The organism is Streptosporangium sp. NPDC050148, from assembly GCF_055586505.1.
This window is the reverse complement of the sequence record NZ_JBVJIA010000024.1, coordinates 1-41,549: the sequence shown is the minus strand read 5'-3', so window position 1 is coordinate 41,549 and position 41,549 is coordinate 1. Positions and strand designations below refer to the sequence as shown.

General features: G+C 72.4%; 27 protein-coding genes, 1 tRNA gene and 1 pseudogene. 17 read left to right on the top strand and 12 right to left on the bottom strand.

Annotated features, from left to right (window positions below; genetic code table 11):
- Positions 1 to 121: 121 nt before the first annotated feature.
- The 3 genes from ACZ6RT_RS25620 to ACZ6RT_RS25610 all read right to left on the bottom strand — a co-directional run bounded on the left by ACZ6RT_RS25620 (position 122) and on the right by ACZ6RT_RS25610 (position 4,561).
- Positions 122 to 1,795 carry a TROVE domain-containing protein gene (locus ACZ6RT_RS25620; protein ID WP_470156626.1) on the bottom strand — a complete coding sequence of 558 codons (1,674 nt, stop codon included), beginning with the start codon at positions 1,793 to 1,795 and terminating at the stop codon, positions 122 to 124.
- A gap of 302 nt (positions 1,796 to 2,097) precedes the next feature.
- Positions 2,098 to 2,157, bottom strand: a tRNA-Ser gene (locus ACZ6RT_RS25615).
- A gap of 262 nt (positions 2,158 to 2,419) precedes the next feature.
- Positions 2,420 to 4,561: a 3-keto-alpha-glucoside-1,2-lyase-like domain-containing protein gene (locus tag ACZ6RT_RS25610; protein ID WP_470156624.1), complete on the bottom strand. Its 2,142-nt coding sequence runs from the start codon at positions 4,559 to 4,561 to the stop codon at positions 2,420 to 2,422.
- Positions 4,562 to 4,803: 242 nt separating this feature from the next.
- Here ACZ6RT_RS25610 and ACZ6RT_RS25605 point away from each other — a divergent pair, with 242 nt between their 5' ends.
- The 5 genes from ACZ6RT_RS25605 to ACZ6RT_RS25585 all read left to right on the top strand — a co-directional run bounded on the left by ACZ6RT_RS25605 (position 4,804) and on the right by ACZ6RT_RS25585 (position 10,821).
- Positions 4,804 to 5,823, top strand: coding sequence for a LacI family DNA-binding transcriptional regulator (locus tag ACZ6RT_RS25605; protein WP_470156622.1), 1,020 nt, complete (start codon positions 4,804 to 4,806; stop codon positions 5,821 to 5,823).
- A gap of 207 nt (positions 5,824 to 6,030) precedes the next feature.
- Positions 6,031 to 7,377, top strand: coding sequence for an extracellular solute-binding protein (locus ACZ6RT_RS25600; RefSeq protein ID WP_470156620.1), 1,347 nt, complete (start codon positions 6,031 to 6,033; stop codon positions 7,375 to 7,377).
- Positions 7,377 to 8,336: a carbohydrate ABC transporter permease gene (locus ACZ6RT_RS25595; protein ID WP_470156618.1), complete on the top strand. Its 960-nt coding sequence runs from the start codon at positions 7,377 to 7,379 to the stop codon at positions 8,334 to 8,336. Before ACZ6RT_RS25600 ends, ACZ6RT_RS25595 begins: the two co-directional genes overlap by 1 nt.
- Entirely contained in the window at positions 8,336 to 9,187 is an 852-nt protein-coding gene (locus ACZ6RT_RS25590) for a carbohydrate ABC transporter permease (protein ID WP_399186049.1), read from the top strand. The genes ACZ6RT_RS25595 and ACZ6RT_RS25590 overlap by 1 nt, the downstream gene beginning before the upstream one ends.
- Positions 9,188 to 9,189: 2 nt before the next feature.
- Positions 9,190 to 10,821 carry an FAD-dependent oxidoreductase gene (locus ACZ6RT_RS25585; protein ID WP_399186050.1) on the top strand — a complete coding sequence of 544 codons (1,632 nt, stop codon included), beginning with the start codon at positions 9,190 to 9,192 and terminating at the stop codon, positions 10,819 to 10,821.
- A 113-nt stretch (positions 10,822 to 10,934) separates the two neighbouring features.
- Here the strand turns inward: ACZ6RT_RS25585 and ACZ6RT_RS25580 are convergent, their stop codons facing one another.
- A complete protein-coding gene (locus ACZ6RT_RS25580) occupies positions 10,935 to 11,750 on the bottom strand; it encodes a crotonase/enoyl-CoA hydratase family protein (RefSeq protein WP_470156616.1) in 816 nt (271 codons plus the stop codon).
- A 257-nt stretch (positions 11,751 to 12,007) separates the two neighbouring features.
- Between ACZ6RT_RS25580 and ACZ6RT_RS25575 the strand changes: the two genes are divergently transcribed.
- The 6 genes from ACZ6RT_RS25575 to ACZ6RT_RS25550 all read left to right on the top strand — a co-directional run bounded on the left by ACZ6RT_RS25575 (position 12,008) and on the right by ACZ6RT_RS25550 (position 19,404).
- Complete coding sequence (locus ACZ6RT_RS25575) at positions 12,008 to 13,558, top strand: acyl-CoA synthetase (RefSeq protein WP_470156614.1); 1,551 nt, start codon at positions 12,008 to 12,010, stop codon at positions 13,556 to 13,558.
- Positions 13,559 to 13,685: 127 nt separating this feature from the next.
- Positions 13,686 to 14,510 carry a Zn-ribbon domain-containing OB-fold protein gene (locus ACZ6RT_RS25570; RefSeq protein ID WP_470156705.1) on the top strand — a complete coding sequence of 275 codons (825 nt, stop codon included), beginning with the start codon at positions 13,686 to 13,688 and terminating at the stop codon, positions 14,508 to 14,510.
- On the top strand, positions 14,511 to 15,530 hold the full coding sequence (locus ACZ6RT_RS25565) for a thiolase domain-containing protein (RefSeq protein WP_470156612.1): 1,020 nt from the start codon (positions 14,511 to 14,513) through the stop codon (positions 15,528 to 15,530).
- A 76-nt stretch (positions 15,531 to 15,606) separates the two neighbouring features.
- Positions 15,607 to 16,764 carry a thiolase domain-containing protein gene (locus ACZ6RT_RS25560; RefSeq protein ID WP_399186054.1) on the top strand — a complete coding sequence of 386 codons (1,158 nt, stop codon included), beginning with the start codon at positions 15,607 to 15,609 and terminating at the stop codon, positions 16,762 to 16,764.
- Positions 16,765 to 16,782: 18 nt separating this feature from the next.
- A complete protein-coding gene (locus tag ACZ6RT_RS25555; protein ID WP_470156610.1) occupies positions 16,783 to 18,378 on the top strand; it encodes an acyl-CoA synthetase in 1,596 nt (531 codons plus the stop codon).
- A 177-nt stretch (positions 18,379 to 18,555) separates the two neighbouring features.
- Positions 18,556 to 19,404 (top strand): hypothetical protein, encoded by an 849-nt coding sequence (locus ACZ6RT_RS25550; protein WP_470156608.1) that lies wholly within the window; start codon positions 18,556 to 18,558, stop codon positions 19,402 to 19,404.
- A 75-nt stretch (positions 19,405 to 19,479) separates the two neighbouring features.
- Here ACZ6RT_RS25550 and ACZ6RT_RS25545 read toward each other — a convergent pair whose 3' ends face one another.
- From ACZ6RT_RS25545 to ACZ6RT_RS25535, 3 genes and pseudogenes are all read right to left on the bottom strand, one after another.
- Positions 19,480 to 21,396, bottom strand: coding sequence for an Ig domain-containing protein (locus tag ACZ6RT_RS25545; RefSeq protein WP_470156607.1), 1,917 nt, complete (start codon positions 21,394 to 21,396; stop codon positions 19,480 to 19,482).
- A 54-nt stretch (positions 21,397 to 21,450) separates the two neighbouring features.
- On the bottom strand, positions 21,451 to 21,630 hold the full coding sequence (locus tag ACZ6RT_RS25540; RefSeq protein WP_470156605.1) for a hypothetical protein: 180 nt from the start codon (positions 21,628 to 21,630) through the stop codon (positions 21,451 to 21,453).
- A gap of 343 nt (positions 21,631 to 21,973) precedes the next feature.
- Positions 21,974 to 22,789: pseudogene (locus tag ACZ6RT_RS25535) on the bottom strand (family 43 glycosylhydrolase); the annotation flags it as partial.
- 374 nt (positions 22,790 to 23,163) lie between these two features.
- On the opposite strand from ACZ6RT_RS25535, the gene ACZ6RT_RS25530 reads away from it, so the two are divergent.
- From ACZ6RT_RS25530 to ACZ6RT_RS25515, 4 genes are all read left to right on the top strand, one after another.
- Complete coding sequence (locus tag ACZ6RT_RS25530; protein ID WP_470156603.1) at positions 23,164 to 25,095, top strand: glycoside hydrolase family 127 protein; 1,932 nt, start codon at positions 23,164 to 23,166, stop codon at positions 25,093 to 25,095.
- Positions 25,092 to 26,462 (top strand): ABC transporter substrate-binding protein, encoded by a 1,371-nt coding sequence (locus ACZ6RT_RS25525; protein ID WP_470156601.1) that lies wholly within the window; start codon positions 25,092 to 25,094, stop codon positions 26,460 to 26,462. The genes ACZ6RT_RS25530 and ACZ6RT_RS25525 overlap by 4 nt, the downstream gene beginning before the upstream one ends.
- A gap of 118 nt (positions 26,463 to 26,580) precedes the next feature.
- Positions 26,581 to 27,453, top strand: a complete 873-nt coding sequence (locus ACZ6RT_RS25520) for a carbohydrate ABC transporter permease (RefSeq protein WP_399186061.1) — start codon at positions 26,581 to 26,583, stop codon at positions 27,451 to 27,453.
- A complete protein-coding gene (locus ACZ6RT_RS25515) occupies positions 27,450 to 28,415 on the top strand; it encodes a carbohydrate ABC transporter permease (RefSeq protein WP_399186062.1) in 966 nt (321 codons plus the stop codon). The genes ACZ6RT_RS25520 and ACZ6RT_RS25515 overlap by 4 nt, the downstream gene beginning before the upstream one ends.
- A gap of 60 nt (positions 28,416 to 28,475) precedes the next feature.
- Here ACZ6RT_RS25515 and ACZ6RT_RS25510 read toward each other — a convergent pair whose 3' ends face one another.
- The 3 genes from ACZ6RT_RS25510 to ACZ6RT_RS25500 form a co-directional block, all read right to left on the bottom strand.
- Entirely contained in the window at positions 28,476 to 28,940 is a 465-nt protein-coding gene (locus tag ACZ6RT_RS25510; RefSeq protein ID WP_470156599.1) for a hypothetical protein, read from the bottom strand.
- Between the two features lie 105 nt (positions 28,941 to 29,045).
- Positions 29,046 to 30,050 carry a LacI family DNA-binding transcriptional regulator gene (locus ACZ6RT_RS25505; RefSeq protein ID WP_399186063.1) on the bottom strand — a complete coding sequence of 335 codons (1,005 nt, stop codon included), beginning with the start codon at positions 30,048 to 30,050 and terminating at the stop codon, positions 29,046 to 29,048.
- A gap of 169 nt (positions 30,051 to 30,219) precedes the next feature.
- Complete coding sequence (locus ACZ6RT_RS25500; RefSeq protein WP_399186064.1) at positions 30,220 to 31,233, bottom strand: LacI family DNA-binding transcriptional regulator; 1,014 nt, start codon at positions 31,231 to 31,233, stop codon at positions 30,220 to 30,222.
- Between the two features lie 282 nt (positions 31,234 to 31,515).
- Here ACZ6RT_RS25500 and ACZ6RT_RS25495 point away from each other — a divergent pair, with 282 nt between their 5' ends.
- A complete protein-coding gene (locus tag ACZ6RT_RS25495; RefSeq protein WP_470156596.1) occupies positions 31,516 to 34,785 on the top strand; it encodes a discoidin domain-containing protein in 3,270 nt (1,089 codons plus the stop codon).
- Between the two features lie 423 nt (positions 34,786 to 35,208).
- Positions 35,209 to 36,675, top strand: a complete 1,467-nt coding sequence (locus tag ACZ6RT_RS25490) for an aldehyde dehydrogenase (NADP(+)) (RefSeq protein ID WP_399186066.1) — start codon at positions 35,209 to 35,211, stop codon at positions 36,673 to 36,675.
- Between the two features lie 146 nt (positions 36,676 to 36,821).
- On the opposite strand, the gene ACZ6RT_RS25485 is transcribed toward ACZ6RT_RS25490, so the two are convergent.
- Both ACZ6RT_RS25485 and ACZ6RT_RS25480 read right to left on the bottom strand, forming a co-directional pair.
- Positions 36,822 to 40,085, bottom strand: coding sequence for a hypothetical protein (locus tag ACZ6RT_RS25485; protein ID WP_470156594.1), 3,264 nt, complete (start codon positions 40,083 to 40,085; stop codon positions 36,822 to 36,824).
- Positions 40,082 to 41,410, bottom strand: coding sequence for an SWIM zinc finger family protein (locus tag ACZ6RT_RS25480; RefSeq protein ID WP_470156592.1), 1,329 nt, complete (start codon positions 41,408 to 41,410; stop codon positions 40,082 to 40,084). The genes ACZ6RT_RS25485 and ACZ6RT_RS25480 overlap by 4 nt, the downstream gene beginning before the upstream one ends.
- Positions 41,411 to 41,549 lie beyond the last annotated feature (139 nt).

Genomic DNA, 41,549 nt, shown 5'->3' with positions numbered 1-41,549 from the left:
TTTTGTCCCTCCGTACGACCCCCTGTGTAGGGGGGGTTACTCACCGATGTGCGGGGGCCCCCCCCCCCCCCCCCTGCGGGGGGCGGCCCCCCCCCCCCCCCCCCCCACCCCTCCTCCGTTCTCAGCGGCTCCGGAGGAAGCCGTTCACCACCGAGGGCAGGGACGCGTCCAGGCCCGCCATGTTGAGCACGCCCGCGTCCTTCGGGTCGCCGATCGAGTGCCCGGCCGCGGTCATCGCGGTGACCACGACGCGCACCCGCGGGTTGACCGCCTTCCGGTAGGCGGCCAGCGCCTGGCTGGGGTGGGAGCGGCCCGCCCAGGTCTCGTTGTCGGTGAAGACCACGATGCCGTCCACGTGCCGCTTCTTCCGCAGCGCCCAGTCGAACGGCAGCGACAGGTCGGTGCCGCCCCCCGAGGGCCGCCAGGAGGCGATCTCCCGCAGGTTCGTCCGCGCGCTCACCCGGGAGGTGTGCACGGAGGTGTCGACGTCGATGACGTGCACGTTCCCCCTCTCGATGCGGGCCAGCATGACCGCCATGGCGCAGCCCACCTCGTACGGGGAGCCGATCTCCGACCCGCCCACGGTGAGGCGGCCGCCCCAGGTGCCGCTCATCGACCCCGAGGAGTCCACCGCGACCAGCAGCCGCCTGCCGGACGGCTCGACCGTGCCGAAGGAGAGCTCGTAGGTCTCCTCCAGCGCGTCCAGGATCGCCGGGACCGGCCGCCACGTCTGGACCTCGGCCCGCGGGTTCGGCCGGGAGCGGCCCGAGGCGTAGACGCGCAGGGCCAACCAGGCGTCCATCGGGTGGATCCGCGCCCGCAGCAGCGCCTCGGCGTCGGTGAGGCGCGCGACCGCGCGGCCGGTGGCGTCGCCCAGCGGGACGAGGGTGCCGATCCTGGTCATCCGCGCGAGGTTGCGGATGAGCGCGGTCAGGCCGACCGTGTCCACCAGCGCGTCCCAGACCTCGGGCTCGCGCAGCATCGCGTCGGGCAGGAACTCCCACGGCACCCGCCGCTCGGACACGACCCGCACGGCCTCGGCCGGCGTGCTGACCGCCCTGGCCGTGAGGAACCGGTCGACCGCGGGCAGCGCCTCGCGGGCCGCGTCGTCGCCGACGTTGCCCGCGATCCACCCGAACAGCGCCCGGTGCTCGGGCGTGGCGGCCGCGGGGTGGGCGATGCGCAGCACGTCCCGCAGCGCGAGGGCCTCCCCGGCGGGGGTCCTGCGCTGCATCGCCTTGCACGCCCGGAACGCCACCGCGTCCGGCTCGTCGCGCAGGAACCAGCTCGCCAGGGTCGTCCGCAGCGCCCGCCCCACGACCAGGGAGGAGCCGTTGCGGCTCGGCTTGCCGCCGAGAGCCTTGAGGTAGCCGACGAACATCGCCAGGTGGTCGGTGGTCCGCACGACCAGCGGGAACGCGGCCTTGACGGCCTGGCGGGTGCCGGGGTCACCCCGGGCGAACGCCGCGGCGAGCGCGAAGACGGCGGGGCGGGGCTTGGGCGCGCGGGGCGGCCGCGCGGTGGAGACGTCCACGATCAGCCGGACGGCGCGGGGGCCGTCCTCGTCGATCGCCCGGAACAGCACGTCGGCGTTGTCGGCCGTCAGCCTGTCCTCGCCCACGTAGTACGTGCCCCCGGTGGTGCCGAGGATAAGGAAGTCCTCCAGCCCGTTCCAGACGTCCTTGGCGAAGCCGTAACCGCCGGCGTTGTTGCGGACCTGGTCGCGGCGGCCGGGGAGGCGCCGCATCTGCGACGTCACGATCGTGGAGATCCTCGCGAGTGGATCACGTGCCATGGCGCTCTCCTTCTGGCTCGACCCGCCGGGGAGCGGGTGTGGGGACGCGGCCCGCCGGGGTGCGGGCACGCGAAAGGGGAGGGCGGATGTGGTGACGAACGCCGGGCTTTTCCAATTGCTCTGCCGTCTGAGCTACACCGTGGCCGGGCCACGGTGGCGGGACTCGAACCCGCGACCCATTGATCCCATAACCGACGTTCTTCGACCCGCCCTCCCCTTCCGATCGGTCCTGCCGGTGGTACGGATGTGGGAGCTCCGACCGGCATAGGTGTCCTTGGCCGCTGGACGACGGATCCACAGGGTGGATCCGGCGGGATTCGAACCCGCGTCACCCGCTGAGAAGGCGGTAACCGACCGGATTCGACCCGTACCGCCGGCAGGACCGGCCGGTTCACCGGGCCGGGAGAAGACGCGGATGTGGCGACCCCGGCCGGCTTCGAGATCCGGGGATCCCGTCAGGAGTCGAACCTGTGAACCGATGACCGACCGGGTTCGACCCGTGCCCTCTCCGAGCCCGGCGAACCACGTGAAACGCTACAGAGCCACCGGAGAGCGCGCACCTGCATTTCCTGCGGGTGGGTGCCGGGCCGGGCGCTCACCCCCAGGCAGCCCGCGTCCGGGGGGCTACGGCGTCGTGACGAGCAGGTCGTCGAGGGTCGCGGTGCCGGAGTGCATGCGCAGGCCGACCCTGCCGGACGCCGGTCCGGTGGCGGGGCCGGTCCAGGTGAGCACCTGGGCCCCGTCGACGAAGCCGGTGACGGCCGGGCCGGACATGGTCACCCTCAGCGTGCGGAACGTGCCGGGGACGATCGGGACGGAGGCGCCGGCGAGCAGGGTGAGCGTGCCGCCGCTCTTCCTGTACAGGTCGGCGGTGTCGGTCGTGTCGTTGAGCCGGAACAGGTAGAAGTCGGACGCGGACGCGTACCGGAAGACCAGGCCCGCGTTGGCGCCCGCGGTGTTCACCCTGACCCGCCCCTGGACGGTGTGGTCGGTCCAGGGGACGGAGCCGGTGACGGCGAGGCTCTCGGCGGGCGCGGTGGAGGTCTGGGAGTACGCGCCGCCGGTGACCGACCACGACCCGCCGGAGGTCGTCCAGCCCGCCGCGTCGCCGTCGCCGAAGTCGTCCGACAGCAGGACGGTGGCGGGGACGGCGGCCGACTCGTGCGCGCCCCGGTCGGGGGCGCCCTGGTAGAGCGTGGTCCCGAAGAAGTCCCGGCCGCCGGACGGGGAGACCGCGACGCCGCTGTCGATCGCGGGCGAGCCCGGCCGGAGCCGGTAGGCGTCCGCGGAGGCCAGGCCGGTCGCGCCGCCCGGCGTGACGAACCGGGGATCGGCGATGATCTCGTGGGGATCGTCGGGCTGGGAGGCGTTGGTCCCCCAGTAGAGGTTGTGGTCGTAGGTGACGTTGCCGCTGATGCTGTAGGCGCCGCCTGCCTGGTTCACGAAGATGTTGCCGACGTAGGCTACCTGCCCGGTCGACGTCCCGGTCATCTGGCCGGTCTGCCCGGCCGAGCGGTAGAAGACGTTGTTGTGGACCTTCAGGTCACCCGACCCGTTGACCAGGTGGAACACCCCGACGCTGCGGTCCAGGTCGTTCTGGGAGATGTTGTAGCGGAACACGTTGTCGTCGGTCTGGTCCATCACGAGCAGCGTGCCGCCCTCGTTGTCCTGGCTGTAGTTGTACTGGTAGACGCTGCGGTGGACCCTCTGGTCGAAGTCCCAGGGCTGGCCGTCGCCGTCGAGCCTGCGGGTGCGGAAGGCCTGGTTGAACTGGAAGACCGCGTCGGTCGTGGCGTACATCCACTGCGCGGCCACGACCGCGATGTCGTCGAGGTACGGCAGCGTCGAGGTGGTGGACTCGCCGATCCGGTCGGTGGTGTTGTGCTCGACGAGCGGGGCCAGCCCGGAGCGGACGAGGATCCCGTCGCGGTGGATCCGGGTGACGGTGTTGCCGCGGATCACCAGGTTCCGGAAGGCGTCGAGGTCGTGCGCCCAGGTGGTGTTGAGCAGCGCGTCGGTCATGGTCTGGATGCCGGTGTCGGCGACGTTGTCGATGGTGTTGCCCTCGATGAGCACGTCCGTCCAGGTGCTCTCGGGGTCGGTGGCGGCTCCCCGGGCGTGGACGTTGATCCCGCCGGTCCGCCGGTCGGTGCCGAACACGTCGTGGACGTACATGTTCCTGACGTGGATGTGCGCGAGGTTCCCCGCGCCGGCGCCCTCGCCGACGACGAGGACCCCGCTGCGCCGCCGGTCGGTGGGCTGCTGCCCGCTGGTGATCTCCAGATCGCCGATCTCCCAGTGCGAGACGTTCCGCAGCCGCACCCCGAAGCCCTCGCCGTTCACGGCCGTGTCGGCGAAGTCGACGCGGGGCCTGGCGCCGGTGCCGTACCGGCCCAGGACGATCGGCGATCCGGCCGCTCCCGAGCCGCGCAGGTCGAGGTACTGGCCCGTCCAGACGCCGCCGGACTTCAGCAGGATCCGGTCGCCGGGGCCGAAGACCTGGGCGTTGACCTTGCCGAGCGTCCTCCACGCCGTCGCGGCCGAGGTCCCGGCCGCGGTGTCGGAGCCGCCGGTCGCGTCGACGTGGTAGGTGGTCCCGGCGACGGCGGCACGGGAGACCCGGTCCGCGCCGGTGTGGACGGTCGCGGCCGTACGGGAGACGGCGGCCGTGCCGGAGGGGGAGACGGTCCCGGCCGCGTGGGCGGCCTGGGGAAGGAGGAGTGCGCCGACGAGCGCCAGGACGGCCGAGGTGCCGGAAAGCCCCACGCTGATACCTCTGATTCGTATTAGTAATACATGACCTGCGAAAACATGCGCTTCCCCGATTCGTAGGGGGAAGGTAGCCTCCGGGCTTCGCGACCGTCAAGGGCGGGTTTCCGGCAGGTTTCGAGATCCTTTCGCCGAAGGTGTTGACAGCACCCCGTCCGTCTTGCAAGGTTTCGCCAATACGAATCAGCCAACATCCCTTGATGGCTGCCCCCACTGAACTGATACGAATTAGGAGAGTGATGGAGGGACAACGGCGCCGGGCCCGCCAGGCCGACGTTGCCAGGCTCGCGGGCGTCTCCCAGGCCACGGTCTCCGCGGTCGTCAACGGCCGGGGCCCGGAGACCGGGATCCCGGAGCAGACCGTCCAGCGCGTGCTGGAGGCGGTGCGCCAGCTCGGTTACGCCGCCAACCCGGCGGCCCGCAGCCTGCGCGGGAAGCGCAACCGCCTGCTCGGCGTCCACACCTTCGAGTCGATCTTCCCGGTCGACCAGCTCGACTTCTACCACGAGTTCCTGGTCGGCATCGAGCAGCAGGCCGTCGCCGACGGCTACGACCTGGTGCTGTTCGCCTCCACCGAGGACCTCGACGGCCGCCGCCGGATCTACAGCGACGGGATGAACCGGCTCGCGCTCGCGGACGGCAGCGTCCTGCTCGGTGTCGAGCCCGGCTCCACCGAGCTGGCCCGGCTCGCCGCCGAGGGATACCCCTTCGTCCACATAGGGCGCAGGACCGTGCCCGGCACCGAGATCGCCTGGGTCGGCGCCGACTACGCCAGCGCCACCCGGGAGGTCGTCGGCAGGCTCGCCGCGCTGGGTCACCGGCGCATCGCCTACGTCACCGGGCCGGACCGGATGGAGGTCTTCCTCGACAAGGAGGCCGGCTACCGGGCCGGCTGCGCCGACGCGGGACTGCCCGAGCTGATGTACGTCACGTCGCAGCTCGACCCGGCCTGGGTCGACGCCGCGCACGCCGGTGGCGTCACCGCCGTCCTGGCCGAGAACGAACCCCTGGCCAGGCAGCTCGTCGCCGCGCTGGCCGAGCGCGGCATGGCCGCTCCCGCGGACATGTCGGTGGTCGTCCTGGTGACGATGACCGAGAGCGGCTGGAGCAGCCTGCGGATCCCCCGCAACGAGATGGGCCGCAGCGCGGTGAAGATGCTCACCCGTATCCTGGCCGGTTCCGGGGACCCGGGCGACCGGCACCACCTGCTGCCCTGCGGCCTGCCCGACGACCACATGATCGGCCCGCCCGGACCCTGACCACGACCGAACCTCACCTCCCGGCGGCCACCCGATCGGCCCGCCCGGACCCTGACGACGAACCACGACCGGCCCCACGGCTCCCGATGACCACCTGACGGCCCGCCGGGCTCCCGGCCACGAACGAACACCTCCCACCTCCCGGCGGTCCAGCGCCGGGAGCCGCCCCTCCCCCTTTCGAATCACCCTCCGAAACAGGAGCAGCTCATGATCACAAACCGGTGGACGTCCGTCGACAGGCGCGGACTCCTCGCCGCCGCGACCGCCGCGGGCGTCCTTCTCGCCGTGACGGCCTGCGGGACGGGCGGCGGTGGCGCCGATGGCGCCGGTGGCGCGACCGGCGCGGGAGGCGGGGACGCGAACGCCGCGCTGACCGTCTGGTTCCCCGGCAACTCCGCCCCGGAGATCGAGCTCGTCACCAAGAGGCTGGTGCCGGAGTTCGAGGCCGCCAACAAGGCGAAGGTCCAGGTCACCTTCGTCGACTGGGCCCAGATGTCGCCCAAGCTCAACGCCGGTTTCGCCGGCAACAGCGCCCCCGACGTGTTCGGCCACGGCCCGGCCGCCGCCGCCGGTTTCGCCGCGGCCGGGCGGATCGAGCCGCTCGACGACCGGATCGCCGCCCTGCCCGCCGAGGACAGGACCGACCTCGCGCCCTACCTGGCCGGTGGCCGGGTGGACGGCAGGCAGTACCTGATCCCGCTGGGCGGCAACGGCGTCCTCGTCGCCTACCGCAAGGACCTGCTGTCGGAGGCGGGCGTCACCGAGCCGACCACCTGGGCCGAGGCCGCCGAGGCGGCCGGGAAGCTGACCGTCCGCGACGGTGGAACGATCCAGCGGGCCGGGCTGATGCTCCAGTCCGCCAAGATCCAGCGCGTGCAGAGCTTCCAGGGGCTGATCGGCTCCGAGGGCGGCACGCTGCTGTCACAGGACGGCCGGAAGGTCACCTGGAACTCACCCGAAGGCGTGAAGGCGCTGGAGTACTTCGCCGGTCTCTACAGCGGCGACGCCAAGGTCAGCGACCAGCTCGGCCGCGACTTCGCCAACCAGCCCGCCGGGCAGAACCCGCTCGCCACCGGCAAGGCGGCGATGGTCTCCGCGACCGCGGGCCAGGTGCTCCAGATGGTCAAGGCCGTGCCCGGCCTCGCCTCCAAGATCGGGGTGCTGCCCCCGCTGAGGTCCGCCGAGGCGAAGACCTTCGGCGGGGCGACCACCGGCCTGTTCGTCAACGCCGACTCGGCGAGGAAGGACCTCGCCTGGAAGTTCACCGCGTTCATGGTCTCCAAGGGCGTGAACGAGCGCTACGCCGAGGCCGTCGGCGGGCTCCCGGTGCGCGCCTCGGCCGCCCAGGGCGCCTACGTCACCGGGCAGCCGCTGCTGAAGCCGTTCATCGACGCCGCCCCCGCCTACCAGGGCAGCCCGAACGTCCCGGCCTGGGTGCAGGTCCGCGACGTGCTCGACAAGCACCTGGAGGAGGCGCTGGCCGGGAAGGCGACCGCGAAGAAGGCCCTGGACGACGCGGCGGCCGAGGCCGGGCCGCTCCTCGCGGCCCAGTGATGGCGCTCCTTGCCGAGCGCGGCGGCGACCGGCCCGCGGCACCGTCGCGGACCGGTCCCCGGGGGATCCGGGGGGTCCGGGGCGCCTCGGGCAGGGGCCCGACCGGGCGCCGCAGGCTCGTCGGGCTCGCCTTCACCGCCCCGGTCCTGGTCTACCTGGCCGTCTTCCAGCTCTTCCCGGTGCTGTACGGGTTCTACCTGAGCTTCACCAGTTACAGCCCGCTCGACCGGGGCGCGCCCCGGCCGGTCGGCGTCGGCAACTACACGGCCCTGCTCGGCTCGGCCGACTTCCTGAAGTCCCTGCGGGTGACCCTCCAGTTCGTCGCGGAGGTGCTGCCGTTCGCGGTCGGCATCGCGCTCGGCCTGGCGCTGCTGGCCAACCGGAGGATCCCCGGCATCGGGCTGCTGCGGGCCGGGCTGTTCCTGCCCCGGATCGTCCCGCTGACGGCGGTCAGCCTGGTGTGGCTGTGGATGTACTCCCCGGACGGCTGGTTCAACGACCTGGCGGGCTCCCTCGGCCTCGCCCCCCGCGACTGGCTCCTCGACGAGGACACCGCCCTGCACTCGGTCGCGGTCATGCGGGTGTGGAAGGCCCTCGGCGGCAACATGGTGCTCTTCCTGGCCGGGCTCCAGGCGATCCCGGGCGTCCTGTACGAGGCCGCGAAGATGGACGGCGCGGGCGCCTGGGCACGGTTCCGGCACGTGACGCTGCCCGGCCTGCGGCCGGTGATGGTCTACGTGGTCACGATCAACATCGTCTACCTGTCGCAGTCGTTCGCCGAGATCTTCATCCTCACCGGCGGCGGGCCGCTGGGCTCGACCACGACCACCAACTACCTGATCTACCAGGAGGCGTTCCAGAACAACCGGTTCGGCTCCGCCAGCGCCATGGCCTTCGTGCTGTTCGCGGCGATCTTCGCCTTCGCGCTCGTCGCGATGCGCGGGAACGGGAGGAAGTGATGCGCAGGCCGGGATCCGTGGTCGCGCTGGTCATCGCCACGCTGCTGGTGCTCGTCCCGTTCTGGTGGATGGTCTCGATCGCGTTCAAGCCGGAGTCGGAGGTGTTCTCGGCCGAGCCGAGGCTGCTGCCGGACGACCCGGTCCTGGACAACTTCTCCGTCGCCCTGGACGCGGGCAACCTCGCCACCGCGATGACGAACTCGCTGGTCGTCGCCCTGCTGGTCGTCGTCGCCAACTGCGTGTTCGCGCTGCTCGCCGGGTACGCCTTCGCCAAGCTGCCCTACCGGGGGAGCAACGCGATCTTCATGACGATCGTCGCGACCACGATGGTGCCGGTGGCGGTGACCGTCATCCCGCTGTTCCTGATCGCCAAAGGGATCCCGCTGGCGGGCGGGAACGACCTGCTCGGGCGGGGCGGCTCCGGGCTGCTCGACTCGCTGGCCGGGCTGACCCTGCCGCACCTGATCGGGCCGCTCAACGTCTTCCTGGCCCGGCAGTACTTCATGGGCCTCCCCGACGAGCTGGGCGAGGCCGCCCGGGTCGACGGCGCGAGCGAGTTCCGGCTCTTCTGGAGGATCTACCTGCCGCTGGCGAGACCGCTGGTCGCGACCGTCGCGGTGTTCGCCTTCACCGCCGTCTGGGACGACTTCCTCTGGCCGCTCGTCATCACGAGCTCACCTGGGACGCAGACCGTCCAGCTGGCCCTGAGCCAGTTCCTGACCGGCGGGAACGTCGCCTACGGGCCCGCCATGGCCGGCTCGGTGCTGGTGCTGCTGCCGGTCCTGGCCGTCTTCGTCTTCAACCAACGCAGTTTCGTCGCCGGCCTGTCCGAGGGCGGCGTGAAGGGATGATCATGCAGGAGACGCACGCGCCGGTGCTGGTGGTCGGCGGGGGCCTCGGCGGTGTCGCCGCGGCGCTGACCGCGGCGCGACTCGGCCGGCGGGTGGTGCTCACCGAGGAGACCGACTGGCTGGGCGGCCAGCTGACCGCCCAGGCGGTCCCGCCGGACGAGAACCCGTGGATCGAGTCGCGCTACGCCTCGCCGAGCTACCGCAGGCTGCGCGAGGGCATCCGCGGCCACTACCGCCGCAATTACCCGCTGCGCGCCCCGGTGGCCGCGCAGCGCCTGCTCAACCCGGGCCTCGGCGTGGTCAGCGGGCTGTGCCACGAGCCCCGGGCGGCGCTGGCCGTCATCGAGGAGCTGCTCGCGCCGTACCGGACCGCGGGGCTGGTCACCGTCCTGCTGCGGCACGTGCCCGTGGCGGCCGAGGTGACGGGAGACCGGGTCGACGCGATCACCTTCGCCCGGCCCGACGGGACCGAGCTGGTCGTGACGGCCGACTACGTCGTGGACGCCACCGATCTCGGCGACCTGCTCCCGCTGGCCGGGGTCGAGCACGTGGTGGGCGCCGAGGGCGTCGCCGACACCGGGGAGCCGCACGCCGCGCCCGTGGCCGACCCGCTCGACCAGCAGGCCGTCAGCTGGTGCTTCCCGCTGGAGTACCGTCCGGGCGAGGACCACACGATCGACCGCCCGGCCGGCTACGCCCACTGGAGCACCCACCGGCCCCCGTTCTGGCCCGGACCCCAGCTGTCCTGGACGGACGTGGAGCCGATCGACCTGTCGGTACGCTCGCGCGGCCTGTTCCACGACAACGGGCACGTCCCCGGGGAGCACGACCTGTGGCACTTCCGCCGGATCGTGGCCGCGGAGCAGTACGAGCCCGGCGTCATCTCCCGCGACGTCACCCTGGTGAACTGGCCGCAGATCGACTACTGGGACCGGCCGCTGATCGGCCCCGGCGCCGACCGGGACGCCGCGCTGGCCGGTGCCCGCGACCTGTCGCTGTCGTTCCTGTACTGGATGCAGACCGAGGCCGGGTACCCGGGCCTGCGGTTGCGTCCCGACCTCGTCGGCACCGAGGACGGCCTGGCCAAGTCGGTGTACGTCCGCGAGTCGCGGCGGATCAGGGCCGAGTTCACCGTGCTGGAGCAGCATGTCGGGGTCCAGGCGCGCGCGGGTTCCGGCGGCGGGTCCCTCGCAGGGTCCCTCGCCGGGTCCGAGGTGTTCGCCGACGCGGTCGGGCTGGGCTCGTACCGGATCGACCTGCACCCGAGCACGTCCGGCCGCACCTACGTCGACGTCGACTGCTACCCCTTCCAGATCCCGCTCGGCGCGCTGCTGCCGCAGCGGGTCGACAACCTGCTGCCCGCGAACAAGAACATCGGCACTACCCACGTCACCAACGGCTGCTACCGGCTGCACCCCGTGGAGTGGAGCATCGGCGAGGCCGTGGGCGCGCTGGTGGCGCAGGCGCTGGCCGTCGGCCTGCCGCCGCGCAAGATCCGCTCCGACCCGGCCCGGCTCGCCGACTTCCGGCGGACGCTGACCGAGACCCTCGGCATCGCCCTCGCCTGGCCGGAGGAGATCAGGACCACCCCGTGCGGCCGGCAGCCCGCCGTCCCGCAGCTCGTGGAGGACTGACGCGACCGCACCGGCCGCACCGGCCGGGTCCGTGTCCGGGGCCCGCCGCCCACCGGTTCGCGGGAGACCGGCACGACCGCCCCGGCCCGGCCCGTGAGGGACGGGCCCGGGGGTCACTCGCCCCGGTAGACGGCCGGGCGCTTCTCGCGGAAGGCGCGCGAGCCCTCCTTGGCGTCCTCGGAACCGATCACCGGCCAGCCCAGGCCGTCGGAGACCTTCAGCGCCTCGGCCTCGGCCATGCCCAGGGTCTCGCGGTAGGTGCGCAGGATGGCCTGGACGGCGAGCGGGCCGCACTCGGCGACCTGACCGGCGATCTCCAGGGCGACGGCCAGCGCCCGGCCGTCGGGGACGACCCGGTTGACCAGGCCCATGGACAGCGCCTCGGCGGCGGTGACGGCCCGGCCGGTCAGCAGGATGTCCATGGCGAAGGCGTAGGGGATCCGGCGCGGGAGCCGGACGGCCGAGCCGCCCATCGGGAACAGGGCGCGCCTCGCCTCGAACAGGCCGAGCGTCGCCGACTCGGCGACCACCCGCAGGTCGGTGCCGACCAGCAGCTCGGTGCCCCCGGCCACGGCGTACCCCTCGACCGCGCAGACGACCGGCTTGGACGGCAGCGCCCCGGTGTCGCGGAGCAGGCCCTTCCAGTGGAAGTCCGGGATGGCCGCGGCCCGCTCCCTGACCCGGGGGTCCTGCGAGGGGGTGCCCATGGCCTTGAGGTCGGCGCCCGCGCAGAACGTCCCGTTCGCACCGGTCAGCACGGCGACGCGCACCCCGGGCTCGGCCGAGACGTACGCCCAGGCGTCGGCCAGGCCGACCAGCATGTCCGTGGAGAGGGCGTTCCGCGCCTCGGGCCGGTCCATGGTGACGACGACCACGTGGCCGTCACGCTCGATCCGGCAGTGCGGGGTGCTGATCGGCAGAAGCTCCACGGGACGACCTCCGTTGGTCACGAGCACGTGCCCGGCACTCCTGGATCGGGTGCCGCAGGGCGTGAAAGAGTCGAGGTCCGGGCGGGACCGGTGGCTTATATCAAGCGCTTGCTCGGCATGTCTCCCGGGGTTAGTCTGCCCATGCGTACAAGAACGAATTCTTGTTCCATCTTTCCCGTTCCGCCAGGGGTTGAAGCAAAAAAGAGAACGTGATTCACCCTGACGGTCCCGGAGCCTTTCGACAGAGAGGACGGCCGATGGGCACGCTCGGTTTCTGGAGACTGGCCGCCGCCGACCCCGCCTGGGTGGCCGCGGTGGACCCGGACGGCACCGAACACCGCGCCGGCGACCTCCTGGCCCGTGCCAACCGGCTCGTCCACGGCCTGCGCGACCTCGGCCTGCGGCCGGGCGACGGCGTGTGCGGGCTCGTGCCCAACGGCTCCGACGGGCTGGTCCTCTACCTGGCCGCCCTCCAGGCCGGGTGGTACTACACCCCGATCAACTGGCACCTCACCGGCCCCGAGATCGGCTACATCGTCGCCGACAGCGAGGCCGGGGCCTTCTTCGTGGACGAGCGCCACGCCGAGGAGGGCATGCGCGGCGCCGCCGCGTCCGGCATCGCCCCCGAGCGCGTCTTCGCGTTCGGCCGCGTGGAGGGGGCGCGGCCGGTCTCGGACCTCACCGAAGGCCGGCCGGACACCGCCCCGGCCGACCGCACCGCGGGTGCCACCATGCACTACACCTCCGGCACCACCGGCAGGCCCAAGGGGGTGCGCCGCCCCCTCAGCGGGCTGGACCCCGACGACGCCGCCGAGCTGATGACGTTCCTGCTCACCCTGTTCGGCGTCACCCCGCTCGGGGAGAACGCCCACCTGGTCACCTCGCCGAACTACCACACCGCGGTCACCCAGTTCGGCGGGACGGCCCTGCACATGGGGCACACCCTCGTCTACATGGACAGGTGGGACGCCGAGGAGACGCTCCGGCTCTGCGAGAGGTACCGCGTCACCAGCTCCCACATGGTCCCCACCCACTTCAAGCGCCTGCTCGCGCTCCCGGCCGGGACGCGGGCGAAGTACGACCTCTCCTCGCTCAGGTGGATGATCCACGCCGCGGCCCCCTGCCCGGTCCCGGTGAAGTGGGCGATGCTCGAATGGTGGGGCGACTGCATCTACGAGTACTACGCCGCGACCGAGGGCGGCGGCACCATCGCCACCCCCGAGGGCTGGAGGCGGTACCCCGGCACGGTCGGCACCGCCTGGCCGATCAGCGAGCTGCTCATCGTGGACGAGAATCTGGAGCCCGTCCCGGCCGGGACCCCCGGCACCGTCTACATGAAGATGGCCGGGGTCGCCTTCGAGTACAAGGGCGACCCGGTCAAGACCGCGGCGAACCGGCTGCGCGACCACTTCACCGTCGGCGACATCGGCTACCTCAACGAGGAGGGCTTCCTCTTCCTCTGCGACCGCAAGGCCGACATGATCATCTCCGGCGGGGCCAACATCTACCCGGCCGAGATCGAGAACGAGCTGATGGTCCACCCCAAGGTCGCGGACGTGGCCGTGTTCGGCATCCCGGACGACGAGTGGGGCGAGCAGATCAAGGCCGTGGTCGAGCCCGCCCCCGGGGTGACCCCCTCGCCCGAGCTGGCCGCCGAGCTGGTCGAGTCGCTCCGGGGCCGCCTGGCGAGGATGAAGTGGCCCCGCTCCGTCGACTTCATCGAGGAGATGCCCCGCGAGCCCAACGGCAAGCTCCTCAAACGCAAGCTGCGTGACCCGTACTGGGAGGGACGCGAACGTGCCATCTAGCGAGACCGCCGGGCACCCCGGCGACGGCGGCGACCACGGCGGGGACGGCGGCGACGGCGGCGGCGGCGCGCTGCGGGCGACGCACGTGCTGGAGTTCCCCGGCGGCTACACCCGCACCACCGGGCCGGTGATCGGGCGCTTCCTCACCGAGCTGCGCGACGGGCGCCTCGTCGGGGTCCGCACGGCCACCGGGCGGACGCTGGTGCCCCCGCTGGAGTACGACCCCGACACCGGCGAGCCGGTCACCGGCGAGTACACCGAGGTCGGCCCGGCCGGCACCGTGGAGAGCTGGGCGTGGGTGAACACGCCGCGCAAGGGCCACCCGCTGGACCGGCCGTTCGCCTGGGCGCTGATCCGGCTGGACGGCGCCGACACCGCGCTGGTGCACGCGGTGGACGCCGGAGACGTCAAGGCGATGCGCCCGGGGCTGCGGGTCCGCCCCCGCTGGCGGGCCGCGCGCACCGGCCACATCACCGACATCGAGAGCTTCGTGCCCGAGGTCACCAGGATCGTCTCCGAGGTCCGCGTCGAGTACACCGTCACCCCCGGCCTGGCGCTGACCCGCTTCCTGGAAGGGGTCGCCCAGGGCGTGCTCATCGGCTGCCGGTGCGGCACCTGCGGGAAGGTCTACGTGCCCTACCGGCTCTCCTGCCCCGAGTGCGGCGTCACGATCACCGAGGAGACGGTCGTCCCGGACACCGGCACGATCACCACCTTCGCCATCAACAACCTGCCCGACCCGCGTGCCCCCGAGGTGCCGTTCGTCTCGGCGTACATCCGGCTGGACGGCACCGACATCCCGATGATCGCGCTGGTCGGCGGGGTCCCGGCGCACGAGGTGCGCCAGGGCATGCGGGTGCGGGCCGTGTGGGTGCCCGAGGAGGAACGGACGATGTCCATGTCGAACATCAGGTGGTTCACCCCCACCGGCGAGCCGGACGTGGAGCTGTAGATGCGCGAGATAGCGATCGTGGCGTTCGCGCAGACCCGGCACAGCGCCGTCGACGAGGGGCAGAGCGAGTCCGAGCTGATCCTGCCGCCGCTGGACGAGGTCAGGGCCGCCACCGGGCTGCGCACGTTCGGCTTCACCTGCTCGGGGTCGTGCGACTACCTGGCGGGCGCGCCGTTCTCCTTCGTCTCCGCGCTGGACGCGCTCGGCGCCTGGCCGCCGATCTCCGAGAGCCACGTCGAGATGGACGCGGCCTGGGCGCTGTACGAGGCGTGGGTCAGGCTCCAGCACGGCGACGTCGACACGGCCCTGGTCTACGGCTTCGGCAAGTCCTCCCTGGGCGACCTGCGGGAGATCATGACGCTCCAGCTCGACCCGTACTACCTGGCCCCGCTCGGCCTGGACCAGGTCTCCTTCGCGGCGCTGCAGGCGTCCGCGGTGGGGGCCGACCGGGCCGAGCTGGACGAGATCGTGCGGCGCAGCCGCGCCGACGGCCGGGCCAACCCGCACGCCCTGGACCTGCCGGAACCGGAGGGAGCGGAGACCGAGGTCGCGCCGCTGCGGCCGTACGACATCGCGCCGATCACCGACGGCGCCGCCGCGCTGGTGCTGGCCGCCGGGGAGGTGGCCGGGGAGCTCGCCGAGCGTCCGGCCTGGATCACCGGGATCGCCCACCGGATCGAGCCGCACTACCTGGGCATGCGCGACCTGTCCCGGTCGGTCTCGGCCGCCGGCGCGGCGCGGGCCGCGGGGGTCGGGAAGGGAGCCGTCGACGTGGCCGAGCTGCACGCGCAGTTCAGCCACGAGGAGGTCGTGCTGCGCCGGGCGCTGGAGCTTCCCGAGGGCACCCGGATCAACCCCAGCGGTGGCCCGCTGGCCGCCAACCCGGTCATGGCCACCGGCCTGATCAGGATCGGCGAGGCGGCCGGGCGCATCCTGGACGGCACCGCGGACCGCGTCGTCGGGCACGCCGCGGCCGGCCCCTGCCTGCAGCAGAACCTCGTCGCCGTGATGGAGGCGTAGCCGATGGAGCCGGTGGAGCCGCTGAGGGCGGCGGGGCCCGCGCGACCGGGAAGCGAGCGAGGAACGGTGAGCGAGCATGAGCAGTGGTGACCCCTGCGCCGTCATCGGCGTCGGCCAGACCCGCTACACGACCAAGCGGCACGACGTCTCCATCGCCGGGCTGGTCCGCGAGGCCGCCCAGCGCGCCCTGGTGGACGCGGACCTGACCTGGAAGGACATCGACGCGGTCGTCATCGGCAAGGCGCCCGACCTGTTCGAGGGCGTGATGATGCCCGAGGCGTACCTGGCCGACGCGCTGGGCGCCGCGGGCAAGCCGATGATGCGGGTGCACACCGCGGGCTCGGTCGGCGGCTCCACCGCGCTCGTCGGCGCCTCGCTGATCCAGGGCGGCGTGCACGAGCGGGTGCTGGTGGTGGCGTTCGAGAAGCAGTCGGAGTCCAACGCCACCTGGGCCCTGTCCACCCACCTGCCGTTCAGCGCCTCGCTGGTCGTCGGCGCGGGCGGCTACTTCGCCCCGCACATCCGCGAGTACATCCGCCGCTCCGGCGCCCCGGGGCACGTCGGCCACCTGGTGGCCGTCAAGGATCGGCTCAACGCGCTGAGGAACCCGTACGCGCACCTGAGGATCCCCGGGATCGACCTGAGGATGGTCGAGTCGACCCCGATGCTCTGGGAGCCGATCCGCTACCTCGACACCTGCCCGTCCTCCGACGGCGCCTGCGCGATGGTGCTGGCCGCGGCCGACAGGCTCACCGGCACCACCCCCGCCTGGGTGCTGGGCACCGCCATGCGCTCCGAGCCGATCTTCCGCGCGGGCCGCGACACCGTGAACCCGCGGGGCGGCAAGGACTGCGCGGCCGACGTCTACCGGCAGGCCGGGATCACCGACCCGCGCAGGGAGATCGACGTCGCCGAGGTGTACGTGCCCTTCTCCTGGTACGAGCCGATGTGGCTGGAGAACCTCGGCTTCGCCGCCGAGGGGGAGGGCTGGAAGCTCACCGAGTCCGGGGCCACCGCCCTGGACGGGGACATCCCGTGGAACCCCTCGGGCGGCGTGCTGTCGAGCAACCCGATCGGCGCCTCCGGGCTGATCCGGTTCGCCGAGGCGGCGCTCCAGGTCCGCGGCATGGCCGGGGAGCACCAGGTCGACGGGGCCCGGCGGGCCCTCGGGCACGCCTACGGGGGCGGCGCGCAGTTCTTCGCGATGTGGATGGTCGGCAGCGACAAACCCTGATCCCCCAGGAGGGGTGCGATGGAGTTCAACCACGCGGATCTGTTCGAAGGACTCGCCGACGCGATCGGGGATCGCGTGGCCGTCGTCTGCGGCGAACGCCGCCTGACCTACGCCGGGCTGGACGCGCACGCCAACCGGCTCGCCCACTTCCTGCACGACCGCGGCGTGCGCGCCGGGCAGCACGTGGGCGTGCACCTGTACAACGGCGTCGAGTACGTCGCGGCGATCCTGGCGGCGCTCAAGCTCCGGGCGGTGCCGGTCAACGTCAACTACCGCTACGTCGAGGCCGAGCTGCTCTACCTCTACGACGACTCCGACATCGTGGCGCTGCTGTACGACGTGGAGTTCGCAGACCGGGTGGCGGCCGTGGTGCCGCGGGTGCCCGCCCTGCGGCACCTGGTCGCGGTGGGCGGCCCCGCCACGGTCGAGGGAGCGGTGCGCTACGAGGAGGCGCTGGCGGATCGGCCGGAGACCCGCGGGTTTCCGGCGCGCTCCGCCGACGACCTCTACATCATCTACACCGGCGGGACCACCGGCATGCCCAAGGGCGTGATGTGGCGGAGCGAGGACCTGTTCTTCGCCTTCGGCGGCGGAAACCCCTACGGCGAGCCGCGCACCAGCCCGCAGGAGGTGATCGACGCGGCCGTCGCCTCGGGCCCGATGACGATGATGGCCGTCGCCCCCCTGATGCACGGCGCCGCCCAGATGGCCACGTTCATCACCTGGTGGATGGGCGGCACCATGGCGTACGTGCGGAAGTTCGACGCGGCCGAGGTGCTGCGGACGATCGAGCGGGAGAAGGTGCTGAGCGTCAACATCACCGGTGACGCCATGGCCCGGCCGCTGGCCGACGAGATCGCGACCGGCGCGTACGACCTGTCGTCGCTGTTCGTGCTCAGCTCCACCGGCGCGATCCTCAGCGGGTCGGTACGCGCCCGGCTGGAGGAACTGCTCCCCGGCCGGATGATCATCGACAGCTTCGGCTCCACCGAGTCGGGCTACACCGCCTCGGCGGTCCCCGGCTCCTCCCCGGAGGCCGGGCTGCGCTACCAGGCCAACCCCACCGCCGGGCTGGCCGTGCTCGACGGGTCCCTGGAACCGGTCGTGCCGGGCTCGGGCGAGGTGGGCACCATCGCCAGGAGCGGCCGCATCGCCTCCGGCTACTACAGGGACGAGGCCAAGACGGCCCGTACCTTCGTGACCGACCGGCACGGCGTGCGCTGGCTGCTCACCGGGGACATGGCCACGGTCGAGAAGGACGGCACGATCGCGATCCTCGGCAGGGGGGCGGTCTGCATCAACACCGGAGGGGAGAAGGTCTTCCCCGAGGAGGTCGAGGCGGTCCTCAAGGGCCATCCCGCGGTCTTCGACGCGGTGGTGACCGGCGTCCCGGACGAGCGGTGGGGCAGCCGGGTGGCCGCGGTGATCGAACCGCGCCCGGGGGCGGCCCCGACGGCCGAGGAGCTGCGGGCCCACTGCCGGGAGAGGATCTCCGGCTACAAGGTGCCCCGGACGTTCGCGTTCGTCGAGGAGATGGTCCGCTCCCCGGCGGGCAAGGCCGACTACCGCTGGGCCAGGCGGACGGCCGAGGCCGCCGAGCAGTCCCCGGCCTGACCCGGGCACACGCTCCGCACCCGGGGTTCCACCCGCAGAGCAGGTGCACGGAGGCGCGGAGAGCAGGTCCCGCAGGCCCCCGGAGGCTCGGAGGGCAGGTCCCGCAGGAGAGCGGGGAGGGCCGGGTGACGGGGCCGGGCGGGTGAACCGCGCGGGCGCCCGATCCGTTCCGAGGGTGTGATCCGCATACTGCTGGCCGCCGTCACGCTCCTGCTCCTGCTCCTGCTGGCGGGCTGCTCCGGGGGACCCACGGGCACCGTGAGCGGCGCGACCGTCGAGCCCACCGGGAGCGGCGAAGGCACCGGGAGCACCGGGAGCAGGGGGAGCACCGGAAGCACCGGGAGCACGGAGACCCCGGGCACCCCGGGCACCCCGGGAAGCACCGAAGGCGCCGGGGTCCCCGGGGACCGGCCGTCCGACGTCGTGGTCCGGTTCCACCGGTGCCTCGGGATGACCTGCGACGGGGGCGACGCCATGAGCGTCACCGCCGGAGGGCGGGCCCTGTCCCTGCGGAAGGGGGAGCTGGTCGCCGTCACGCTGCCGCGGGCCGAGCTGCGCGAGCTGCGGGCCGGGCTCACCGCGGACCTGGCGGGGCGGGAGGGCACGCTCGACCGCACCGGGGGCGCCACCGACCAGCCCTTCGCCGTCGTCACCGTGGTGGACGCGGCCGGCAGGACCCACGAGACCCGGCTGGAGGGGTCCCCGACGGCCGAGGACGCGAGGATCGTCGCCGCGATCGACCGTCTCGGCGCGCTGACCGCCCGGATCCGCTCCACCGGCACCCCCGACCGCACCGGGCCGATCACGGTCACCATGTACGAGGACCCGAACACCCGGACCGGCCGCGAGGCGGCCTGGCCCAGGGGCGTCCCCACCCCCATCACGTCCGGCAACCACGGCGTCCGGGAGTACCGGGGAGAGCAGGCGGAGGCGGTGCGGGCGGCCCTGGGCGGTCCGGGGGACGAGGTGGGGGTGCGGGCCGGGGACAGGGTCCTGGTCGCTCGCTGGGAGGCGGTTCTTCCCTGAGCCGCCCTCCCGCCGCGCCCCTGTCCCCGGCACGCGTCCGCCGGTCCGGCCCGTACGGGCCGGACCGGCGGCGGGTCAGGCGAAGGACCTCACCTCCAACAGCCCGACCGCGTCTGGATCGCCGTTCAGCACGACCCGGAGCCGGGTCGTGCTCACCTGGCCGAAGGTGACCCGGTTGAAGGCGTCGGCGGCGACGGGATAGCCGCTCGGGTTCGGCACGTCGGCGTAGGCGGTGCCGTTCCAGTACTGCAGTCTCCACGACGCCGGTCTGTCGACGCCCTGGCCGTCGTCGAAGAAGTAGACCTCCGCCGACCGGAGCGTCTGCGCCGACGGCCAGGTGAGCTCGGCCCACTGGGTGCCGGTCTCGGGCCAGGTGCCCCAGCGCGGGTTGACGGTGTCGTCGGACGAGGCCGGGACGATGCCGTCGTTGATCGCGGCGACGCTCTCCCAGGGGGAGGTGTAGGAGGCCGACGGGGTCGCGGCGGTGGCCAGGTTCTGCTCCGCACCGGCTCCGAGGGTGAAGGTCCTGGTGACCGGGGTGCTCATCCGGTCGTGGTCGCGCAGCTGCACGGTGAAGGTCGCCGGGGCCGTCGAGGTGGTGGTCCCGGTGATGGCGCCGGTGAAGCGGTTCAGGGTGAGTCCCGGCGGCAGGCTCCCGGAGGTGATCCTCCAGTCGTAGAAGGGCACGCCGCCCTTGGCGGCCAGCGTCTGCTGGTACGCCTGACCGGCGACGGGCCGGGGCAGGGCGGTGGTGACGATGGACGGCGGCAGGAACGGGGTGAGGTCGCGGTTGATCCGCCACCCGGCGTTCTCGGCCACGAGCAGGGCGAGCTTGGTCAGCATCCAGCGGCGGGTGGGGAACATGTGCGACCAGCCGCCGCTCTGCCCGCTGAGACGGTCCCAGTACGGCTGGGTGCCGGGGACGTGGTAGCCGGACTCCAGCGGGACGGCGCGGCCCTGGTAGGCGATGACGTCCTGGTCGTTCACGCCGCCGGAGTCCACGTAGGCGCGCATGCCGGCCCAGTCGCTGTGGTAGGCGACGGCGTGGCCGTACTCGTGCATGACCAGGCCGTGGACGTCCAGCACCGAGCCCTGGATCTCCGTCTTGTACCAGTCCTCGTCCGCGAGCGAGGTGAAGAGCTGCTTGCCCGCCTCGTCGTACTCGAAGATCATCGCGGTGGACCGGTGCAGCGGGCCGGGGAGCTGCTGCCCCTGGCGGGTGTGGTACTTGCCGTTGCGCGCGGGGTAGCCGGTGGAGTGCGGGCTCTGGATGCCGCGGAAGAACACGTACATGCCGTTGTAGGCCCGGTCGTTGGTCACGTTGACGGTGTTCTGCCACTCGTTGCCGGGCAGGTGGTTGTTCTCCGCCCCGGCCGCGACCGTGTCGAACGGCGCCATGTCGAAGAAGCGGAACCAGTCCTTGACCGCCTCCTCGGCCGCGGTGCGGAAGGCCGGCTGGGAGAAGTACCCGGTGATGGTGTCGTAGCGGTAGTCGAAGGTGACGGGGATGGAGGGCTGCAGCGCGGTCTTCTCGTCCTGCTGCACCCTGATCGGCATGGACTGGGTGTACACCTGCCTGCCGGCGTCGATGGTGGTGAGCCGGAGCGTGTACAGCTCGTCCTGGCCCGGACCGCGCTTGGAGTGGATGGCCAGCCGGAAGACCTTCTGCTCCGCGGCGTTCGCGAACGTCAGCCGCTTGGTCGCGCCGGTGGCGGTGAGCTGGCTGGGCAGGTCCATCATCAGGCGCGAGGTGCCCTCGGCCTTGAGGTCGACGGTGACGGGATAGCTCACGCCCTCCGGGGGGCGGACGGTGAGCTCGATGTAGGGGTTGGCGAGGTAGCCCTGCCAGTCGACGAGCTGGACCCCGTGGTCGTTGATCGTCCTGCCGAACATGTCGACGACCGTGACGGTGGGCGCGGCCTGCGCCGCGGGCGTCGGCACGGCGACCAGGGCGGAGGCGAGGAGCAGGAGGGATACGAACAGGCGTTTCATGACATACGACCTCGATTCTTCGGTGCCGGTGGCGCGGGGACGCGGGGACGCGGTCTAGGAGAAGACCTGCCACTCCAGGACGCCCGTGGAGAGGGCGGGCCTGGAGGTGATGCTCATCCGCAGCCGGGTGGTGTTGACCTGGCCGAACGTGGTCGTGTTGAAGGTGTCGGCCGCGGTCCCGCAGGCCGACTGGCCGGGCACGTTCACGTAGGCGCCGCCGTTCCAGTACTGCACCTGGCAGGAGGCCGGCAGGTCGATGCCCTGGTCGTCGTCGAACCAGTAGGTCCTGACCGACCTGACGTTCTGGGCGGTGGGCCAGCGGTACTCGATCCACTCGGTGCCCTGGTGGTTCCAGTTGCCGTAGGCGCCGCGGCTGCGGTCGGCCGAGCCGGCCGGGGTGAAGCCGTCGTTGACGGCGCCGAGCGTCTCCCAGGGAGACGTAGGAGGTGGACGGCGTGGCGTTGAGGGCGAGGTTGGCCGGGCCGGTGGGGCCGGTGGTCTGGACGACCTTCCGCATGGTGCCGTCGGCGTTGAAGGACAGCCTGTCCAGGGTGACCGACCTGCGGAAGTTGCCGCCGCCGGGGGCCGCGGCGTTGTGGTACACCATGTACCACTGGCCCTTGTACTCGATGATCGCCGGGTGGTTCGTGGTGGAGGAGACCTGGTCCAGCACGACGCCGCGGTGGGTCCACGGGCCCATGGGGCTGGAGGCGGTGGCGTAGCGGACGCAGGCGTAGCCCGGGGCCGAGCAGCCGGAGTCGTTGGCGGCGTAGGCCAGGTAGTAGACGCCGTTGCGCTTGAACATCCAGGGGGCCTCCCAGAAGTTGCTCACGCCGGCGGGGGTGACGACCGGGCCGTTGATGGAGGTCATGTCGGCGTTGAGCCGGGCGGTGCGCAGCCCGTAGTAGGAGCCCCAGTACATGTAGACCTGGCCGTCGTCGTCGGTGAAGACGGTGGGGTCGATGTTGAGCGGGGAGGAGTTGGGGGTGGAGTCGCTGACCAGCGGCCCGCCCTTGGCGTCGGTGAACGGCCCGGTCGGGCTGTCGCCGACCGCGACGCCGATGTTCATCCAGCCGGGGCCGTTGCCGTTGATCGAGACGTACCAGTAGTACTTGCCGTCGGCGCCGCGCTCGACCTCTCCGGCCCAGGCGTCGCCTCCCGCCCAGGAGAAGTTCGGCACCGACAGCCTGGCGCCGTGGTCGACGAAGGTGGTCGCGTCGCCGGAGCTGAAGACGTGCCAGTCGCGCATGACGAAGTTGGTGCCGCCGGCCGGTGCCTCGTCGTGCCCGGTGTACAGGTACAGGGTGTCCCCGACGACCAGCGCGGCCGGGTCGGCGGTGTAGATCGAGGTGGTGATCGGCGCGGCGGCGGTGGCGGAACCGCCGACGGTCATGACGAGGGAGAGCCCGAGGGCCGCGGCGATGATCGCCGACCAGCGTCGTCTCATGGGTGAACGCTCCTGGGGGGTCTGAGCGGGAGTGTTGTTAGCGCTAACACGGCGTACCGGGAGGAGACGCGCGGCGCGTGTCACGCGGTGTTCACTTTCGGTTGGACCCGAGTGTTGGCGAAAACCGATACCTCGTCAAGACTCACTTTTCTCATAGGCGACGTCGCCGGAGAATAAGCCCAGGCAGAAGCGACAGCCAATTGCTGAAAAGGTTTTCAGGATCGTGTACGCAAGCAGCCGTCGAGGGTGGGTCTTGACGGGTGATGTGTCACATCTTACCGTCCGGGGAGAAAACCTATTCCCAATTTTTCGGGAGTGCGATGCCTGACGTACGTGATCAGATCCGCGGTCCGGTGGTCCCCCCGGCGGGCACGCGACGGCCGCTCGGTGTCGACGACGTCGAGATCGGCGGGGGACCCTTCGGGCGATGGCAGCGGATCAACCGCGAGGCCGGCATCGCGCTCGGCCGGGAGAGGATGGAGAGCTCCGGCGTCCTGTCCAACCTGAGGTGGGCCGCGGGGGAGGGGGACGGGCCGTACCGGGGCTACCGCTTCCAGGACTCGGACCTGTACAAGCTGCTGGAGGCGGTCGCCTGGGAGCACGGCCGCGACCCGGCCGGGTCCCACCGGGCGTTCGTCGCCGAGTCCGCGGCCCTGCTGGCCAGGGCACAGCGCGCGGACGGCTACCTGAACTCGCACTACCAGACGGTCAAGCCGGACAGGGTCTTCACCGAGCTGGAGCACAGCCACGAGATGTACTGCGCCGGGCACCTCTTCCAGGCCGCGGTGGCCGCCGTCAGGACCGGCTGCGGCGAGGAGGCGGGCGAGGAACTGCTCACCGTGGCGCGCCGCTTCGCCGACCACCTCGTGGACGTCTTCCTGACCGGCGGCCACGGCGGTCTCGACGGGCACGCCGAGGTCGAGACGGCCCTGGTCGAGCTGTACCGCCTCACCGGTCACCGGCCCTACCTCGATCTCGCGGCCGGGCTGGTCGACGCCCGGGGCAAGGGGCTGGTCGCCGAGGTCGGCACCGGGCCGCTCTACGCGCAGGACCACCTGCCCGTACGGGAGGCCGGCACCCCGGTCGGGCACGCCGTGCGGCAGCTGTACCTGGACGCCGGAGTCGTCGACGTCGCCGTCGAGACGGGCGACGCGTCGCTGCTGGAGTCCTCGGTGCGCCGCTGGGAGGACATGGTGGCCACCAAGACCTCCGTCACCGGCGGGCACGGCTCGCGGCACGACGGCGAGGCGTTCGGCGAGCGCTACGAGCTGCCCCCGGACCGCGCCTACAACGAGAGCTGCGCGGCCGTCGCGAGCGTCCACTGGAGCTGGCGGCTGTTCCTCGCCACCGGGCACGGCCGCTACACCGACCTGATCGAACGCACGCTGTACAACGCCTTCGCCGCCTCCACCTCCGCCGACGGCACCCGGTTCTTCTACGTCAACCCGCTGCAGCGCAGGACCGACCTCGTCGAGGACGCCTACCTGGGCAGGCGCCGGGAGTGGTTCGCGTGCGCCTGCTGCCCGCCGAACATCATGCGGCTGGTCTCCTCGCTGGGCCACTACGTGGCCACGGCCGACGACGACGGGCTGTCGGTCCACCAGTACGTGCCCGGCCTGATCCGCGCCGGCGCGATCACCCTGGCCGTCGAGACCGACTACCCGTGGGACGGCCGGATCGTCTTCACCGTCCGCGAGGCGCCCGGCACCGTCCGGACGCTGAGGCTGCGGATCCCCGCGTGGAGCGCGACGGGCGACCTGACCCCCGGCCCGGACGGCTACGCCGCCATCCGGCGGGCGTGGCGGCCGGGCGACACCTTCACCCTCGACCTGGACATGTCCCCCCGGCTGGTCCACCCGCACCGCAGGATCGACGCGCTGCGGGGGTGCGTGGCCGTGGAGCGGGGGCCGCTCGTCTACTGCTTCGAGCAGGCCGACCAGGACGCCGACGTCGAGGACCTGGCGCTGGAGCCCTGCACGCCGCTGCGCGTCGTCGACCGGCCCGACCCGCACGGCCTGCCCGGGGTCGGCAGGACCGTGTTGATCGAGGCGGACGCCGTGCGCCTTCCGCCCGCGCCGCCCGCGGGCCTGCCGTACTCCACCCTCCCGGCCGGTCTCCCGGCCGGCCCTCCCGCGGTCACCCGGCCCGGCACGAGAACGACCGCCACGGCGATCCCCTACCACCAGTGGGACAACCGGGACGGCGGCGCCATGCGGGTCTGGATCCCCCTCGCGCAAGGACGCACCCCATGAGAAGACGGGACCTGTTCAGGATGGGCGGCCTGGCCGCCCTCGGCGCCGCGACGGCGGCCTGCGGCGCGGGCGGCGGGGCCGAGAGGGCGGGAAGGGCGTCGCTGCAGTTCATGTACTGGGGCTCGGCGTTCGAGCAGAAGGCCGTCGCCGCGATGCTCCGGGAGTTCGAGCGCAGGAAGCCCGGGGTGAAGGTCTCCGCGCTGTTCACCCCCGACGAGTACGACGTGAAGCTCAACACCCTGGTCGCCGGGAACCGGATGCCCGACGTGGGATACGTGCCGATGGCGATGTCGTTCCGCCTCGGCGAGCAGGGGAAGCTGCTCAACCTCTTCCCGTACCTGACGAAGTACCCGCAGCTCGCGGGCTACCTCCCCGACGCCTACCTCTGGTCGGGGCAGGACAGGCTGCACGGCGTCGCGACCGCCAACGAGATCGAGCTGCTCTGGTACAGCAGGTCGGCGATCGCGGAGGCCGGGGCCGAGACGCCCCCGGCCCTGGCGGCGAGCGCCTGGACCTGGGACCGGTTGGTCGAGAACGCCCACAGGCTGACCGTGGACCAGGACGGGAGACACCCCGACGAGTCCGGGTTCGACCCCCGGCGGATCAGGAGGTTCGGGATCTCCTGCAGCCTGACCTACCCCCCGGCCTGGTACGGGTTCCTGCGGAGCAACGGCGGTGACTTCGCCGACGAGGCGGGCCGCAGGTGCCTGCTCGACGCCCCCGAGGCGATCGAGGTCTTCCAGAACCTCCAGGACCTGATCTACGAGCACCGCGTCGCCCCCGGTCCCGGGCAGCTCGCGGCCACCGGCGACGACGTGCCCGGCACCAGCATCCTGCTGAAGACCAGGCGGGTGGCGATGGTGGTCGACGGGCACTGGAGCCTGCTCGACATGAACGAGAGCAAGGTCGACTACGGCATCGGCGTGCTGCCGGTGTACGAGCGGCCGTACACCACCGCGCAGGTCGCCGGGGCCTCGGCCGTGTTCGCCGGCACGAAGCACGTGGAGGAGGCGGTCGAGCTGTTCGCCTTCCACATCGACCCCCGCCACGTCGACCTGTACGCGCGCGGCCTGTGGATGCCCCAGGAGCGCAGGTACTACGAGGACCAGGCCGCCATCGACTCCTGGACCAGGAACGACTCCCACCCGCCGGAGTTCCGCACCGCGGTCGTCGACTACGCGCGCGACCACGGCGTACCGGCCTTCGGCAACCGGATCAGGGACATGACCGTCATCGGTTCCGACGTGCTCACCCCGGCCCTGCAGGAGATCGAGAGCGGCGAGCGCCCGGCCGCGGCGATCCTGAAGGAGGCCGCGCCGAAGATCACGGCCATGCTGCGCGGCCGGCACCACACCCAGGGACTGTGAGATGCCCGCCCTCCCCGGCCGGCGTCTCTCCGACCGGCGTCTCTCCGGCCGGCGTCTCTCCGGCCGACGTCTCCCCGATCGGCGTCTCTCCGGCCGGCGTCTCTCCGGCCAGCGGCGCATGGAGCGGCGCTGGGGCGTGCTGATGGCCGTGCCCGCGATCCTCGGCTTCGCGATCTTCACGGCCGGGCCGATGGTGGCCTCGTTCGCCTTCAGCCTGACCGACTGGCAGATCGGCGGCACCCCGTCCTTCGTGGGCGTGGACAACTACGCCGCGCTGGCCGGGGACGAGCTGTTCTGGACGTCGCTGACCGTCACGACGTACTACACCCTCGGCGCCGTGCCGCTCGGGCTGATCGTCGCCTTCGCCGTCGCCCTGCTGCTCAACCAGAGGGTCCGCGGGCTCTCGCTCTGGCGGACCGTCTTCTACCTGCCGACGCTGGTGCCCGCGATCGCGAACGTGGTCCTCTGGATCTGGATCTTCAACCCCGACTTCGGCCTGCTCAACTCCCTGCTGCGCCAGGCCGGCCTGCCCGCCGGGCAGTGGATCTACGACGAGGCGACCGCGATCCCCTCGCTCATCGTCATGAGCACCTGGGGGTTCGGCAACACCATGGTGATCTTCCTCGCGGGCCTGCAGGGGGTGCCCCGGCACCTGTACGAGGCGGTCTCCATCGACGGCGGCGGGCCGCTGCGGCGCTTCTGGCACGTGACCCTGCCGATGATGACCCCCACCATCTTCTACAACCTCGTCGTCGGGGTGGTCGGCACCTTCCAGGTCTTCAACCAGGCGTACGTGATGACCGAGGGCGGCCCCGACCACTCCACCCTCTTCTACGTGTACTACCTGTTCCGTAAGGCGTTCGTCGAGAGCGAGATGGGGTACGCGAGCGCGCTGGCCTGGGTGCTCTTCATGATCATCATGGTGCTCACCTTCCTGATGTTCCACAACGCCCGGCGCTGGGTGTACTACGAGATGGCGGGTGCCCGATGACCGCGACCGGTGCCCCGCGCCGCCCGAGCCCGGACCGGGACGGCACCCCCGGTGCTCCCGGCACCCCCGGCGTCCCGGACGACCCCGGCGCCCCGCCCGCCCGTGCCGGGGCCGCCGCGACGCGCCGTCCCCGGCGGTACGGCAGGGTGCTGGTCCACCTGGCCCTGGTGGCCGGGGCCCTGCCGACCCTGGTGCCGTTCGTGTGGCTGGTGCGCAGCTCGCTCATGGAGGACGCCCAGATGTTCGTCGCGCCTCCCGAATGGATCCCCTCGCCCTTCCGGTGGTCCAACTTCACCGAGGCGCTCACCGCCCAGCCGTTCGCCCTCTACCTCCTCAACACGGTGATCATCGCCGTCGTCGGCGTGCTCGGCACCGTGATCACCTGCTCGATCGCCGCCTTCAGCTTCTCCCGGCTGCGCTGGCGGGGACGCGACGCGGTCTTCGCCGTCCTGCTCAGCGCGGTGATGCTGCCGTACGCGGTGACGCTCATCCCGACGTTCGTCATGTGGCAGGAGCTCGGCGCGCTCGACACGTTCGTCCCGCTCACCGTGCCGAGCTGGTTCGCCGGGGCCGGGGGAGGGGTGTTCAACGTGTTCCTGCTGCGGCAGTTCTTCCTGACCATCCCCTTCGAGCTGGACGAGGCCGCCTACATCGACGGCGCCTCGCCCGGCCGGGTCCTGTGGACCGTCGTCCTGCCGCTGTCCCGGCCCGCGATCGTCGTGGTGACCATCTTCACCTTCATCGGCACCTGGAACGACTTCCTCGGGCCGCTGCTCTACCTCAACGACGAGAGCAGGTACACCCTCTCGCTCGGCCTGGCCTCCTTCCAGAGCGTCTACATCACCCAGTGGGGCTACCTGATGGCCGCCTCGGCCGCGGTGATCGCCCCGATCATCGCGCTCTTCTTCTTCCTGCAGCGGTACTTCATCGAGGGGGTCACGCTCACCGGCATCAAGAACTGAGGGCCCCCGCGAACCTCTACGGGGAGCCGTGATCGCCGACCGGGACGGGCGGGCGCGCGTTCACGCGCCGTCCTGCCCGTCGGGCTCTCCCGCGAGCGCGCGTGCGTTCGCGACGGCGTCCTCGTCCCAGCCATGGTGACCCGGGCTCTCCGGCCTGGCCTGCTCGTCGATCCACCGGTTGTGGGCCTCCCAGGCCGCCTGCTTGCTGGTGCCCAGCGCGGCGCCGATCTGGGACCACGAGGCACCCGCCCGGCGCGCGGAGCGCACGGACAGCTGGCGTCCGTAGGTGGCCTTGCGTGCGATCACCTCGCTGAGCGCGAGCGCTTCCAGGGCCTCGCCCCGGGTGAGCGGAGCCGCATCGGCGACATCGGCGACGCCGGCGACACCGGCGACACCGGCGACGTCGTCGTCCTCATCACCCTCCTCGGGCGGCGTCGCGAGGGCGTCGCGCGTTCGCAGCGTGTCGTAGCGGTTGGCCGCGCCCAGCAGCGTGAACCGGTGTTCGAGATCGTCGGGAGTCGTCATGACCCGAGTATTCCGTCAGGCCAGCCTGACGTCAAGCCGTCTTGACGCCAGGCTGGCCTGACGATGATGGTCCTGCGAAGGGGACGGGAGAACCCGGGGACGCGCTCAGACCGTGGAGTCGCGGATGACCAGGCGGCAGGGCATCCGGTGGACGCCCGGGGTGGCCCGGCCGTCGATCGCGGCGAACAGGTGCTGGGCCGCCGTACGGCCCAGGGCCTCTAGGTTCATGTCGATCGTGGTGAGCGGGGGCCTGGTCTCGGTGGACAGGACCTCCCAGTTGTCGTAGCCGACGACCGCCAGATCCTCGGGCACCCGGCGGCCCCGCTCGCGGACGGTCTCCATCAGGCCCGCCGCGATCTGGTCGCTGCCGCACACCACCGCGTCGGTCTCGGGATCGGCGCGCAGGATCACGTCGGCGGCCTGCCGCCCCCAGCGCTGCGACCACGCGCCGTACAGCACCTGCCCGCCGGACAGGGACAGACCGGCCTCCTCCAGCGCGGCCGCCACCCCGGCGGCGCGCTCGCGGGCCGCCTGGTAGTGGGTCGGGCCGGTGACGTGGGCGATCCGGCGCCGTCCCAGGGTCAGCAGGTGCCGTACGGCCTGCGCGGCGCCGTCGACGTCGTCGGGGACGAACGACACGTCCGCGGGATCCTGGGAGGGGGCGTAGGCGTAGACCACCGGTATCGGCAGGTCGCGGCTGACCGACGGGCGGGGGTCGGTGCTCTCGCCCACCACGATCAGGCCGTCGACGCGGCGGGTGAGCAGCGTCCGGACGTGGTGCTGCTCGCGGATGGCGTCCCCGCGCGCGTCGCAGAGCAGCACCGCCATCTCGCCCGCGCCGAAGGCGTCCTCCGCGCCGAGCAGCACGGGGATGCCGAACCGTCCCACGCTGTCGCTGGTGAGCAGGCCCACGGTGCGGGTCTGCCCGGAGAGCAGGCCGCGGGCCAGGGCGTTGGGCCGGAAGGAGAGCTCCTCGGCGGCGCGGAAGACGCGCTCGCGGGTCTCCGCCCGCACCTGACCGCGCCCGTTGAGCGCCTTGGAGGCCGTCGCGATGGACACCCCTGCGCGTGTGGCCACGTCGGTGATCGTGGCGTGTCGTTGGGGAGCCATCTGAGAGAAAACCTTTTCTACTGGGGGACGTCCGCCCCCGTCGAAGATAGCCGCCGACGTGCCGGGGAGCAAGCCCACCCAGGCGTCTGACAAGGGCATATACATGGTACGGCGAGTAAAAGCCTTTTATCGCCCTCGCGCTTCCGCGGGGACGCGCCCGGCCGGCCGCCTACGCGGGACCGGTCGACTCGCGGATCACCAGCCGTCCCGGTCGGCGGACGACGCCGGAGGCCCGGTGCCCGTCCAGCGCGGCGGACAGGTAGCGCACCGCCGCGGCGCCCAGCCGTTCCAGGCCGGGGTCGACGCTGGTCAGTGGCGGGTGGCAGTCGGCGGCCAGCGGGGCCCAGTTGTCGTAGCCCACCACCGCGACGTCGCCGGGGATCAGCCGGCCGAGGTCCGCCAGGGCCTGGCAGGCGCCGTCGGCGATCTGGTCGTTGCCGCAGAAGATCGCGTCCACCCCGGGCTCCGCGCCGAGCAGCGCGCGCGTCGCGTACCGTCCCCAGCGCCGGGACCACTCGCCGTGGAACGGCCGCCCGCCGGCCAGGCCGAGCCCGTGCCCGTCCAGCACGCCGCGCAGGGCGGTCAGCCGGTCACGCGCGGCGCGGTAGGACTCCGGGCCGGTGATGTGCCCGACGCGGCGGCGTCCCAGCGACAGCAGGTGCTCGGCGGCCAGGCGCGCGCCGCCCGCGTCGTCGGCCAGGAGCGACAGGTCCCGCGGATCGTCGGACTCGCCGTAGACGTAGACCACGGGCACCGGGACGTCGCGGGTCAGCGAGGGGCGCACGTCGTTGTCCTCGCCCAGGATGACGAACCCGTCCACCTGCCCGGCCGTCAGGGTGCGCAGGTAGTGCTCGCGGCGGCGGGGGTCGCCGCGCGCGTCGCAGAGCACCGCGGACATCCCCTCACCGCCCAGCGCGTTCTCCGCGCCGAGGAGCACCGGCATCGCGAAGCGCCCGTCACGCTCGTCGGTGAGCAGCCCGATGGTGCGCGTACGGGCGGCGGCCGACCCGGGGGCCGCGCCGGGGCGGAAGGACAGCTCGGCCGCGGCGCGCCGTACCCGGAGCCGGGTGGTCTCGGCGACCTCGGACCGGTTGTTGAGGGCCTTGGAGGCCGTCGACACGGACACCCCCGCGCGCCTGGCCACGTCGGTCAGGGTCACCGCTTCGGATCGATGTCGACCCACCGAAATCCTTTCCAGGTCGTCACGACCGTGTCCGGGTCTCGTACACGCGCGGCTCACCCTATGCCGCACCCGTCCTCCCGATCAACGGTCGCGTACCGGTCTGCGTTATCGAAATTTAACATTGCCGAAAACCTTTTCGGGGCCGATCGTGAACTAGGACGCGGTCTCCGGCCGCGCCGGCCGTTCCACCGTCCCCCGCCCCTCCTCCCCGCACCCCGCCCGGCACCCCCAAGGACGTGACGCATGCCGACATCAGCCCGCTTCAGACGACGATCAGTGACCGTGGCGGCGACGCTCTGCCTCGCGATGAGCTCGCTGACGGTCCTCGCCCAGGAGGCGTCCGCGGACCAGCCCATCGGGTACCCGGCCTTCACCGGCCCGGCCGTCCCCGCGCCACCGGTGGGATACACCACCGGCAACATGATGAGGGCCATCTACGACGCCGAGAGCTCCGGGACGAACTTCTGGATCGACCGGCTGCTCGCCCGGCCCGGCAGCGACCCCTCCGACGCCGACGGCGGCATCCTGATGACCCGCGGCCGGGCGTTCTTCATGAAGACCCACACCCCGGGCACGCTGGGGTTCGCCGGCAAGGCCGCCTACATCGAGAGCATCAACGACCAGAGCGCGTTCACCGTGACGGTCACGCCGGGCTCCCTCAGCGAGCAGGTGAGCCAGCGCTGGCAGGCGCCCAGCCACTACAGGAGCGTGCACACCGGCAGCGGCATCCGGGTCGAGCAGACCAAGTTCGTCACCGAGAACAACGTCGCGGTGGCCAACCTCTCGATCGTCAACACCGGCTCGTCCTCCACCACCGTGCAGCTGCGGGCCGCCTCGCCGTACGCCACCTCCGGCAGCGGCAACGAGCTGACCGGCACGGTGAACTCGTTCAAGAACCTCACCACGATCCGCCCGCGCCTGTCGGGTGACGGCTTCACCGCCTCCGGCGGGGCGCTCACCCGGTCGATCGCCGTCGCGGCCGGGGCCACCGCCACGGCCAAGGTGGTCATGGGGTTCGTCACCGACGAGATCCCCGAGTCGCTGAGCGAGTACAACGCCTACAAGGGCTACGGCAACGCCACCGCGTTCGCCACCCACGTGCGGGCCTACAACCTGTGGTGGGCGCAGAACATCCCCTACTTCGACGCGCCCGAGCCGGCCATCAAGAAGAACTACTACTACCGCTGGTGGCTGATGCGGTTCAACAGCCTGGACGCGAACCTGCCGGGCCAGACGTACCAGTTCCCCACCTCGATCGAGGGCGTGCTCGGCTACAACAACGCCATCGCGCTGACCCAGCCGATGCACATCGACGACCTGAAGTACCTGCGCACCCCGCTGTACGCCTACGGTGACTGGCTCTCGGTCGGCCAGACCTCCCGGGGCGGCCGGTTCATGGACAACCCCGGCGACCCGGACAACTGGTCCAACAGCTACACCCAGTACATCGGCGAGGCGGCCTGGAAGAGCTACCAGATCCACGGCGGCCAGCCCGCCATCGCGGCGAACCTCGCCAAGTACGCCGAGGGTGACGTCAAGGGCCAGCTCAGCCACTACGACCGTGACGGCAACGGCCTGATCGAGTACGACTGGGGCGCGCTGACCGGCAACGACGCCGACGCGGTCTCCTTCCACTGGCGCGCGGGCAACCTCGACCGCACCGAGTCCGCCTACGTCTACAGCGGGGCCCTGGCCGCGGCCCAGGCCTACGACACGATCGGCAACGCCACCAAGGCCGCCGAGATGCGCGCCCTGGCCACCCGGGTGCAGAACGCGGTCGTCAACGTGCTGTGGAACCCCACCGCCAAGGTGCTGCAGCACCGGCACGTGGCCACCAACGCGCTCAACCCGTGGAAGGAGATCAACAACTTCTACCCGTACGCGGTGGGGCTGATGCCCAACACCGCCACCTACCGCGAGGCGCTGCGCCTGTACGCCGACCCCGCCGAGTACCCGATCTTCCCCTTCTACACCGCCAACCAGCGGGACAAGGCCGCTGCCGCGGCGGCCGGCAACCCCGGCAGCAACAACTTCTCCACCATCAACTCCACCGTGCAGTTCCGGCTCTACTCCTCGGCGCTGCGCAACTATCCCAGCCCGTACATCTCCAACGAGGACTACAAGAAGCTGCTGTACTGGAACGCCTGGGCGCAGTACGTCGGCGGCAACACCCAGTGGCCGGACGCCAACGAGTTCTGGGCCAACTGGAACGGCTCGTCCATCACCTACCGGTCGTGGATCCACCACAACATCCTCGGCAGCAGCAACTGGACGCTGATCGAGGACGTGGCCGGGCTGCGTCCCCGCAACGACAACAGGGTGCAGCTCTCGCCGATCAACATCGGCTGGTCGCACTTCGCGGTCAACAACATCCGCTACCGCAACGCCGACCTGTCGATCGTCTGGGACGACCCGGCCGACGGCGTGACCCGCTACCCGGGGGTGCCCCAGGGGTACTCGATCTTCATCAACGGGACCCGCGCCGCGACCGTCGACCGGCTCGTGCCCTTCGTGTGGGACCCGGCCACCGGCGGGGTCACCTTCACCGGCACCGCGGGCACCGTGACCCACAACGTCGCGGTCCCCGGGATGCAGGCACCCCAGCAGGTCGTCCACTCCGAGGCGCGCGTGGTCGACGCGCTCGCCAAGGCCGGGGTCGACCTGAGCGCGAACCTGACCAACCTCGCCCAGGGCGCCACCGTGTCGGCCTCGCACACCGCCTCCGGCACCAGCGTCGGCGCGGCCGTGGACGGGTACCCGATCAACGAGCCCTTCTGGGGAGCGGGCGGCTCGCCCAACGCCCAGGACTGGTACGAGGTCAACCTCGGCAGCGCCAGGACCCTCGACGAGGTCAGGCTCTACTTCAAGGACAGCCGCCCGGCGAGCGGCACCTACCGGGCACCGTCGTCGTACCAGATCCAGTACCTCAACGGCTCCACCTGGACGAACGTCGCCGCGCAGGTGAGGACGCCGGGCACCCCGCAGGGCAACTACAACCTGGTCCGGTTCACCCCGGTCAGCGCCCAGCGGGTCAGGGTGCTGATGACCAACGCCTCCGGCGCCAAGAGCGGCCTCACCGAGATCAAGATCTACAACCGGGGCGGGACCCAGCAGCCGCCCACCGGCAACCTGGCGCCGTCGGCGACTCCCTCGGCCTCCTACACCTCGGCGTGGGAGGCGGCCGCCGCGCTCAACGACGGGATCGACCCGGCCTCGTCCAACGACACGGTCAACCCGCGCTGGGGCACCTGGCCCGAACAGGGTGAGCAGTGGGCCCAGCTGACCTGGCCGTCGGCGGTCTCGGTCAACCGGGCGCAGGTCTACTTCTTCGACGACGGCCAGGGCATCGACCTGCCGGCGTCGTGGAAGCTGCAGTCCTGGAACGGCACCGCCTACGTGGACGTGCCCGGCGCGAGCGGCTACCCCGTCGCCGGCGACCAGTACAACACCGTGACGTTCACGACCGTGAGCACGACCCGGCTGCGCGCGGTGCTGCAGAGCGCCTCCGGGGCCTCGGTCGGGATCCTGGAGGTCAAGGCGTTCGCACCGTAGCGAACGCCCGGCGCTCGTTCCGCGGTGATCTCCAGTGATCCCCGGTGATCGATCCCCGGTGTCCCCGGTGTCCGTGGTGATCCTCGGTGTCGCCGGTGGCCGGCCACCGCGTGGTGACCGCCCGGCGAGGGCCGTCCGCCGGGCGGAGGGGACCACGAGTCCCCTCCGCCCCGTCCCCCCGTCCCCCCGTCCCCCCGTCCCCCCGTCCCCCCGGCTCCATCAACCCCACCGCGTCTCCCGCCCTGCCCGGCCGGGGACGCGGTGGTGTTTCATGGTGATTCGCGAGGTCTGGAGGGTAGCGAGAGGATGTCGGATGAACGGCCTCGGGCAGGCCGACGAGGTGGCCGCTGTTACGGAAAGCGCTTACCGTAGGAGGGTGGTCCCCACGGGGCGTCAGAGGCTCCATTGAGGAAAGGCTTCATCTTGATCCACTCAGTTGACCCCAGAACCGGTGAGTCCACCGGAGATCCCTTCCCCCCGACCTCGGACGCCGAGCTGGACGCGATCGTCGAGGCGGCCCGTGCCGCCGGATCCTCCTGGCGTTCCGCCGACCGGGCCCCCGTGCTGGAGGCGGTGGCGGCGGCGCTGGAGGCGAACGTCGAGGAGCTGTGGCAGGCGGCCGACGCCGAGACCGCGCTCGGCGAGACCCGGCTGCGCGGCGAGGTCGGGCGCGCCGCGGGCCAGTTCCGGCTCTTCGCCCAGGTGCTGCGGGACGGCGGGCACGTGGAGGCGGTGATCGACCACGCGACGGCCCAGCCGCCCGTCCCGGACCTTCGCCGGATGAACCACCCCCTGCCCGGCGTGGTGGGCGTCTTCGCGGCGAGCAACTTCCCCTTCGCCTTCTCGGTCGCGGGCGGCGACACCGCCTCGGCCCTGGCCGCCGGCTGCCCGGTCGTGGTCAAGGCCCACGACGGGCACCCGCGCACGTCGGAGCTGTCGTGGCGGGTCATCAGGGACGCCCTGCCCGATCCGGACCTGCTCGGCCTGGTCAGCGGGCTCGACGCCGGCAAGCGGCTGGCCGGGCACCCGTCGGTCTCGGCCGTCGGCTTCACCGGCTCCATCCCGGGCGGCAAGGCCATCCAGGCACTGATCGCCGAGCGCCCCGACCCCATCCCGTTCTACGGCGAGCTGGGCAGCGTCAACCCGGTCGTGGTGCTGCCGTCGGCGTCCCGCGACGGCCTGGCCCAGGGCTTCGCCACCTCGCTGACCCTGGGAACCGGCCAGTTCTGCACCAACCCCGGGCTGGTGTTCGTGCCCGACGACGCCGAGCTGCTGGCGTCCATCGCCGACGCGGTCTCCGCCACCGAGGGCGGGCCGATGCTCACCGAGCGGATGCAGGGCGGCTTCCTGCACGGGCTGGCCAGGCTGGGCAAGCTCTCCTCGCTGGCCCAGGGCAAGCCGGGGGAGGGGGCGTTCGCGGTGACGCCGCAGGTGTTCGTCACCGACCTGGCGACGTTCGCCGGGGACCCGCACGGCATCGCCGAGGAGTGCTTCGGCCCGGCGGCCGTCGTGGTGGTCTACACCGACCCGGCCGAGCTGCCCGCCGTCCTGGAGCGGCTGGACGGCTCGCTGACCGCGACGATCCACGCGACCGACCCCGCCGAGGCGCGCGCCAGCTCCGAGGTGCTGCTCAAGAAGGCCGGGCGGCTGATCTGGAACGGGTGGCCGACCGGGGTCGCGGTCCGCTGGGCCATGCACCACGGCGGCCCCTGGCCCTCCAGCACCGCCGCCGCCCACACCTCGGTCGGCGCCGCCGCGATCCGCAGGTGGCTGGTCCCCACCGCCTACCAGGACTGGCCGGCCGAGCTGCTCCCGCCCGAGCTTCGCGACGACAACCCGCTCGGCATCCCCCGCAGGGTCGACGGCGTCCTCGTCGAGGGCCGCGGCTGACACGCGGCCGTCCTCCCGCGTACGGAGCGGATCGGTCCTCGATCCCCTCCGTACGCGGAAGGCACCGGACCTCCCGTACGGGAGGCCTGGCCGGTGCGGAACGAACCGGCCAGAACCGGACGGATGCCGGCACGGACGTCGTCAGGTCATGACGGGGCTCCGGTGAGCTGGGCGTGAAGGCGCCGGCACTCGTGGACGAAGCGGATCGTCCGGCGGCTCCGCGCGAACTCGGCGACGACCGGGATATCCCCGCGCGCGCCGGTCCAGCGTGCCACGTCGGCGGCGAAGGCGACGAGTTCGGTGTGGGTCACGGTGATGCGCCGTCCCTCGCCCGGCAGCATCCCGGGCAGCAGGGCGCGCAGGATGCGCCACACCTCGTGGTGGCCGCCGGCGTCGGCCAGCTCGGTCAGGGCCGCGATGGCGGGGCGGGTCTCCAGCCAGGTGCGGCGCAGCACCAGCGCGAGCTGACGGCCGATCGCCTCGGCGGGCAGGTCGCCTCTGGCCGCCATCCGCAGGACCACCGGGATCGTCCCGGGCGCGCGGCTCCCCAGCAGGAAAGCGATGATCACCGCCGTCGCCTCGCCCACCGGCCCGTCGCAGGCGGCCAGGCCGGACAGTTCCGCCGGGGTCACGCTCGTGTACCACTGACCACGGAGCACGAACGGCAGCATGTTCACGGCCACCACCTCGCGGTGCGAGGGCAGCACGGCCGGCCACCCGCCCATCCCGTTGCCCATGTCCTCGCCCGCCCAGTCGGACGGCTGCCGCAGCAGCACCTCGTCGATCAGCTCGTCGCCGGTGGGCGCGGCCCGCAGCACCGGGGTCAGGCGGACCGCGGTGAAGTGCTCGGGCTCGCCGTCGCCGAACTCGGCCATGGACGCGCCCACCATGTGGGTCCACCGGAGACCGCACTCCGGGTCGGGCATGCCCTGCCCGGCCAGCCACTCGGCCACCCTGCGCGCCGCCGCGGAATCGATCTTCGCAGCCCGGTCGGCGGCGGCCGGGTGACCGCCCCGTGGCAGCCGCAGCAGCGCCTGCGCCAGATCGGCCCGCAGCGGTTCCACGCCCGCGGCGGCGCACGTCTCCAGCCGGTCGAGCAGCACGTCGGGGTCGAGGTGGCCGGTCGTCCACGTCGGCGTGGCCAGCAGCACCGGTGGCAGCGTGCCGGCGCGCAGGGCCCCGTACAGCTCCGCGTAGCGGTTGACGAGGAGGTCGGACGGCGGCGACAGACGCTCCGGGTACGGGAGCCGGTGCCGCCGCCGCCACTCGTGCACGGGAGGAAGCGGCTCGGGCTGGAAGGAGCGCAGCCGGGGCGGGACGAAGCCGACGGTGACCGCCACGAGCGGCTCGTCCGGGCCGGGCGGGGGCACCGGCAGGCCCTCGCGCATGGCCGTGATCCGGTCGGGGTCCACCCCCAGCTCGGCCATGCGCTCGTAGACGTCGTGCAGGACGTGCCACGGCATGGCCTCCACCGAGTCGTCGTAGAGGACTCCGGGCTCCACCGGGCGGCGCTCGCGGTGGTCCGGGAGGGCGTCGTCGAAGTCCCCATGCCCGTCGAAACCCCCGGCCTTGCCGGCCTCACCGGCCTCGTCCGCCCCGTCGGCCTCCTCCGGCTCGCCGGGGCCGGTGCCCGGTGCCCGGTCGTCGTCGGAGGGCTGTCCGTACAGGTGGACCCGGCCGCCTGCGAAGGGGATCGGCCGGCCGCCCTCGACGGCCACGGCCCCGGCCGGGCCGTCGTCGCTGGTCCAGGTGATGAAGACGACGCGGAACGGGGCGTCGTCGTCGAGGTAGTGGCCGGGGCGCCAGAAGCCGATCGTCGTGAACCGTCCTTCCGCCGGCTCCAGCTCGATCTCCTCGCCCCGGGCGACCGGACGGACCGAGACCGAGTGACTCGCCCCGTCCCAGAACCTCTCCGGACCCATGGGGGGGATCTCCGGCAGGGTGCCGGGCACGACGAGCTCCTCGGCCAGCACGGCCTGCCACTCGTCGGGGCCGGTGATCTCGTCCCTGTCCGGCCGGTACCGCGTCCGCTGCTCGACGTGCGGCCTCAGCCTGCCGATCAGGTCCGCGCGGTCCTCCGCGGCCCCGGTGACGAACGCCGCCATCCAGCGCTCCTGGTCGATCCACCGCTCGTGCCGGCCCGGGAAGATCGACGGCTCGGGGAAACGCCCCGGTGAGGGCACCTGCGGCAGCGGCGGGAACCGTCTGGCCTCGATCAGCTCCTCGACGGCCCCCTCCCCGCCGAACCGGGCGGCGAGCCTGGCGCCCACGTCGCCGGGAAGGTCGGGGATCGCGTCGAGGATCGCCTCGGCGTGGCCGGCGAACAGGCCGGAGTGCTTCAGGGTGAGCTCGACCGCGCGGTTGCGCACGTCGAAGGACTTGTGCGCGTACGCCGTGATCAGCGCGGTCACGAGATCGCCGGCCGCCTCGGGCGTGGCCCAGATCGCCTGGTCGAGCCAGCGCAGGCCCGTGGCGGCGAGCTTGGCCTCGTCCCGGAAGGTGAGCGCGTCGATCGCCTCGACCAGGTCGGCGTGGTCGAGCGGCATCGCCCCGCGCACCTGTCCGGCGGCGACCTCGGCGACCGTGCCGGGAGCCGACGGCAACAACCGCAGGTAGTCGCGCAGGCGGGGCGCGGACTCCGCGGGCGTGGGGTCGAGGAGCATGTGCAACCGGACGAAGAACCGCAGGTCCTGCGCCTCGCCGCCGCGCAGGAAACGGCTCACGCAGCCGTCGAGCACCTGCTGTCTGGGCAGCTCGCGGGCGACGGCGGCCAGCCAGCGGGTCGGGCGGGGCTCCAGTCGCTCCTCGCGGAGGACGCGGCCCGCGCCGTCGGCGTCGAAGACGCGGGGCAGCAGCACGGGGGTCAGCGGGTCGTCGGCCACGCTCGGCGCGGCCAGCCAGGCGGCCACCAGCGGGTCGTGGTCGGGCGGCACCGCGCCGGACTCACGCAGCAGCGCCACGGCCAGCGGCGCGATGCGCTCGGCGGGACGGCGCACCCGCCGGGCCAGCCGGACCGCGACGTCACGACGCCACTCCGGTGGCCGGGTGGCCGCCACCCGGCACACCTGGGCGACATTGGGGTCGTCGGCCCAGCGGCGGTTGACGTCGCGGCCGGTCATCCACGTCACCGCGGCCGCCGGGCCGGTGATGACGCCGACACCGGTCAGCAGCAGCGCGCCGGCCAGCCTGTCGAGCAGGTCGCCGACCTCCCAGGAGGCCATCTCCTCGAAGTCGTCGGGATGCAGGGCGCGCACCTGCTCGGTGTGGACCCGGCGCAGCTCCTTGACGAGGCCGGGCAACCGCCCGCTCAGCTCGGCTCGCTCCTCCTCGGTGAGCGTGACCAGGCGGTCGGCCAGGCGGGTGACCTGATTGCGGACGACCAGGTCGCAGATCTCCGTCCAGAGGGTCATCGGGGGACCTCCACGGCGGCGCGGGCGACGATCCGGGCGGCCAGCACGTGTTTGCACGGCCCACGGGAGCCGCGATGGTCCCACCACCACTCGCAGGTGCAGGATCCGTCGGCCAGCGAGACCCGGCGCACGCCGCCCGGGGTGCGGACGGTGGCCAGCTCGCCTTCGAGGTGCACGGCGCCCGCGTCGACGAGCCTGCGCGCCTTGGCCAGCCGCGGGTTGAGCAGGATCACGTTGTCCTTGTCGTAGGGCAACTCGCGGTGGAAGTGGGCGGCCTCCGCCAGGTCGTAGCCGACCCGGCCGGCGACGCCGAGCCGCGTCAGCGCGGCCCGCACCCGGTCGGCGGGCAGGCCCGCGCGGTCGGCCAGCAGGCCGATCTCGATCTCGGGCTCGAAGTTGAGCAGCATGCCCACCACGTCGGCGTCGTCCTCGGCCTCGTCGCCGGCCAGGTCGTCGAGCACCGCGCCCTCACCGGAGAAGCCGCGCCAGCGCTCGGGCGAGAGGGTGAGCGTGTAGCGCATGCCGGGCAGCTCCAGCTCCCAGGCGCTGGATGCGGCGTCGGCCGGGCCGTACACCCGCAGGGACTTCGCGAAGCGCAGCAGCGGCAGGAGGGTGCCGAGCCGGTTGGGGCCGGCGAGCTGGACCGAGCCCGGAACCTGATGGCCGGAGACCTTCAGCTCGCGTCCCGACTGCGTCACCCACACCGTGCCCTTCCTGGGCAGCCCGCGCAGGAACCGCACCGCCGTCATGCCGGTCAGCTCACCGCGCTGGTCCATGCCCGAGGCGATGACCTGCACCTCGGCGAAGCCGCGCAACCAGCGCTCGGGCAGCGGCACCTTCTTCTCCACCACCGCGCCGTCCATCGTGGTCACGACCAGCTCGTCGAGCCCGACCCCCAGGTGCAACGGGTCCCGCGCGCCGATGCGCGCCAGCGCCTCCCGGAGCGGCGCGTTCACGTCGACGTTGGTGGTGCCCCGGTCGAACACCTCGCCGTCGAGCGCGCCGCTCAGCAGATCGAGCCGGGCGTACACGCCGCCGCAGGCCGAGAACGACTCGAACCGCAACCGGTCTCCGTTGCACGTCACCACCGGGTCGCGCACCCAGCCGGGCCGCGCCTGCGGCTGGTGGTAGCGGGCCAGCGCCACGTCGGCGACGCCGAGCAGGGCCGCCGCGGCGGGGGCCGCCCGGGTCACCACGCCCCTGAAGAACCGGGGGGCCACGGCCGGGCCGGACAGGGCCCGCCCGCCGGAGGTCGCCAGTCCGAGACGGCCGTCCACAAGGGAGGAGGGCGCGGCGTACGTGTACGCCTGCGTCGCTGAAGTCATGGCCGGGACGTTAGATCACCTCACCGACAAACCGGCGCGGCGGAAGCCGGTCGCGGGGGGGGGGGGGGGGGGGGGGGGGGGGGGGGGGGGGGGGGGGGGGGGGGGGTGGGGGGCGGGGAGCGGTACTTATCAGTTTGAT

What these genes read in the sequence shown, in the direction of transcription:
- ACZ6RT_RS25620 (WP_470156626.1), bottom strand. Translation starts at nt 1,795, where the DNA reads ATGGCACGTGATCCACTCGCGAGGATCTCCACGATCGTGACGTCGCAG.
- ACZ6RT_RS25605 (WP_470156622.1), top strand. Translation starts at nt 4,804, where the DNA reads ATGGAGGGACAACGGCGCCGGGCCCGCCAGGCCGACGTTGCCAGGCTC.
- ACZ6RT_RS25600 (WP_470156620.1), top strand. Translation starts at nt 6,031, where the DNA reads ATGATCACAAACCGGTGGACGTCCGTCGACAGGCGCGGACTCCTCGCC.
- ACZ6RT_RS25595 (WP_470156618.1), top strand. Translation starts at nt 7,377, where the DNA reads ATGGCGCTCCTTGCCGAGCGCGGCGGCGACCGGCCCGCGGCACCGTCG.
- ACZ6RT_RS25590 (WP_399186049.1), top strand. Translation starts at nt 8,336, where the DNA reads ATGCGCAGGCCGGGATCCGTGGTCGCGCTGGTCATCGCCACGCTGCTG.
- ACZ6RT_RS25585 (WP_399186050.1), top strand. Translation starts at nt 9,190, where the DNA reads ATGCAGGAGACGCACGCGCCGGTGCTGGTGGTCGGCGGGGGCCTCGGC.
- ACZ6RT_RS25575 (WP_470156614.1), top strand. Translation starts at nt 12,008, where the DNA reads ATGGGCACGCTCGGTTTCTGGAGACTGGCCGCCGCCGACCCCGCCTGG.
- ACZ6RT_RS25565 (WP_470156612.1), top strand. Translation starts at nt 14,511, where the DNA reads ATGCGCGAGATAGCGATCGTGGCGTTCGCGCAGACCCGGCACAGCGCC.
- ACZ6RT_RS25560 (WP_399186054.1), top strand. Translation starts at nt 15,607, where the DNA reads ATGAGCAGTGGTGACCCCTGCGCCGTCATCGGCGTCGGCCAGACCCGC.
- ACZ6RT_RS25555 (WP_470156610.1), top strand. Translation starts at nt 16,783, where the DNA reads ATGGAGTTCAACCACGCGGATCTGTTCGAAGGACTCGCCGACGCGATC.
- ACZ6RT_RS25545 (WP_470156607.1), bottom strand. Translation starts at nt 21,396, where the DNA reads ATGAAACGCCTGTTCGTATCCCTCCTGCTCCTCGCCTCCGCCCTGGTC.
- ACZ6RT_RS25530 (WP_470156603.1), top strand. Translation starts at nt 23,164, where the DNA reads ATGCCTGACGTACGTGATCAGATCCGCGGTCCGGTGGTCCCCCCGGCG.
- ACZ6RT_RS25525 (WP_470156601.1), top strand. Translation starts at nt 25,092, where the DNA reads ATGAGAAGACGGGACCTGTTCAGGATGGGCGGCCTGGCCGCCCTCGGC.
- ACZ6RT_RS25520 (WP_399186061.1), top strand. Translation starts at nt 26,581, where the DNA reads ATGGAGCGGCGCTGGGGCGTGCTGATGGCCGTGCCCGCGATCCTCGGC.
- ACZ6RT_RS25515 (WP_399186062.1), top strand. Translation starts at nt 27,450, where the DNA reads ATGACCGCGACCGGTGCCCCGCGCCGCCCGAGCCCGGACCGGGACGGC.
- ACZ6RT_RS25510 (WP_470156599.1), bottom strand. Translation starts at nt 28,940, where the DNA reads ATGACGACTCCCGACGATCTCGAACACCGGTTCACGCTGCTGGGCGCG.
- ACZ6RT_RS25505 (WP_399186063.1), bottom strand. Translation starts at nt 30,050, where the DNA reads ATGGCTCCCCAACGACACGCCACGATCACCGACGTGGCCACACGCGCA.
- ACZ6RT_RS25485 (WP_470156594.1), bottom strand. Translation starts at nt 40,085, where the DNA reads ATGACCCTCTGGACGGAGATCTGCGACCTGGTCGTCCGCAATCAGGTC.
- ACZ6RT_RS25480 (WP_470156592.1), bottom strand. Translation starts at nt 41,410, where the DNA reads ATGACTTCAGCGACGCAGGCGTACACGTACGCCGCGCCCTCCTCCCTT.